This is a genomic window from Streptomyces sp. NPDC052225, assembly GCF_040679615.1.
Classification (GTDB): Bacteria; Actinomycetota; Actinomycetes; order Streptomycetales; family Streptomycetaceae; genus Streptomyces.
Genome location: NZ_JBFAVD010000045.1, coordinates 1 through 44367 on the forward strand (window position 1 = coordinate 1; position 44367 = coordinate 44367).

The window sequence follows — 44367 nt, forward strand, 5'->3', positions numbered from 1 at the left end:
TCTATAGCCACCGGGGGTTCGTTGCCGAGTGCGGCTTTCGTCGTGGCTGGTCGCGCAGTTCCCCGCGCCCCTGGGGAAGCTGCGCGCAGCGCATGCTTCAGGGGCGCGGGGCTGTGTCATGAGCGGCTCCGCCGCGGGGCGCGACCAGCCCCCACCGGCCCGCAGACGAACAGCAGCCCTCTACCTGAGCCTAAAACCCCGCCGGCTCCGTATACACGCCCCACTCGTCGCGCAGCACCCCACAGATCTCCCCGAGCGTCGCCTCCGCCCGAACAGCGTCCAGCATCGGCCCGATCATGTTCGACCCGTCCCGCGCGGCAGCGAGCATCGCATCGAGTGCGGCCCGGACCTTCGCGTCGTCCCGCCCCGCCTTCCGGTCCCCCAGAACCCGTACCTGCTCCCGCTCCACCTCATGGCTGACCCGCAGGATCTCCAGGTCCCCGGTGACGGACCCGTGGTGGGCGTTGACGCCGACGACGCGCTTGTCGCCCTTCTCCAGGGACTGCTGGTACTGGAACGCCGACTCGGCGATCTCCCCGGTGAACCAGCCGTCCTCGATGCCGCGCAGGATGCCGGACGTGATCGGCCCGATGGGGTGCTGCCCGTCCGGGCGCGCCCGCAGCCCGCGCTCCTTGATCTGGTCGAAGATCTTCTCCGCGTCGGCCTCGATGCGGTCCGTCAGCTGCTCCACGTACCAGGAACCGCCCAGCGGGTCCGCGACGTTGGCGACGCCGGTCTCCTCCATGAGCACCTGCTGGGTGCGCAGCGCGATCTCGGCGGCCTGCTCGCTCGGCAGGGCGAGGGTCTCGTCGAGGGCGTTCGTGTGCAGGGAGTTGGTGCCGCCCAGCACCGCCGCGAGCGCCTCCACCGCCGTACGGACGACGTTGTTGTACGGCTGCTGCGCGGTCAGCGAGACACCGGCGGTCTGCGTGTGGAAACGCAGCCACTGCGCCTTCTCGCTCTGCGCCCCGTACACGTCCCGCATCCAGCGGGCCCAGATGCGCCGGGCGGCACGGAACTTGGCGATCTCCTCGAAGAAGTCGACGTGCGCGTCGAAGAAGAAGGAGAGGCCGGGCGCGAACACGTCCACGTCGAGCCCGCGGCTCAGCCCCAGCTCCACGTAACCGAACCCGTCGGCCAGCGTGTACGCCAGCTCCTGCGCGGCCGTCGAACCCGCCTCGCGGATGTGGTACCCGGAGACCGACAGCGGCTTGTACGCGGGGATGGACGCCGCGCAGTGCTCCATCAGGTCGCCGATCAGGCGCAGATGCGGCTCGGGCTGGAAGAGCCACTCCTTCTGCGCGATGTACTCCTTGAAGATGTCGGTCTGGAGCGTGCCGTTGAGGACCGACGGGTCGACCCCCTGCCGCTCCGCCGCGACCAGGTACATGCAGAAGACGGGCACGGCGGGGCCGCTGATCGTCATCGACGTCGTGACGTCGCCCAGCGGGATGTCCCGGAACAGGACCTCCATGTCCGCGGCCGAGTCGATCGCGACACCGCAGTGCCCGACCTCGCCGAGCGCGCGCGGGTCGTCCGAGTCGCGGCCCATCAACGTGGGCATGTCGAAGGCGACGGAGAGCCCGCCGCCTCCGTTGGCGAGGATCTTCTTGTAGCGCTCGTTCGTCTGCTCGGCGTTGCCGAACCCGGCGAACTGGCGGATGGTCCAGGTGCGGCCCCGGTACCCGGTCGCGTAGAGCCCGCGCGTGTACGGGTACTCGCCCGGCCAGCCGATCCGCTCGAAGCCCTCGTACGTGTCCCCGGGCCGTGGCCCGTAGACCGGGTCGACCGGGTCCCCGGAAAGAGTGGTGAAGTCGGCGTCGCGCTTTCGGGCGGCGTCGTAGCGGGCCTGCCAGCGGCGGCGGCCCTCCTCGATGGCGGCGGAACCGGCAGTGGCGTCAGCGTCCTTGCTTCCCATGCCTTCGAATTTACTAGGACGTCCTAGTAAATGTCGATGGCGAACCGCCCGCACATCGTGCGAGCGGTGGGGTCCTACGCCTTGGCGAGGCGGGTGCCGTCGTCCGCGACCTTGGCCTCCAGCTCCGCGGAGACCTTGCGCTCGACGAAGAACGCGGCGGTCGGGATGGTGCCCGCGATCAGCACCCACAGCTGCTTGCCGACCGGCCACTTCGCCTTGGAGCCCAGGTCGAAGGCGAAGACCAGGTAGATCACGTACAGCCAGCCGTGGGCGATGGCGATGACGCGCGTGACGTCGGCCGCGCCGTCCATGCCGAGCGCGTACTTGGCGATCATGCCGAGGCAGAGGAGGACCAGGAGTACGCCGGTGACGTACGCCATGATGCGATAGCGGGTCAGCACGCTCTTCTTCATGGGTCGAGCGTAACCGCCCGATATGCGCGATCTTCAGGCGGGCCCGGGGCTCACTCGTCGTCGAAGTCGTGGGCCGCGACGCGCAGCGGCCGGAGCATCGCGAAGATCTCGCCGCACTCGTCGGCGTCGTAGACCCCGAGCCCGAAGTCCATCGCCATCAGGTCGCGGGTGGCCGACTCGACGACCTCGCGGCCCTTGTCGGTGATGGTGGCGAGCGTGCCGCGCCCGTCGTTGGGGTTGGGCCGCTTGTCGACGAAGCCCGACTTCACGAGGCGGTCCACCGTGTTCGTCACGGACGTCGGGTGCACCATCAGACGCTCGCCGATCTTCGACATGGGCAGTTCACCGGACTTGGAGAAGGTGAGCAGCACCAGCGCCTCGTAGCGCGCGAACGTCAGCCCGTACGGCTTGACGACGGCGTCGACCTCGGCGAGCAGGATCTGGTGCGCGCGCATGATCGACGTGATCGCGGCCATGGACGGCACGGATCCCCAACGCTGCTTCCAGTGCTCGTCGGCGCGGGCGATGGGATCGAAGGCAAGGCTGAGCGGCTTCGGCACGCCCTTGACCTTACCGGCCGGTCACATCGTGGTCAGCCCCGTCTCGGCCTTTGGGCCGACGCCGTCCGCCACGACCTAATGCACCGCATTAAAGATCCCTTATGTAACGATTGCCCGGTATCACACCGACCACTGACTCACGCGCTCCGACTCCAGGGGGCTGGATGTCCGTCCCGTCCGTCCGCAGGCCCGCCCGCACGCTCGTCACGACCGCCGCCGCGCTGCTCCTGACCGTCCTCGCCGCCGGCTGCTCCGGCGAGGGCGCGGACCAGTTGCGCGACACCGCCGCGGGGCAGACCGCGCCCACCCACGACTCCGACTCGTCCCCGTTCTGGGTCGACCCCGCATCGGCCGCCGCCGTCCAGGCCGACCAGTGGGAGAAGCAGGGCCGCGCCTACGACGCGGCCGTCATCCGGCGCATCTCCCAGCACCCGCAGGGCATGTGGGTCCCCGGCGACTATCCGCGCCCGGCGATCGAGAAGGCCGCCGCGCAGGCGTCGAAGGCGGACAAGACCCTGGTCCTGGTCGCGTACAACATTCCGCACCGGGACTGCGGGCAGCACTCCGCGGGCGGGGCGCACAGCGCGGACTTCTACTACCAGTGGATCGACGCGTTCGCGACGGGCATCGGCGACGCGAAGGCGCTCGTCGTCCTCGAACCCGATGCGCTCGGCCACATCGTCGACGGCTGCACGCCCGCCGAGTACCAGGAGGAGCGCTACACGCTGATCTCCGCCGCCATCGACCGCCTGAAGAAGCAGCCGCACACCAAGGTCTACGTCGATGCCGGCAACCCGGCCTGGATCCCGGACGCCGGCAAGCTCGTCGAGCCGCTGCGCCGGGCCGGTGTGGCCAAGGCGGACGGCTTCGCGCTGAACGTCTCCAACTTCCAGACGAACCAGTCGAGTTCGGCGTACGGCAAGCGTCTGTCGGAGCTGCTCGGCGGCGCGCACTTCGTCGTGGACACGAGCCGCAACGGCGCGGGCCCCTACGCCGACGGCGGCGCCGACTCCTGGTGCAACCCGCCGGGCCGCACGCTCGGCGCCGCCCCGACCACGAAGACCGGCGACCCGCTGATCGACGCGTACCTGTGGGTCAAGCGCCCCGGCGAGTCGGACGGCACGTGCCGGGGCGGCCCGGGAGCGGGCACCTGGTGGCCGGACTACGCACTAGGGCTCGCCCGTTCAGGCCCCTCCGGCGATTGAGGAGCGGGTCCCGGGGCAGAGCCCCGGGACCCGCGCACCAGCAGGGCTGGAAACTCACTTCACCTGAATCCACTTGGCCTCGGACGACACCCCGTCCGCGTCCGACACGAACAGCATGTACCACCCCGGAGGGACCAGCGTCGGGTCCTTGGGGACGTCCACCGTGACCGACCCGTCGCCCTTCTTCAGGCCCAGCTCGATCGACCGCTGCTCCACGTCCGTCGTGTGCGTCACTGCGGACGGCCGCATGAGCCGGGCCTTCGTGATCGACGCGGCCTGGTCGGTCCGGTACGTGGCCGTGTTGTCGTCGGACAGCGTCTCGGGTCCGCCCTTCAGGACCGGCCGCTTGTCGCCGCCGCGGTGCAGCGCGGGCGGCGTGAAGATCTCCATGCGCTGCTCGAAGTGGCCCAGCTTGGTGTTCTGCTGGTTGTCGTAGAGCGGGTCAGAGCCGAAGGTCGCGACCCGCCCGTCGGGAAGGAGCAGCGCCTCCGAGTGGTAGTTGCGCCCGACCTTGGGGGACGCGGCCTCGCGGAAGACGTTCTCCTTGGGGTCGTAGAACTGGGCCGCCAGGATGTTGCTGGCGCTGCGCCCGCGGTAGTCGCTGGAGCCGTTCGACGTGAAGACCGAGTCGTCGGGCATGATGACGGAGTTCAAGTACCGCGTGCCCTGCGGGAGTCGAGGCCCCGTCTTGAAGGAGGGGTTGTCCTCCTTCAGGTCGATGACCGCGGTGCGCGACGTCGCCTTCTTGGACTCGCCGACGCCACCGCCGCCCATGATCATGACCTTCTGGTCCTGCGCCGGCGGCAGCAGCAGCGACGCCGACGTCTCCGTCTGGTCGGTGTCGGTCAGCCCCGGCACCCGCTCGAACTTGTTGGTCTTCAGGTCCCACAGGCCCGGCACGCGCCCCTTGTCGGCGGGCCCGTAACCGGCGTTGGAGGCGGGGTAGAACAGCTTGCCGCCCTTGGTCAGGAAGAGGGCCGGGTACGTGGGGAAGTACCGCTTGGGCCCCATCGACCACTTCTTGGTCTTCGGGTCGTAGATCTCGTTGTCACCGGGGTCGATGACGCCGACGTCGTCGAGCCCGGAAACGGCGAGCACCTTGCCGTCCTCCAGGCCGACCAGGGTCGGGTACCAGCGGGCCTTCTCCATCGGGTCGACCGGGACGTACTTCTCGGCGACGGGATCGAACTCGTAGGCCGCCTTGATCCCCTGGAAGTCCTGCTTGTCCATGGTGATCTTCTCGGAGAGCCCGTACGTGTTGTCGGCGTCCTCGCCCTTGAGGCCCTCGATCTCGTACTGGGCCTGCTTGTCGGTGACGAACTGCTTCCCGTCGGCGGCCGCCTCGACGAAGACGCGGGCCTCGCTCGCCTTGACCGTCGTCCGCCACGGCTGCATGACGCCGGCCGCGTTGTACGTGATGTGATTGACGCGCTTGGCCCTCGGCACGGTGACATCGAACTTCGACACGTACTCGACGCCGGACGGCGAGCGGAACTTGGTCCCCTTCTTCAGGACCACCTCCTTGTCGGGGCTCTCGTTCTTGACGCGCATGCCGCCGCCGGCCCGCTTGACCTCGCCGTCGAGCAGCTCGTAGCGGGCGGTGCCGCCGGCCACCAGCAGCCTTCCGTCGGGGAGCTGGGCGTGCCCGGAGCAGAAGAAGTCCGCCGGGGTGGCGATCTTCTTGAAGGTGTTCGCCTTCGGGTCCCACAGGACCGTGTCGAAGGACCCGGCGTCGAACTTCTTCTGCTCGTTGCCGGAGCCCGCCACGATGAGGACCTTGCCGGTGTGCAGCAGCGCCGCGTGGATGGCGTTCGTACGGAACTCGTCGGGGATGTCGACCGCCGACCAGGAGCCGTACTTGGCCTTGTAGCCGGGCTGGGCGATCTTCCAGTCGTAGTAGCGCTCGTTGGCGAAGTTCCAGGCGGCCGGGGCGTTCAGGCCGACGAGGAGGGCGATGCCACCCGCTCCCAGGACCGTCTTCTTCATACGCGGGGAAGGCCGGTAGGCCATGGGTCAGTTCCCTCCTGTGCTCGTGCTGGAGACCCGGGTGGGCGTGGCGGTCACGGGGGCGGGGGCGGGGGCCACGGTCAGGGCCGGCTCCGCCGCGCGGCGCGCGGCGGCCGCGACGCGGCGCTGTCCGACGGCCCACACCACGAGGGGCGCGAGCGCGATGCACAGGGCGAGGACCGCCCACGTACGCATGGCCACGTGGGAGTGGGCGAGGACGACGGAGGCCGCGAGGGACGCGGCGAGCACGGTCGCCCAGAAGAGGTGGATACGGAAGGTCAGGACCCGGTCGGGGCTGGCGTCGCCGCCCTTGGGGGTGACGACGAACCGGCTGGGGCGGCGCAGCAGCGCGGCGCCGAACGACTTCAGATAGATCGGCGCGGAGATCGCCGACATCGCCATGCCGGCCAGGCCGCCCGATCCCTCGGGCTCGTGCGGCGAGACGTTGTGCCGCCGGTTCCAGAGGTAGAGACCGATCTGCAGGGCGGCGGCGTCGCTGTAGAGCATCAGCCACACGGACGCGGAGACTTCCGTGCCGCTCGCCCCGAACCACAGGAAGAGCACACAACTCAGCACGCCGAGCAGCCAGTTGACGGCCGTCATCGGGTAGTAGACGAGCATCATCGTGTACGAGAACAGCCGGCCGGGCGGCATCGTGAACGGTGCCTTCCAGTACTGCTTGAACAGCGTCTCGTACGTGCCGCGCGACCACCGCATCTGCTGCGTGAAGAAGTCGGTCCAGGAGGCGGGCCCCTCGCCGACCGCGAGCACGTCGGGCGTGTAGACGGAGCGCCAGTGCTTCTTGGTGGCGGGGTTGCGGTGCCGGTGGATCTCGAAGCCGGTCGCCATGTCCTCCGTGATGGAGTCGACGAGGCCGCCGATCTGCTTCAGGGCCGAGATCCTGACGATGTTGTTGGTGCCGACGAACATCGGGGCGCGGTAGCGGTTGCCCGCGCGCTGGATCAGGGCGTGGAAGAGGAACTGCTGCGACTCGGCGGCCTTGGTGACCGGCGAGACGTAGTTCCCGTAGACCTGCGGTCCGACGACGAACGCGACGTCGGGGTCGCGGAAGTAGCCCATCATCCGCTCCAGGAACTCGGGGAGCGGCACATGGTCGGTGTCGACGGAGGCGAAGAAGTCGTAGTCGTCGCCGTGCATCGCGAGCCAGGCGTTGTAATTCCCGTGCTTGGTACGGGTCTTGTGGGCGCCCTTCTTCTGGTTCCACTCCGGGACGCCGTTGCGCGTGAAGTGCTTGACGCCGAGCTCGGCGCAGAGGGCCTTCGCCCGGTCGTCGTCGCCCTCGTCGAGGAGCCAGACGTCGAGCGGCCCGTCGTGCGTGAGGCGGACGGCGCCTTCGAGGGTGGCCCGCACCATCGCGAGGGGTTCCTTGCCGGGCACGTACGTCGTGAGGAACGCGACCCGGGTGCCGGGCTCGGGGACCACGGGGACCGGGTCCCTGGCGACGAGCGTCGCGTGGGCGATGGACGTGACGTTGACGAGCATGAACAGCCCGATGAGACCGATCGACACGAGCATCACGATGTCGAGCTCGACGAGCCAGCGGTCTCCGCCCTCCCGCTCCACCCAGTGGGTGGGCCACACGAGATAGGCGAGCAGCAGCCCGGTGAGCACGGGCGCGAGCGTCATCAGCAGGACCGCGCGTATTCGGTGCGGCTCACGCGAGAGGAGCGATATGTACTGCACCTTGTAAGGCTCGTCGCGGGGCGGCTCGGTGAGCGGCCCCGCGAGCCTGCTGTAGGTGTCGTAGTCGTAGCCCTCAGGCCGCACAGTGCCCTCCAGGTTCTGGTGATCGAGCGTGCCGATACCCTCACAAAAGGTGAGTTTTGTCGGCGTGTCGAACCAGAAGGGGCGTACGAGTGAGGTAGGGCCCCGAGTTACTCGGAGAGGTGCCGCTCGACGGTGGCGACCTTGGACGTCAGACCGTCGCTCACGCCGGGTCGGATGTCCGCCTTCAGTACCAGCGAGACACGGGGAGCGCGCGCCTCGACGGCGGCGACGGCGCGCTTCACGACATCCATGACCTCGTCCCACTCGCCTTCGATCGAGGTGAACATCGCGTCCGTACGGTTCGGCAGACCGGATTCCCGTACGACACGGACCGCGTCGGCGACGTACTCCCCCACGTCCTCGCCGACCCCGAGCGGGGTCACGGAAAAGGCGACGATCATGCGTTCACGACGCCTTCCTTGCGGGCGCGGGAGGCGATGACCGCGCTCTCGGCCTCGCGCTTGAGCTTGCGCTCCGCGAAGAAGCCGCCGGTGGGCAGGACGGAGAGGACGAAGTAGAGGGCGGCGGTGCGCAGGCTCCACTTCGTACGGTTCCAGGCGTCCGCCCAGAAGATCACGTAGAGCACGAAGAGGACGCCGTGCACCATGCCCATCACCGGCACCGCGTTGAAGTCCGTGGTCCGCTTCAGGACCGAGCAGACGAGCAGCAGGATGAAGGAGACGGCCTCCGGGGCGGAGACCAGGCGGAGTCGTCGGAGGGCGGAGGCGGTCTTGAGGTCCACGGGGCACCTTCGGCAGAAGCGGCGAGCAGGGCGGTTGGCGCGTGTGCGGTCGATCTTGTGAATGTACGCACAAGCGTTTCCCATTGTGGCATCAGCGCGATCGGCCCCTGTCGGGGGGCTCCCCCGCCCGGCTACCGTCGACATCGTGGCAACGTTCCGACTCCAGGGGAGCAAGATGCTGGCCGTCGACATGACGGGCGACAGCGTCAAGGCGAAGAACGGATCGATGGTCGCGTACGACGGCCGGATGGCGTTCAAGAAGCTGAGCGGGGGTGGCGAGGGGATACGGGGGATGGTGACCCGCCGCATCACGGGTGAGCAGATGACCGTGATGGAGGTGAAGGGCGAGGGCACGTGCTGGTTCGCGGACCGGGCGAGCGAGATCAACCTCGTGAGCCTGCGCGGCGACAAGCTGTACGTCGAGGCGAGCAATCTGCTGTGCACGGAAGCAAGCCTGCGCACCGGCACGACGTTCACCGGCATGCGCGGCGCCTCGCAGGGCAACGGCCTGTTCACGACCACGGTCGAGGGCCACGGCCAGGCCGCGCTGATGAGCGACGGCCCCGCGGTGGTGCTGCGGGTCAGCCGCGACTACCCGCTGACCGTCGACCCGGGCGCGTACATCGCGCACCAGGGCGATCTGCGGCAGTCGTTCCAGTCGGGGGTGACCTTCCGTACGTTCCTCGGGGAGGGCGGCGGCGAGGCGTTCCAGATCCGTTTCGAGGGCGACGGGCTCGTCTACGTACAGCCCAGCGAGCGCAACACGATCGCGGGGGACGTGTGACATGGCCTTCCGAGAGATCAACTCGAAGATGATCGAGGCGACCGTCGTCCCCGGGCAGCGGCTCTACAGCCAGCGCGGCGCGATGCTCGCGTACCGGGGGGACGTCTCCTTCACGCCCAACGTGCAGGGCGGACAAGGGGGATTGATGTCGATGATCGGCCGGCGGGTGGCGGGCGAGGCGGCTCCGCTGATGACGGTCGAGGGCAGCGGCACCGTGCTCTTCGGTCACGGCGGCCACCACATCCAGGTCATCACCCTGACCGGCGACACCCTCTACGTCGAGGCGGACCGGCTGCTCGCCTTCGACGGGACCTTGCAGCAGGGGACGATGTTCATGGGGTCGCAGGGCGGCGTCATGGGCATGGTGCGCGGCCAGGTCAGCGGCCAGGGCCTGTTCACCACCACGCTGAAGGGCCACGGCGCGGTGGCCGTCATGGCGCACGGCGGGGTCATCGAGGTACCCATCACGCCCGGCCGCCCGGTCCACGTCGACCCGCAGGCGTACGTCGCCCACCACGGGGACGTACGCAACAAGCTGTCCACGGCGCTCGGCTGGCGGGACATGGTGGGCCGCGGCAGCGGCGAGGCGTTCCAGCTGGAGTTGAGCGGGAGCGGTGCGGTCTACGTACAGGCGTCGGAGGAGAAGCTGTGACCACAGGACCCGCCGTGCACGACCCGGCGACGCTGCCCGTCGACGACAACGTCAACAACTACACCTTCTGCGTGGAACTCAAGGGCAGCCAGTGGTTCCTGCAGAAGGGCAAGATGATCGCCTACTACGGGCGCATCGACTTCAACGGCATCGGGCACGGCCGCCTGGACCGCCTCGTCCGCACGTCGTTCCACTCCCCGCTGCACGCGAGCGACTGGGTGGTGGCGGAGGGCAGCGGCAAGATGCTGCTCGCGGACCGGGCCTTCGACGTGAACTCGTACGACCTCGATGACGGCAATCTGACCATTCGAGCGGGCAATCTGCTCGCTTTTCAGCCAACTCTCGCCCTCAAGCAATCCATCGTGCCCGGCTTCCTGACGCTCATTGGCACCGGCAAATTCGTCGCGGCTTCAAACGGTCCCGTGGTCTTCATGGAGCCGCCGCTGCGCGTGGATCCGCAGGCGCTCGTCGGCTGGGCGGACTGCCCGTCGCCGTGCCACCACTACGACCACGGGTACATGACGGGCTTGATCGGCGGTCTACGTGCGATGACGGGGATCGGCGGCGCCTCCGGCGAGGAGCACCAGTTCGAGTTCGTGGGCGCGGGGACCGTCCTGCTCCAGTCCAGCGAGTCGTTGATGCCCGAACTGGCGACGGGTGACGTACCTCACCAAGCGGGCGTCCCGGGGGGCGGACACGGAACCGCCACAGGTCAGCCACAGCAACCGCGCCTTCCCGGACAGCTGGGAGACCTCCAGCGTCGCTTCGGGCTGTGAGCGGTAGTCTGCGGAGTGTGACGCCGGTCGAACGCGTGACCGTGTCACGACCCCCACATTCGTTCGCCTTTCAACTTCTTAGGTAGAATCGATTTCATGGAGACCGACACGGCCACGCAGTGGCTGACCGACGAGGAACAGTGCGCCTGGCGCACCCACCTGGAGGTCAACAGGCTGCTCAACTACCAGCTGGAGAAGGATCTCCAGCCGTTCGGCCTGACGATGAACGACTACGAGATCCTCGTGAACCTCTCCGAGGCCGAGGACCACCGGATGCGGATGAGCGACCTTGCTGCGGCGACCCTGCAGTCCAAGAGCCGGCTCTCGCACCAGATCACCCGCATGGAGAACGCGGGTCTGGTGCGCCGCGAGAACTGCGAATCGGACCGGCGCGGCCTGTACACCGTGCTCACCGACTTCGGCCTGGAGACCATGCGGAAGGTCGCCCCGCACCATGTGGCGTCCGTACGACAGCACTTCCTCGGGCTCGTCTCGACGCAGGAACTGACCGACCTGCACAGGGCCCTCGCACCGATCGCCGAACACCTGCGTTCGCAGCGCGGCAAACCGTGACCATTGCGAACACCACCGGGTAACGGAGGACCGCCGACCTCCTCCGTACCCCACCGAGCTAGCCCACAGGCAGGCTGAGTTCGAACAGCGCGCCGCCTTGCGGTGCGGTGCGCACCGTCAGGGTGCCACCGTGCCGCTCGGCCACGTCCCGGGCGATGGCGAGGCCGAGACCCGCCCCGCCGCCGTCCCGGGACCGCGCGTCGTCGAGCCGTACGAACCGCTCGAAGATCCGCTCCCGCTCGGCCTCGGGCACCCCGTCCCCGTCGTCGCCGACGGTGAGCACGGCCCGCCCCCCTTCGACACCCACGGAAACCCGCACCCCGGCGCGGGCATGCCGCTGCGCGTTGTCCACCAGGTTGCCGACGACGCGGGCCAGCTGCCCGCGCGATCCGGCGACTTGAGCGCCCCGCGCCACCGACACCTCGACCGGGACCCGGTCGCCGGTGCGCTGGGACAGCTCCTCGCGGGCCAGGGCGGCGAGATCCACCACCGCGCCGCCCGCCTTCTCCCCCGCGTCGAGCCGGGCCAGCAGGAGCAGGTCGGCGGCCAGTTCCTGCAGTCGTACGGTGTCCTCGACGGCGCCGTCCACATCGAGCAACTCCGGGTGGGCGGCGCCGACTTCGAGCTGGGTGCGCAGCGACGCGATGGGGCTGCGCAGTTCGTGCGAGGCGTCGGCGACGAACCGCCGCTGCCGCTCCACGGAGTCCTCCAGCGCGGCCAGCGTCTCGTTCGTCGTCCGGGCGAGCCGGGCCACCTCGTCGTGCGTGTCCGGCTCGGGCACCCGCCGCCCCAGATCCCGCGAGGCGGTGATGGCGGCCATCTCGGCGCGAATGCCCTCCACGGGCCGCAGAGCACGCCGCGTCACCAGCCAGGTCGTCCCACCCACCACGGCGACGAGCAGCGGAAACCCGACGGCCATGGCCAGCCCGGCGCTCCACACGGCGTCCTGCCGGGCGCCGAGCGAGGCACCCGCGAAGACCCGGACGTCGTCACCGACCTCGGCCTCGGCGAACCGGTAGTCGCCCGAGTCGCCGTCGACGGTCGCGCTACCGGTGGCGTGCCCCACGACCTCCGCGACCTCGGGATCACCTTCGTCCCCCTCATCACCCTCCTCCTCACCCCCCACAGGCGTGACCCCGCCCACCCCCGTACCACTGATGTCTTCGAGCCCCTCACTCACGGCAACCACCCGCCCGTCCCCGTCGACGACCTGCACCGGATGGTCCTCGCCGTCGGGCAGATCCAGATCGGCGTACGAAGTGCCGGCGGCGATCTGCGCGGCCACGTCCCGGGCGGCGGAGTCGGCCTGCCCGTCGGCCTGCCCGGTGAGGTTCCCGCGCAACGACAGGAGCACCGCGACACAGGCCGCGGCCAGAGTGACGGCGACCACGACCATCGCCCCCAGCGTGGCCCGCGCCCGTACCGAACCCAGCCGCTTCACCGCGCCTCCAGGCAGTAGCCGGCGCCGCGCATGGTGCGGATGAGCCCGGCCCCCAGCTTGCGGCGCAGAGCACTCACGTACACCTCGACGATGTTCGGATCCCCGTCGTAGGCGAAGTCCCACACGTGCTCGAGGATGTCGGCCTTCGAAACGACCTCCCCGGCGTGCCGTGCCAGATGCTCCAGCACGGCGAACTCCTTGGCGGCCAGCACGACTTCGTCCTCGCCCCGCATGACCCGCCGGGCAGCGGTGTCGACCCGCAGCCCGCCCACCTCGATGACGGGCGCGGCCCGCCCGGCCCCGCGCCGCCGCAGCAGCGCCTTCACCCGGGCCACGAGCACCACGTACGAGAACGGCTTCGTCAGATAGTCGTCGGCCCCCGTGTCGAGCCCCTCGGCCTCGTCGTACTCCCCGTCCTTGGCGGTGAGCATCAGGATCGGCACGTCGTCACCGGCGGCGCGCAGGGCGGCGCAGACCCGGTAGCCGTTCATGCCGGGCAGCATGATGTCGAGGACGATCAGGTCGTACGGCACTTCGCTCGCACGGTGCAGCCCCTCGAGGCCGTCGTGGACGACGTCCACGGCGAACCCCTCGGCGGTGAGCCCCTTGGCGAGCGACAGGGCCAGCCGCTTCTCGTCCTCCACGATCAACAAGCGCATGCACGCAAGGGTGTCAGGTCGAACCTGAAGCCCTCTTCAGCCTTCTTCAGCGGGGCTTCAGGATCACCCGGGCAGTGTGGTTCTCGTCGGACACACCACACGAGGGAGATCCCATGAAGCGCCGCACCACCGTCATCGCCGCAGCCGCCGCCGTAGCCCTGCTCGGCGCCGGAGCCGCGACCACCGTGGCAGTAGCGGACGACGAGACACCCCGAACCCCGCAGTCGAGCGTGCGGGTGGCGGACGACGACAGGGCCGAGGCGACCCGGTCCACCGTGACGGCGGAGAAGGCCGTCGCAGCGGCCCTCGCCCACACCCCGGGCACCGCCGCCGAAGCCGACCTCGACGCCGACGACGGGAACCTGACCTGGGACGTCACGGTGATCGGCCACGACAACAAGTGGCACGACATCGACGTGGACCCGACGACGGCCGAGGTCATCCACTCCCACACCGAGCACGACGACGACAACGACGCGGCCCGCGTGGCGGCAGCCCTCAAGGACGCGCCCACCTCGGCGCAGGAGGCCGCGAAGGCGGCGGCAGCCAAGGGCAAGGTGACCTCTGTGGAAGCGGACGACGACGGCAACGTCACGTACTGGGAGGTGGAGACAGAGAAGAACACCGCCGACCAGAACTGGCACGTGAACCTCACCACGGGCAAGGTCACCCCCGCCCCCACCTCGGACGACGACTGACCGACCGGCTCACGCCGCCACCGGAACCTCACGGGGCCCCGGCATGAGCCCCGACACCAGGGCGGCGACCGCGGGCGCGCCCCCGGCGACGACGAAACAGACGGCCACCGGAACATGCGCGACGAGCGCACCGGTGGCCGCTGTGCCGACCGAACTCCCGGCGTTCACCGCGGTGTTGACCCAGGCGCCGGCCTGCGTACGAAAAGCGGCCCCGGCCTCCTCGTCGGCGATGAGATACGCGGTGGTCAGCGCCGGCGCAACAAAGAGCCCCACACACCCGGCGGCGATCCCGAGCCCGACAAGCCCGGGAGCGAACCCGGCACACCCCAAGGCCACAGCCAGCGCCCCGGCCAGCGCCCCCAGCCGCACCCGAGCGGATCCCCGCCAGTCGACGGCACCGTTCACCAGTCCCCCCACGGCGCTCCCGGCCGACAAGGCGGCGAGCACCCACGCGGCGGCGCCGCCCCGCCCCTGGGCTTCGGCAGAGGCAAGCACCAGCAGATCGGCGGCCCCCAGGGCGAGCCCGACCCCCACCGTCACCACCACGGGCTGCCGCAACCGCCCCACGAGCCGCCCACCCCGCGCCCGCGGCTCCCGCGCCACCGGAACCACATCCCCCACCACCGGCACGGCCACGAAACCCAAGGTCCCCACCCCCACCAGCACGGCGCTGAGGGCGACCCCAGCCGCGGCAGGCGCCCAGAGCAGAACGACCCCCACCACCAACGGCCCGCACACAAACAGGACTTCCTCGGCGACCCCGTCGAGGCTGTAGGCGCGCTGCAACAGCCGCCGGTCCTCGAGCAGCCGCCCCCAGACAGCGCGCATGGTCGGCCCCAGCGGCGGGGTCCCGGCCCCCGCCGCAAGCCCCAGCACCACAAACACCCATCCGGGGGCCCCGGGCCGCCAAGCGACAACAGCAATGACCGCCAACAACCCGGCGTACACCAGAGCCATGGGCATCAGGGCACGACGCGGCCCGTACCGGTCGACGAGCACAGCGCGCAGCGGCGACAGCAGCACACTGGCACCGCCGAAAACGGCCAGCACAGCCCCCGCGACTCCGTACGAGCCGGTGGCATCGGTGACGGCCAACATCAGGGACAGCGAGACGATCCCGTACGACAGACGCCCGACCAGGGCGGCGCAGAAGGTGCGCAGGGCATACGGGGTCCGCAGAACAGCGGCGTACATACCAAGACTCCTCAGACATGCGTGAGACCTCAACAGGCTGCGGAAGCACCGGAGTTCTACGCACGTGAAGAGAACATGCGGGCAAGCTACAACAAGGCGCCGTCACCTGACCACACACCGGCGCGAGCCCGCCCACGGACGTGAGGGGACGTGCCGGGGTGCCCCCGCAGGACACCGCAGGCACTCAGCGCACCCGAACCGACATTGGTCGTCCGGAAACGAGGACACCGATCCGGCCGAGGAGGCACCCCGGCACGGCCCCGCCCCCGAACCACCCGAGGGCGCACAACAACGAACAGGTCACCCGGCGGTGATCCCCGCGACAAGCTCATCAGCGGCGCGATACGGATCGAGCTCCCCGCCCACGATCCGCTCGGCCAGCGCCCCGAGCCGCCGATCGCCGGACAGATCCCCGATCCGCTCCCGCAGCGCCGTCACCGCGATCGTCTCGACCTCCCGAGAGGCCCGCGCCACCCGCCGCTCGGCAAGCACCCCGCGCTCCTCCATCCACGCCCGGTGCTTCTCCAGCGCCTCGACGACCTCGTCGACGCCTTCACCCCGCGCCGCGACGGTCTTCACGATGGGCGGCCGCCAGTCCCCGGCAGCCCGCGCCTCACCGAGCCCGAGCATGTGGTTCAGCTCCCGAGCGGTGGCGTCGGCCCCGTCCCGATCGGCCTTGTTGACGACGTACACATCCCCGATCTCCAGAATCCCGGCCTTGGCGGCCTGAATCCCGTCCCCCATCCCCGGCGCGAGCAGCACAACACTCGTATCGGCCTGCGAGGCGATCTCGACCTCCGACTGCCCCACCCCCACGGTCTCGACGAGCACCACGTCGCAACCGGCCGCGTCCAGCACCCGAATCGCCTGCGGAGCGGCCCAGGCCAGCCCACCCAGATGCCCCCGGGTGGCCATCGACCGGATGTAGACACCGGGATCGGACGCGTGCTCCGACATCCGCACCCGGTCCCCGAGCAACGCGCCCCCGCTGAACGGGGACGACGGATCGACCGCCAGCACGCCCACCCGCTTCCCGGCCCGCCGGTACGCGCTCACCAGGGCCGACGTGGACGTCGACTTCCCGACCCCGGGCGACCCGGTGAGCCCGACCACGTACGCGTTCCCGGTCAGCGGAGCCAGCGCGGCCATGACCTCGCGCAGCTGCGGGGACGCCCCCTCCACGAGCGAGATCAGCCGGGCCACGGCACGCGGCCGGCCCTCTCGCGCCTGGGCGACCAGCGTGGGGACGTCCTGCATCAACAGCTCCGTTCACTCATGCCCGTACAGAAAAAAGACCGCTACCGGAGGACCACCCGGACGACTTACGCCTTGGGTACCCGCACGATCAGAGCGTCACCCTGACCGCCGCCACCGCACAGCGCGGCAGCGCCCACGCCCCCACCCCGCCGCTTCAGCTCAAGCGCGAGATGCAGCACGATACGGGCGCCGGACATCCCGATCGGGTGGCCCAGGGCAATCGCGCCGCCGTTGACGTTCACCTTTTCCGAGGACACGCCGAGGTCCTTCATTGACTGCACGGCAACCGCCGCGAACGCCTCGTTGATCTCGACGAGATCAAGCTGATCCGCCTCCAGCCCTTCCTTCTTCAGGGCGTGCTGAATGGCATTCGAGGGCTGCGACTGAAGCGAGTTGTCGGGCCCGGCCACGTTCCCGTGCGCCCCGATCTCGGCGATCCACTCGAGACCGAGCTCCTGGGCCTTGGCCTTGCTCATCACCACGACAGCCGCGGCACCGTCCGAGATCTGCGAGGCGGTGCCGGCCGTGATGGTCCCGTCCTTGGCGAACGCGGGCCGCAGCTTCGCGAGCGACTCGACGGTGGTCTCGGCACGAATGCCCTCGTCCTTGCTGAACAGAACGGGCTCGCCCTTGCGCTGCGGAATCTCGACGGGCGTGATCTCGGCCTCGAACAGCCCGTTCTTCTGAGCGGCAGCGGCCCGCTGGTGCGAAGCCGCAGCGATCTCGTCCTGCACAGCACGCTCGATACCGAGCCGGGTGTTGTGCTTCTCGGTCGAAGCACCCATGGGAATGCCCTCGAACGAATCCGTGAGCCCGTCGTGCGCCATGGCGTCGAGCATCTCGATCGCCCCGTACTTGTAGCCCTCGCGGGACTTCGGCAGCAGATGCGGGGCGTTCGTCATGGACTCCTGCCCGCCGGCCACCACGACGTCGAACTCACCGGCACGGATGAGCTGGTCGGCGAGCGCGATGGCGTCGAGCCCGGAGAGGCAGACCTTGTTGATGGTCAGCGCCGGCACGTTCATCGGAATGCCGGCCTTCACGGCGGCCTGGCGTGCCGGGATCTGCCCTGCCCCGGCCTGCAGCACCTGGCCCATGATCACGTACTGCACCTGGTCGCCACCGATACCCGCACGGTCGAGGGCGGCCTTGATCGCGAAGCCGCCGAGGTCGGCTCCGGAGAAGGACTTGAGCGAGCCGAGCAGACGGCCCATGGGCGTCCGAGCGCCCGCGACGATCACTGAGGTGGTACCGGTCGTTCCAGACATGAGGCACGGCCCCTAGGAGATGAGGAGTGAACGAGGGTTTACTCGAATGTACTGAGCAGTACCCCGCACGTCATCGCCGCGACGGTGTGATCGCGCGCACGTTGCGTAACCACCCCGGACCGCGCTGCACTTACTGCATGCTGACGCGAATCGACCACATCGGGATCGCCTGCCACGACCTCGACGCCACCGTCGAGTTCTACAAGGCCACATACGGCTTCGAGGTCTTCCACACCGAGGTCAACGAGGAGCAGGGCGTACGCGAGGCCATGCTCAAGATCAACGAGACGTCCGACGGCGGCGCCTCCTACCTCCAGCTCCTGGAGCCGACCCGCGAGGACTCCGCCGTCGGTAAATGGCTGGCCAAGAACGGCGAGGGCGTGCACCACATCGCCTTCGGCACGGCGGACGTCGACGGGGACGCGGCGGCCATCAAGGACAAGGGCGTACGGGTGCTCTACGACGAGCCCCGGCGCGGCTCGATGGGGTCGCGCATCACGTTCCTGCACCCCAAGGACTGCCACGGCGTACTGACCGAACTCGTCACCGCGGCACCGCAGGAGTCGGCGGAGCACTGACCTCCACATACTCGGGCCGGTAGGGTTGGGGGGCGGCTGCCGGGTCCCGTGAGGCAACAGACGGGACAGCGGGCAGCCGTGGGCCGGGGTCCGGGTATCGGGGGACGAGGGTCGGGGCGGTCGGGCAGCTCACTGGCGCACAAGCCGGGTGGTCCGACAGCGCCGCCGTTTTCGATCTGACACCATTCCCCGGGGGCCCCGTTCGGCGGATGGACAGGGCTCGTACGGAAGTACTTGCGACCAGGGGACGGATGGGACCGCGCAGTGCGGGGCTACGAGAGCCAGGACGGCCGACGGCCGGCTGAGACCGACCATCTCTCGCGGTTCGAGGCCGAGATGGACCGGCTGAAGACCGAGCGGGAGAAGGCCGTCCAGCACGCCGAGGACCTGGGCTACCAGGTGGAGGTGTTGCGCGCCAAGCTGCACGAGGCGCGCCGCAGCCTCGCGTCCCGGCCTGCCTACGACGGGGCGGACATCGGCTACCAGGCCGAGCAGCTGCTCCGTAATGCCCAGATCCAGGCGGACCAGCTGCGCGCCGATGCCGAGCGCGAGCTGCGCGAGGCGCGGGCCCAGACCCAGCGCATCCTCCAGGAGCACGCCGAGCAGCAGTCCCGGCTCCAGTCCGAGCTGCACACCGAGGCGGTCAACCGGCGCCAGCAGCTCGACCAGGAGCTGGCCGAGCGCCGCCGCACCGTCGAGAACCACGTCAACGAGAACGTGCAGTGGGCCGAGCAGCTGCGCGCCCGCACCGAGCAGCAGGCCCGCCGCCTGCTCGACGAGTCGCGCGCCGAGGCCGACCAGGCCCTCGCCGCAGCCCGCGCGGAGGCCGAGCGGGTCGCCGCGGAGGCCCGCCGTCGCCTCACCTCCGAGGCGGAGAGCGCCCGCGCCGAGGCGCAGGCCACGCTGGCCCGCGCCCGCCAGGACGCGGAGCGCCTGCTGAACGCGGCGTCGACGCAGGCCCAGGAGGCCACCGACCACGCCGAGCAGCTGCGCTCCGCCACGACCGCCGAGTCCGACCAGGCCCGCCGGCAGGCCACCGAGCTGAGCCGCGCCGCCGAGCAGCGCATCAGCGAGGCCGACACCGCGCTGCGCGAGGCCCGCGCCGAGGCCGAGAAGCTCCTCGCCGAGGCGAAGGAGGCCGCGGCCAAGCAGCTCGCGAGCGCCGAGTCCGCCAACGAGCAGCGCACCCGTACGGCCAAGGAGCAGGTCGCCCGCCTGGTGCAGGAGGCCACCAAGGAGGCCGAGACCACCAAGGCGGAGGCCGAGCAGCTCGTCGCCACCGCGCGCGACGAGGCCGAGAAGCTGATCGCGGAGGCCAGGGAGAAGGCCCGTACGGTCACGGCCGAAGAGGCCGCCGGCGAGCTCGCGAAGGCCGCGCGCACCGCGGAGGACGTGCTCAACAAGGCGTCCGAGGAGGCCCAGTCGACGACGCGGGCCGCCACCGAGGAGGCCGAGCGGATCCGCGCCGAGGCCGAGGCGGAGGCCGACCGGCTGCGCTCCGAGGCGCACGACATCGCCGAGCAGCTCAAGGGCACGGCGAAGGACGACACCAAGGAGTACCGCGCCAAGACCGTCGAGCTGCAGGAGGAGGCGCGCAGGCTGCGCGGCGAGGCCGAGCAGCTGCGGGCCGAGGCCGTCGAGGAGGGCGAGCGGATCCGGGCCGAGGCCCGCCGCGAGGCCGTCCAGCAGATCGAGGAGGCGGCCAAGACCGCCGAGGAGCTGCTCGCCAAGGCGCGCACGGACGCCGACGAGCTGCGCGGCGCTGCGACGGCGGAGTCCGAGCGGGTCCGCACCGAGGCGATCGAGCGGGCCACGGCGCTGCGCAAGCAGGCCGAGGAGACGCTGGAGCGCACGCGCGCGGAGGCCGACCGGCACCGCGCCGAGGCCGAGGAGCAGGCCGAGGCCACCAAGGCCGAGGCGGAGCGCGCCGCGCAGACGCTCAAGGACGAGGCGGAGCGGGCGATGAGCGCCCGGCAGGAGGAGGCGGCCCGCGAGCTGACCCGCCTGCACACCGAGGCCGAGGAGCGCCTGACGGCGTCCGAGACCACCCTGAACGACGCGCGCGCGGAGTCCGAGCGGCTGCGCCGCGAGGCCGCCGACGAGAGCGAGCGGCTGCGCACCGAGGCAGCCGAGCGCGTCCGCACGCTCCAGGCCCAGGCCGAGGCGGAGGCGGAGCGTCTTCGTACGGAGGCCGCGTCGGACGCGTCGGCCACCCGCGCCGAGGCCGAGACCGTCGCCGTACGCCTGCGGTCCGAGGCCGCGACCGAGGCGGAGCGGCTCAAGACGGAGGCGCAGGAGTCCGCCGACCGGCTGCGCGCCGAGGCGCAGAGCGCCGCCGAGCGGATCGCCACGGAGGCCGCGGAGACGCTGGCCGCCGCCCAGGAGGAGGCCGTCCGGCGCCGCCGCGAGGCCGAGGAGACCCTCGGCAGCGCACGCCAGGAGGCCGACCAGGAGCGCGAGCGGGCCCGCGAGCAGAGCGAGGAACTCCTCGCCGTGGCGCGCGCCCGGGTCGACGAGGCGCAGGCCGAGGCCGCCCGGCTCGTCGAGGAGGCGGACCGCCGGGCGACCGAGATGGTCAGTGCCGCCGAGCAGACCGCGCAGCAGGTTCGCGAGTCCGTGGCCGGGCTCCAGGAGCAGGCCCAGGAGGAGATCGCCGGGCTGCGCAGCGCCGCCGAGCACGCGGCCGAGCGCACGAAGCAGGAGGCGCAGGACGAGGCGGACCGGGTCCGCGCGGACGCGTACCAGGAGCGCGAGCGCGCCGCCGAGGACGCGAACCGGGTCCGCAGCGAGGCCGCCGCCGAGTCCGAGGCCGCCAAGTCCCTTGCGGAGCGCACCGTTTCGGAGGCGATCGCCGAGGCGGAGCGGCTGCGCACGGACGCGTCCGAGCACGCGCAGCGGGTCCGCACCGAGGTCGCCGACCTGCGGACGGGCGCCGACCAGGACGCCGCGCGCACCCGCGCCGAGGCCCGCGAGGACGCGAACCGGATCCGGTCCGACGCCGCGGCCCAGGCGGACACCCTGATCACCGAGGCGACGGCCGAGGCCGAGCGCCTGACGACGGAGACGAACGCGGAGGCGGAGCGCGTCCGCGCCGAGTCGACGGCGACGGCCGAGAAGCTCGTCGGCGACGCGACCACCGAGGCCGAGCGGCTGCGCGCCGAGTCCGTCGCCCAGGCCGAGAAGCTGATCTCGGACGCGTCCGGCGACGCGGAGCGGCTGCGCGCCGAGGCCGCCGAGACGGTCGGCTCCGCCCAGCAGCACGCGGAGCGGATCCGTACGGAGGCCGAGCGCGTCAAGGCCGACGCCGCGCAGGAGGCCGACCGGATCACGACGGCCGCGCGCGACGAGGCCGAGCGCACCCTGGACGAGGCCCGCAAGGACGCCAACAAGCGGCGTACGGAGGCCGCGGAGCAGGTCGACACGCTCATCACGGAGTCCGCCGCCGAGGCCGACAAGCTGACCCGCGAGGCGCAGGAGGCGGCGCAGAAGACGACCGCGGACGCGGAGGCGCAGGCCGACACGATGGTCGGCGCCGCGCGCAACGAGGCGGAGCGCCTGGTCTCCGAAGCCACCGTCGAGGGCAACGCGCTGGTGGAGAAGGCCCGTACGGACGCGGACGAGCTGCTCGTCGGCGCCCGCAGGGACGCGACCCAGATAAGGGAGCGGGCCGAGGAGCTGCGCGACCGCGTCACGGGCGAGATCGAGGAGCTGCACGAGCGGGCCCGCCGCGAGTCGGCGGAGGCCATGAAGAACGCGGGCGAGCGGTGCGACGCCCTGGTCAAGGCCGCGGAGGAGCAGCTCGCCGAGGCGCAGGCCAAGGCCAAGGACCTGCTGAACGACGCCAATTCGGAAGCGGGCAAGGTCCGCATCGCCGCGGTGAAAAAGGCCGAAGGCCTGCTCAAGGAAGCCGAGACGAAAAAGGCCGAGCTCACGCGCGAAGCGGAAAAGATCTTGGCCGATGCCCGAGCCGAGTCCGCTTCCATGATCGAAAAGGGTCAGCGCGAACTCGATGTCCTGGTCCGGCGCCGCGAGGACATCAATGCGGAGATCTCCCGTGTCCAGGACGTACTGGAGGCGTTGGAGTCTTTTGAGGCACCGTCCGCCGGGGGCAAGGACGGTGTCAAGGCGGGCGCAGCGGCAGGAGCCACACGTTCGAGTGGCAAGGGGTCCGAGGGGTAGCCAGAGGGGCAACTGTCGTGCTTCTCAAGGACCTTCGGTCCTTCTTCTGGCAAGCACTCCGCCACTACGCCACTCAAAAGGGGTGACATTCTAGAGCTGAAGCCAGATCAAACGGGCATCTGCTCGATGACACGCCGCCCGGACCCCTAGGATTCCCTCTATCACCTCACCGGTCTCATTCGACAGGAACCCCATGAGCGACACTTCCCCCTACGGCTTCGAGCTTGTGCGGCGTGGGTACGACCGCGCTCAGGTGGACGAACGAATCTCCAAGCTCGTCTCCGACCGTGACAGCGCTCTCGCTCGTATCACTGCTCTGGAAAAGCGCATCGAGGAACTCCACCTCGAGACGCAGAACGCTCAGGCGCAGGTGAACGACGCGGAGCCGTCGTACGCCGGCCTCGGCGCCCGCGTCGAGAAGATCCTCCGTCTCGCCGAGGAGGAGGCCAAGGACCTGCGCGAGGAGGCCCGTCGGGCCGCCGAGCAGCACCGCGAGCTCGCCGAGTCTGCGGCCCAGCAGGTGCGCAACGACGCGGAGTCGTTCGCCGCGGAGCGCAAGGCCAAGGCCGAGGACGAGGGCGTCCGGATCGTCGAGAAGGCCAAGAGCGACGCCTCCCAGCTGCGCACCGAGGCGCAGAAGGACGCGCAGTCCAAGCGCGAGGAGGCGGACGCCCTCTTCGAGGAGACGCGTGCCAAGGCCGCCCAGGCCGCCGCGGACTTCGAGACGAACCTGGCCAAGCGCCGCGAGCAGTCCGAGCGCGACCTGGCGTCGCGTCAGGCCAAGGCCGAGAAGCGTCTCGCGGAGATCGAGCACCGCGCGGAGCAGCTCCGCCTGGAGGCCGAGAAGCTGCGCACGGACGCCGAGCGCCGCGCCCGCCAGACGGTGGAGACGGCCCAGCGCCAGGCCGAGGACATCGTGGCCGACGCCAACGCCAAGGCCGACCGCATCCGCTCGGAATCCGAGCGCGAGCTGGCCGCCCTGACGAACCGCCGCGACTCGATCAACGCCCAGCTGACGAACGTCCGCGAGATGCTGGCGACGCTCACCGGTGCGGCTGTGGCCGCCGCCGGTGCGCCCGTCGAGGACGAGCCGATCTCCCGCGGAGTTCCGGCGCAGCAGTCCCGCTGAGCAGATCAGCGGGTTCCGGGTCGCTTCCTGACGGCCCGTCAGCCCCTTGCCGCTTCCGAGTGGCAGGGGGCTTTTGCCCGTTCTAGCGTGGCCGCATGATCGAGCTCGAGGGGCTGACCAAGCGCTACGGCGAGAAACTGGCCGTCAACAACCTGACCTTCTCCGTACGGCCGGGCATCGTCACCGGCTTTCTGGGCCCCAACGGCGCCGGCAAGTCCACGACGATGCGGATGATGCTCGGTCTCGACAACCCGAGCGCCGGCTCGGTCCGGATCGACGGCAAGCACTACGCGCAGCTGAAGAACCCGCTGCGCCACATCGGCGCCCTGCTCGACGCGAAGGCGATGCACGGCGGGCGCAGCGCCTACAACCACCTGTTGTGCCTGGCGCAGTCCAACGGGATCCCGCGCGGCCGGGTGGACGAGGTCCTGGACACGGTCGGCCTCACGGTGGTCGCCAAGAAGAAGGCCAAGGGCTTCTCGCTCGGCATGGGCCAGCGGCTCGGCATCGCGGGCGCCCTCCTCGGCGACCCGCAGATCCTGATGTTCGACGAGCCGGTCAACGGGCTCGACCCCGAGGGCATCCACTGGATCCGCAATCTGATGAAGTCGCTCGCGGCGGCCGGCCGTACGGTCTTCGTCTCCTCGCACCTGATGAGCGAGATGGCGCTCACCGCCGACCACCTGGTCGTCATCGGCCAGGGCCGGCTGCTCGCCGACACGTCCATGGCGGACTTCATCCGGCAGAACTCCCGCAGTTACGTACGACTGCGCTCGCCGCAGCGCGAACGGCTCCTCGACGTGCTGCACGCGGCCGGGATCACCGCCGTCGAGGCGGGCAACGGCACGCTTGAGGTCGACGGCCACTCCCCCGAGGAGCTCGGCGAGCTCATCGGCGGGCACCAGCTCGTCCTGCACGAGCTCAGCCCGCAGCAGGCCTCGCTCGAAGAGGCGTTCATGCAGCTGACGGCCGAGTCCGTCGAGTACCACGCGCACACCGAGGCGCCGGCCGCGCCCGGCTGGGGCGGCACCTGGCAGCAGGGCAACGACGAGAAGGGGGCCTGACATGGCCGCGGCCCAGGTCTTCCGCTCCGAGTGGACCAAGATCAAGTCGGTGAACTCGACGGCGCTCACGCTCAGCCTCGCCGTCATCGTCTCCGTCGGACTCGGCATGCTGATCAGTGCCCTGTCGAAGAACGAGTTCAAGAACCTCTCCGCCGAGAACAAGCTGGCCTTCGACCCGACCTTCATCTCCTTCTCCGGGCTCACGCTCGGCCAGCTCGCGATGGTCGTGTTCGGGGTCCTGGTGGTGGCGAGCGAGTACAGCACCGGCATGATCCGCACGTCGCTCGCGGCGGTCCCGCAGCGCGGCACGTTCCTGTTCTCCAAGGTGGCCGTCGCCACGGCGCTGACCCTCGTCGTCGCCCTGGTCACGAGCTTCGCGTCGTTCTTCCTCGGGCAGATGATGCTCGGCGACCACAGCACGGACCTCGGCGCCCCGAACGTGCTGCGGGCCGTGTTCGGCGCGGCCGTCTACATGACGCTGATGGCGATGTTCTCCATGGGCGTCGCCTCGATGCTCCGCTCCCCCATGCTCTCGCTCGGCATCCTGATGCCGTTCTTCTTCCTGGTCTCCCCCATCCTCGGCAGCGTCTCGGCGACGAAGAAGGTGGCCCAGTACTTCCCCGACCAGGCGGGCCTGAAGATCATGCAGGTGGTGACACCGCCGGACGACGACGCCCCGTACGGGCCGTGGGGCGGCCTCGCGATCCTGCTGGTGTGGGTCGCGGCGGCCCTGATCGTCGGCTACGCGCTCCTGAAGAAGCGGGACGCGTGACGCCCGTGGTCTCCTGAAGCTTTGCTCGCTCTTGGCCGGAACCGTCAGCTCGCGGATATCCTCCTAACTCTTACGGGGGCGTGCGCCCCGAAGCCCTGAACCTTGTAGAACCGTTCAGAACTTCCGATGGGTGCGGAGAATGATCGAGGCAGTCGGCCTGACGAAGCGCTATGGCGCGAAGACAGCCGTGTACAACCTTTCCTTCCAGGTGCGGCCGGGGACCGTCACCGGCTTCCTCGGACCCAACGGTTCCGGCAAGTCGACGACGATGCGCATGATCCTCGGCCTCGACAAGCCGACCGCGGGCCAGGTGACCATCGGCGGCTACCCGTACAGCAAGCTCCCGAACGCACCGCGCCAGGTCGGCGCCCTGCTCGACGCGAAGGCCGTGCACGGCGGCCGGACCGCCCGCAGCCACCTGCTGAGCCTGGCCCAGCTCTCCGGCATCCCGGCCCGCCGGGTCGACGAGGTGCTCGGCGTCGTCGGTCTCCAGGAGGTCGCCAAGCGGCGCTCGAAGGGCTTCTCGCTGGGCATGGGGCAGCGCCTCGGCATCGCGGCCGCGCTCCTCGGCGACCCGCAGGTGCTCCTCTTCGACGAGCCGGTCAACGGCCTGGACCCCGAGGGCATCCTCTGGGTCAGGAACCTGATGAAGCAGCTCGCGTCGGAGGGCCGTACGGTCTTCGTCTCCTCGCACCTGATGAGCGAGATGGCGCTGACCGCCGAGCACCTGATCGTCATCGGGCGCGGGCAGCTGCTCGCGGACATGAGCGTCGGCGACTTCATCGCGCACAACTCGGCGGGCTTCGCCCGGGTCCGCACCCCGGACACCGAGCCGCAGCTGCGCGAGAAGCTGGCCGCCGCGCTGACCGAGGCGGGCGGCCAGGTGCTGCCCGAGCAGGACGGCGCGCTGCGCGTCACCGGGCTCGCGCTGCCGCGCATCAGCGACCTCGCCCACGAGGCGGACGTCCGCCTGTGGGAGCTGTCGCCGCACCAGGCCTCGCTGGAGGAGGCGTACATGCGGATGACGCAGGGCGCCGTCGACTACCGCTCCACCGTCGACCAGCGCGCGGGCCTGCACGAGCCGCTCGCGCCCGGCATGGTGCCGCCGCAGCAGCTGCCGGTGGCGGGCCAGGGCCAGCCGGGCTGGTACGCCCCGCCGCCGCCCCAGGCCCAGCCGCAGCAGCAGCCGCAGGCCCCGGTCGCGAACCCGTACGCGAGCGCCCCGCAGCAGCCCCCGGCCGCCCCGCCCGCGGCCGCCGCCCCGACGATGGACAAGGACGCCCGATGAGCACGCCGCCCCCGCCGCCCTACGCCGCTCCGCACGCGCAGCCGCTGACGTCCGGCCCCGGGTACGCCTCGCCGATCCCGGCGCGCCGGGCCCATCTCGGTGACGCGCTCGCCTCGGAGTGGACGAAGATCCGTTCCGTGCGCTCCACGATGTGGACGCTCGGCGTGATGATCCTGCTCATGGTGGGCATCGGCCTGGCCGCCGCCGGGGTGGTCGCCTCCACCGACACGGCGCAGCCCAGCAGCTCAGAGGTGCTGACCCTCGGCTTCTTCGGTGTGCTGCTCGGCACCCTGTGCGTGATCACGCTGGGCGTGCTGACCATCGCGTCCGAGTACGGCACCGGCATGATCCGTACGACGATGACGGCCTGCTCCAGCCGCAGCCGGGTGCTCGCGGCGAAGGCGATCGTCTTCTTCCTGCTGGTCTTCGTCCTGACGACGGTGGTCGCGGCGCTCGTCGGCGCGCTCCAGGTCGGCATCATCGGCGTCGGCTCGCCCTCCGGCGGCGAATGGCTCAAGGCGACCGCGGGCGTGGGCCTGTACGTGGCGCTGCTCGGGCTGCTCGGCCTCGCCGTCGGCACGCTGGTGCGGCACTCGGCCGGCGCGATCACCATCATGATCGGCGTCGTGCTGCTGCCGCTGGTACTGGCGATCTTCATGTTCACGGACTCGCTCAAGGACCTCCAGCAGGCCCTGCTGGAGTACTCGATCCCCAGCCAGCTCGCCGTGCTCTACGACAACTCGGTGACCGGCACGGGCCCGACCGGCTGGGACCCGCTGTGGATCATCCTCGGCATCACCGCGGTCGCGCTCGGCGGCGCGTTCCTGTCGCTCAACAGCCGCGACGTATGAGCCGGTAGCAGGCCCGCAACAGGCGGGCCGGTCAGTACCGAGGCGCGTTCCTGGACCGCTGCACCTTCGTGGTGCGGCGGTCCTTCGCGTTCCAGCAGGCCTTGTGCCAGTGCCTGCGGTCGTCCACGCCGCCGTACTGCGGCCAGGCCACGACGTGTGCGACACCGGAGGGGATCTCCTGGTCGCAGCCGGGGCAGCGATAGGTCTTTCCCGCCGCGCTCGCGCCCGCCACATGGCGCACGCTCCACTCCTCGCCCTGCCAGTCCTCGCTGGACTGGAACCCGCCGTAGCGCCGCCCCTCGTCCTCGCTGCTGCGGAACGGTCCGCCGTCCTTGGGGCGGTTGCGACGCGGAGACACGGCTCACCTCACGGGGGTGCTTGCACGGAGCAGGGGTCGCGTCCAGCGTACGCCGACGCCGTGGGGGTACCCGTTCCTCATTCATCCCGCGCACCCCCCGCCGGGGTTCTGAGGAAAATCTGCCAATCTTCATGCCAGGCCGTGTCCTTGGCACTTGCCAAACGTTAATGCCTGCATGGGGAGTGCCCGCGTCGGCGCCAAGGAGGCAGGAGCACGATGCGCGTAGGAACGTTTGTACTGGCCGCCCAGTTCCCGGGCCAGGGCCAGGGGGAGGCGCTGCACCGGGCGGTGCGGTCGGCCGAGGTCGCCGAGGAGGCCGGCCTGGACTCGGTGTGGCTCGCCGAGCATCACTTCGTGCCGTACGGGACATGCCCGTCGGCGATCACCCTGGCCGCGCTGCTGCTCGGCCGCACGCACACGCTGCGCGTCGGCACCGCCGTGAGCGTGCTGCCGACGGCCCACCCGGTGGCGCTCGGCGAGCAGGCCGCGCTGCTGCACCTGACCTCGGGCGGGCGGTTCTCGCTGGGCGTGGGCCGCGGCGGCCCCTGGGTCGACCTGGAGGTCTTCGGCGCCGGCCTGAAGGCGTACGAGGAGGGGTTCCCGGAATCGCTCGACCTGCTGCTGCGCTGGCTGCGCGAGTCCAGCGTCTCCGGCGAAGGCGACCGCTTCGCCTTCCGTGAAGTCCCCGTCGTGCCCCGCCCCGCCGAGGCGATAGGCGAGACGGACCCGGCAGGCCCCGAGGTCGTCGTCGCCTGTACGTCACCGAAGAGCGTGCGGCTGGCCGCCGAGCGGGGGCTGCCGATGCTGCTGGGCATGCACGTGGGCGACAAGGAGAAGGCGGACATGGTCGGCCTGTGGCGCCGCTGTGCGCGCGAGGCGGGCCGCTCCGCGGCGGAGATCCTCGAAGCACCTCATGTCTCCGCCGGTGTCGCCCAGATCGGTGACGACGGTTCGGAGGCCCGCGAGGCACTCCTTAAGGCGATGCCGGGTTGGCTGAAACAGGGCCTGGACGCCCATGTCACAGTCGACGGCCGGGCCCGGGCGATGCGCGATCCGTACGCGTACACGGAGCTTCTGTGCGGCATCCACCCGGTGGGCACGCCCCAGGTGTGCGCGGACCGGCTCGCCGCCACGGCGGAGCGGACCGGCATCACGCGCTTCGCGCTGCTCGTCGAGGGCTCCGGCGATCTCGCGGCGACCGAGGAGAACGTACGCCGTCTGGGAGCCGAGGTGCTGCCCCAACTCGGCTGATCGAAGGCCCGGTTGTCGTGGTGCTTGCCGCCCGGTACAGATGCACCTCCCGCGCACGGGGCGGCAAGCAACCGTTATACGACGTCAGCTGTCAGCAGTCGCGCAGCTCCGGCGACTGGTTGAGCAGCTGGTTGCGGGCCGACGTGAAGCGGGCCAGCGTCTCGTCCACCGCCGGGTCGAGCGGGAACACCGCGACCCGGTGGCAGTTCTGGAACGCGAGCCGTACTCCGAAGTGCCGCTGAAGCGCGCCACGTATCGCGTCACTCGCGAGCGCACGCAGCAACTGGCCACGTGCCTGCTCGTTGGGCGGCGGCGTCTGGTTGTCGGCGAACGCTCCGCCGTCGACCTTCAGCTGGGCCACCAAAGAGCTGATCATCTCCCATGCGTAGGGCAGGGAGGTCCGGACGCAGTCGACGAAGTCGGCTTCGTCGACCTCGCCTCGCTCGGCCTGTTCCAACAGTGCCGGTGAGACGTCGAGCGACATGGGTACTCCTCTCGCACCCCCGGGGAGCGGGGGCTGACGGACAGGCCAGGAAATTCACGACACGTACAGACCCTCGAACACGCAGCGTGCACGGCTCGCGACCTCCTGCTTCTACGGTAAGCAACGCATCCGGACGGCAACAGGGCGTAGAGCGCATGCTTCGCACACAACCGGCCAATAACGAACGGTGCACTTCTGAAACAAAAGGGGCGTCCCGCAGGGACTCGGGCAGGGCGGTGGTGGGCGACGGGTGGGCGAATCGCGTGGAACGGTGGCAGTCGAGTAGCGTTGCCCACCATGCGTCTCGTCATCGCCCGCTGCTCCGTGGACTACGCGGGCAGGCTCACCGCCCATCTCCCGTCGGCACCCCGCCTGATCCTCGTCAAAGCGGACGGCAGTGTCTCCATCCATGCTGACGACCGGGCCTACAAGCCCCTCAACTGGATGTCCCCGCCGTGCACGTTGAAGGAGGGGACGGGTGACGACGAAGGCACCTGGACCGTCATCAACAAAGCGGGCGAGAAACTCATCATCACGATGGAGGAGATCCTCCACGACTCCTCGCACGAACTCGGTGTCGACCCCGGCCTGATCAAGGACGGCGTGGAAGCACACCTTCAGGAGCTGCTCGCCGACCGCATCGAAACGCTCGGCGAGGGCTACTCGCTGATCCGCCGCGAGTACATGACGGCGATCGGCCCGGTCGACATCCTCTGCCGCGACGCCGAGGGGCAGACCGTCGCGGTCGAGATCAAGCGCCGCGGCGAGATCGACGGCGTGGAGCAACTCACCCGCTACCTGGAACTGTTGAACCGCGACCCGCACCTCGCGCCCGTCCGCGGGGTCTTCGCGGCCCAGGAGATCAAGCCCCAGGCCCGCGTCCTGGCGACGGACCGCGGCATCGGCTGCACGGTCCTCGACTACGACGCGATGCGCGGCATCGAGGACGACAAGCTGCGCCTGTTCTAAAGCAGCGCCCCGTAAGGGGCGCGGGGAACGGCGCGAGCAACCACAACGAAAGCCGCGGCCGCGACTGCTCATCAACCGAGCAGACGCGACCGCGGCTTTTACGTGGGATCACATCACCGTGCCGCTGGCGCTGCTCCCGCCCCCACTCGGAGAGATCGGCGCGCTGCTGGTCACGGGCGCGCTCGCCGTGTCGGACGTGTCCGGCGACGACGGCGGCGGCTCCGACGACGTGGGCGGCTCGGACGTCGGCGGCTGGGAGGTCGGCGGCTCGGACGTGGGCGGCTTCGACGACGTGGGCGGCTTGGTCGTCGGAGACTTGCTCGGCGACTTCGACGGCGACTTGCTGGGCGACTTCGTCGGGTCGTCCGGCTTCTTCGATCCGCTCGGGTCGTCCGACGGCTCACCGCTCGCCCCGCTGGTCGGCGTCGGATCGTCGGACGTGCCCGGTGTCCCGTCCGCGCCGGGATCGGCCGGCGCGCCGGACTTCGAACCGCCGCCCCCGTTGTCGGCCTTGTCGGCGCCGAGGTCCCCGCCGTTCTCCCCCGCGGAGGCCGACGGGTTCGTGTTGACCTTGTCCGACGGCGGCTCGTCGTTGCCGGACGTGGCGCCGAGCGTCACGACCGTGCCGAGCACCGCCGCGAGCAGCGCGCCCGCGCCCGCCGCGACCAGGTTGCGCCGCGTGCCGCCGACCACGGACTTGCGCGAGGGCGCCTTGCCGCCGCCGATGACGGTCGGCGGCGGCGGGGGTGCCTGCCGGGTCACCAACGTGTCCGGTTCCCGGGGCAGTTCGGGCATCGGGAACGCGGCCGGCACGCCCCCGGGCGGCGACGCCGACTCCTCGTACATCGCGTCCGGGACTTCCTCGCCGGCCGCCGTGCGCCCGCCGGGCAGCGCACCGCCGGAGCGGTCCCCGACGAGCGCGAGGGCCCTGCGTCCGGCGATCGTGCCGCGCTTGTCGGCGAGGGCGCCGCGCAGGCCGATGGAGGCCTCCAGTTCGGCGCGGGCCCGGTCGAGCTGCCCGCCGAGGAGCGCGAGGATCCCCAACTCGTGGTGGAAATACGCTTCTTCGGGAACCTCGCCGGCGATCCTGGCCGCTTCCTGGCCGGAGCGCAGCGACCGCTCCCACGCGGTCCACGCGAGCCCCGCGGCGAACGCGGGCGCGGCCGCGCGGGCCAGCTCCACGGCGTCGCTGCCCTCGTCCTCCGTACGAGGAGCCGGTACGAGGACGGAGAGCGCCGCGAGCACCGCGTCGGACTCGGCGCAGACCCGCTCGGGGCCGACCGACGGGTGCCCGGCCCACCACGTGTAGTGCCGGGCCGCGGTGCGTGCGTGCTCGACGCTGTCGTCGCCGTAGCCCGCGGCCTCCAGCTGCGTCTGCACGTTCGACGCGAGGCGGTAGCGGGCGCCGACCGCGGTGACGAGCGCACTGGAGACGAGCTCGGCGAGGGCGGCGTCGGCGTGGGTGTCGCCGATGAGGGCGGGCAGGTGCGCCTGGTGCGGGATCTCGCCGCCGAGCGCGACGGCGAACCGCAGCGTGGCGCGGGCGGACGGACTGAGCCGGGACGCGAGCAGCGCGGCGGGCGCGGCCCCGTCGGCGAGCGAGGGCAGCGGTACGTCGTGTCCGTCGGCGGCGTCGAAGGGCGCGTCGACGGGGGCCGCCTCGGGGCCCTCGTAGTAGCCGTACTCGTCGAACGCGCCCGGGTCGGCGCGGAGTTGGTCGCGCTGGCGCAGCAGGGCGCCGGCCTGGGCGAAGCGCAGCGGCAGGCCCTCGGACTCGAACCAGAGGTCGGCGGCCCACTGCGCCTCCTCGTCGGTCAGCACCCGGCCGACGGCCCGCTCGAGGAGTTCCAGGCTGCCGCCGCGGCCGAGCCCGCTGAGGAACACCTCTTCGACGTGGGAGTCGGCGGACGGCGCGGCGACGTCGGGCGTCGCGGACAGCACGAAGGCGCACTCGGGCGTCGCTTCGAGGAGTTCGTCGAGCGCGGCGCCGCCGAACTCCAGGTCGTCGACGACGACGACGGCACCGATCTCGTGGACGAGTTCGAGCAGCAGGGCGCGGTCGGGGCGGTGCAGCGGTGCGTTGTAGACCGCGGCGAAGAGGTCGTACAGGAGGTCGCTCGCCGAGCGGCGGTGGCCGGAGAGCCGGACGACGCCGTCGGGCGCGATGTCGAGGCAGTCCTCGGCGACCTGGTCGAGCAGTGCGGTGCGGCCCGAGCCCGACGGCCCCGTGAGCCGTACGGAACGGCCGCGCGCGAGCAGCCGTACGAGCCGCTCGCGGTCCTCCTGCCGCTCCAGGAGCGGGAGTCGGGGCAGTGCGGGCCCGGCGGGCATCGGCGGGCGGGCGGCCCGCGCCATCTCGGTGCGCTCCGCGGCGTCGTACTTCACGGGCCTGCCGGGGCGCTCACTGGGCGGGCAGGGTTCGATCTCGCTGCCGTCGACGGGGTTCACGGTGAGCAGGTAGTCACCGGAGACGAGCTGCACCGTGCGCGCGAGAGCGGGCGACGGCTGTCCGAAATCGGGCGTCAGGGGATCGCGTGGCGGGCGCTGGCGGCCCTCGCGATCATGTACGTCGTCGCGCCGGTCCTGGCTGAAATCTTCCGGTCCCCGGTTCATCGGGTCCATGGTCAAAGCCCCCCAAAAGCGTGGTGTGCCGCTGCCCCTCCCGGCCTGTGCACACTGCGCTGTCGCTTCTGGTCCGGTTCCCGCGCGGCGGGTTCGTCATACCGCGGGCGACCGAACCTTAGACCTTCGCTCAGTATCTACGAACGGGCGGGGTATCGCGCCGCCCGAGACGTCACAGTCTCATGAGGATTGTGAGCGCTTCCCCCAGGAATGACCAGTTCCCACCGGCTCGGACGGTCGGACGCTCAGACGCGCGGCAGCGACTCGACGCCGATGCCGCCTTCGATGGCCAGGATGCGGTGCAGCCGGGTCGCGACCAGGAGGCGCTGCATCTGGGGCGGCACGTCGCGCAGCACGAGCCTGCGCCCGCAGCGGCCCGCGCGGCGGTGGGCACCCATGATGACGCCGAGTCCGGTGGCGTCCCACGAGTCGAGTTCGGACAGGTCGAGCACGAGGTCACCGTGACCGTCGTCGACGGCGGTGTGCAGGACCGTACGGGCGTCCGCCGCGCTGCGGACGTCGAGGCGGCCCCCGACGACCAGCTCGACGTGGTCGCCCCTGATGTGCATATGCGCTCCCCGTGCCAAAAGAGAAAGAGACTGAATGTCTATGCAACTGACTGACTTGGGGCGCCAGAAGTTGCCGTCTGTAAGCGAACCGATACCGAATTCACCCCGAGGGGTGACATGGCGTCAGCCGTGCCTCGTTCAGCCGTGCTTGTAGAAGCCCTGCCCGCTCTTGCGTCCGATGTCACCGGCGTCAACCATCCGGCGCATCAGCTCCGGCGGCGCGAACTTCTCGTCCTGCGACTCCGTGTAGATGTTGCTGGTCGCGTGGAGCAGGATGTCGACGCCCGTGAGGTCGGCCGTGGCCAGCGGGCCCATCGCGTGTCCGAAGCCCAGCTTGCAGGCGACATCGATGTCCTCGGCGGTGGCGACGCCCGACTCGTACAGCTTCGCGGCCTCGACGACGAGGGCGGAGATCAGACGGGTCGTCACAAAGCCGGCGACGTCGCGGTTGACGACGATGCAGGTCTTGCCGACCGACTCGGCGAACTCCCGGGTGGTGGCGAGCGTCTCGTCGCTGGTCTTGTAGCCGCGCACCAGCTCGCACAGCTGCATCATCGGCACCGGCGAGAAGAAGTGCGCGCCGACGACGCGCTCCGGGCGCTCCGTGACCGCCGCGATCTTGGTGATCGGGATGGCGGAGGTGTTCGAGGCGAGCACCGTGTCGTCGCGCACGATCTTGTCGAGAGCACGGAAGATCTCGTGCTTGACCTCGAGCTTCTCGAAGACGGCCTCGACGACGATGTCGGCGTCGGCGACCGCGTCGAGGTCGGTGGTCGTGGTGATGCGGCCGAGTGCGGCCTCGGCGTCCGCGGCGTCGAGCTTCCCCTTGCTCACGAACCTGTCGTACGACTTCTTGATGCCGTCGGTGCCGCGCGCGAGGGCTTCGTCGGTGACGTCGCGCAGAACGACGTCCCACCCTGCCTGGGCGGAGACCTGGGCGATGCCCGACCCCATGAGACCGGCTCCGATGACGGCCAGCTTCCCTGCCACGTGCGACACCCCTAACCGCGTACCCGCATACCGCTCAACCACTGTTCACATTGCTCTTTGGCGGACCTTAGCGCCCGTGAGCGGCCGTGTGACCGCCAAGAGACGCGCGTCACGTCTCGAATGACGGACATCACACCGGACGGGTCAGTGATCGATCATCGGCGGGTCATCAGGCGTCACGGACCGCGTAGTTGAGCACCTTTTCGCTCAGGAGTTCCTCGATGTCGTCGAGCACGTCGAGCATCTCGCGGGAGACCGCGGCGGGGGTTCCGCCGGCGACCATCCGGCGCCCGATGCCCCCCATGACGGTCTGGTGCGCCCACCCGATCTGACCCGCGATCAGGTCGGGCAGCGGGTCGCTCCCGTCGGCGCCGGTCTCCTGGCGGAGCGTGTCGGTGAGGTTGTCGTGGACCTCCTGCTGGATCGCCCACAGGCGCGAGCGCAGGGCGGGGGCGGCCTGCACGACGCGCATGAAGTCGCTGTAGCCGTCCATCAGGCCGACGCGCGGGGAGACCGACTCGATCTCCTCGCGCAGTTCGCGCAGCACGGCGGCGGCCGCCGACTCCCCCGGGGCCCGGCCGCGCACCCACCGGGACATCCGGTCGACGATGCCCTTCGACCGGTCGAGGAACAGGTCCTCCTTGGCCGGGAAGTAGTTGTAGACGGTGTTCACGGAGACGTTCGCGGCGTCCGCGATCTCCGCGATCGTCACGGCGTCGAAGCCGCGCTCCAGGAAGAGACCGGTCGCGACGTCCGAGATGAACTGCCTGGTCTGGCGCTTCTTCCGCTCCCTGAGCCCTTCTGCCATGGGCCGAGCCTACGAGATTCCTGGCCTTCCTGAAAACTTGGGGACATTGCAAAATTTCAGTGACTCTGTTTTTCTGGCTCGCATGGCAGTCATCAGCGCGTCCGGGCTCGCCCGGACCTTCACCACCAAACGCGGCACCGTCGACGCCGTCCGCAGCATCGACCTGCGCGTGCGATCCGGCGAGATCCTCGGCTTCCTCGGCCCGAACGGGGCGGGCAAGACCACGACCCTGCGGATGCTCACCACGCTGCTCGCGCCCACCGGCGGCGCCGCCACGGTCGCGGGCTGCGACCTGGCCTCCGACCCGGTCGGCGTGCGGCGCGCGGTGGGGTACGTCGCCCAGTCCGGCGGCACCGATCCGCACATCTCCGTACGCGAGGAGCTGGTCACGCAGGGCCGCCTGTACCGCCTGACGAAGCCCCAGGCAGAGGCCCGTGCCCGCGAGTTGGCCGACGAACTCGGCCTGGGTGAGCTCATGGACCGCAGGACCGCGGCGCTCTCCGGGGGGCAGCGGCGGCGCCTCGACATCGCGATGGCGCTCACGCACCGCCCGGCCGTGCTCTTCCTCGACGAGCCGACGACCGGTCTCGACCCGGCGGGCCGCGCCGACCTGTGGGACCTGGTGCGCGGTCTGCGGGACGAGCACGGCACGACCGTGTTCCTCACCACGCACTACCTCGACGAGGCGGACGCCCTCGCGGACCGGATCGTCGTGGTGGACAAGGGGACCGTGGCGGCCGAGGGCACGCCGAGCGCGCTCAAGCAGACGTACGGCGGGTCGGTCGACGCGTCGTTGCAGGAGACCTTTCTGGCCATCACCGGGCGCGGCCCCGCGCCGGTGGACACGACCCCGGTGGCGGTGTGAGCACGATGAAGAACCTCGCCTCGGACACGCTCGTCGTCTTCGGCCGGTACGCCCGCCAGACCCTGTCCTCCAAGTTCCAGATGCTCTTCGGCATCCTCATGCCGCTCCTGTACCTGGTCTTCTTCGGGCCGCTGCTCACGGATCTGCCGCTCAGCGACACGGGCAGCTCCTGGCAGGTCCTCGTGCCGGGCCTGCTGCTCCAACTCGGCCTGTTCGGCGCCGCGTTCAGCGGTTTCGGCATCATCCTGGAGCAGAACCACGGCGTCGTGGAGCGGATGCGCGTGACCCCCGTCAGCCGGCTCGCGCTGCTGCTGGGCCGGGTGCTGCGCGACACCGCGCTCTTCCTCTTCCAGGCGGTGCTCCTCGTCCTGGCCGCACTGGCGATGGGCCTGCGCGCGCCGCTCGCCGGGATCCTCATCGGCTTCGCCTTCGTGGCCCTGCTCACGGTCTCCCTGGCGTCGCTCTCGTACGCGCTCGCCTTCCGGGTCCGTACGCCGCAGGAGTTCGGGCCCGTCATCAACGCGGTCACGATGCCGTCGATGCTGCTGTCCGGTCTGATGCTGCCGATGGCGCTCGCGCCGGGCTGGCTGGACGCCCTGTCGCACGTCATGCCGGTGCGCTATCTGGTGGACGCGATGCGGGACGCGTACGTGGGCGCGTACGCGACGGCCGACATGCTGTACGGGGCCGTGGTCGCCGTCGCCTTCGCCGCCTTCGCCGTGACGGTGGGCACACGGGCCTTCCGGCGGGCCTGATCACAGGGGCGGCCCGAAGGGCCTCGTACAAGGGCGGTGGTGGGCGACGGGCGGGCCTAACTACGCTGGCGGCATGGTCAACCTGACGCGCATCTACACCCGTACCGGAGACAAGGGCACCACCGCCCTCGGCGACATGAGCCGCACCGCCAAGACCGATCTGCGGATCTCGGCGTACGCGGACGCCAACGAGGCCAATGCCGTGATCGGCTCGGCGATCGCCCTGGGCGGCCTCGACGAGGAGGTCGTCAAGGTGCTCGTACGGGTGCAGAACGATCTCTTCGACGTCGGCGCCGACCTGTCGACCCCGGTCGTCGAGAACCCGGAGTACCCGCCGCTGCGTGTCGAGCAGTTCTACATCGACAAGCTGGAGGCGGACTGCGACCACTTCAACGACCAGTTGGAGAAGCTGCGCTCGTTCATCCTGCCGGGCGGCACCGCGGGAGCGGCGCTGCTGCACCAGGCGTGCACGGTGGTGCGGCGGGCGGAGCGCTCGACGTGGGCCGCCATGGAGGTGCACGGCGAGACGATGAACCCGCTGACGGCGACATACCTGAACCGCCTGTCCGACCTGCTGTTCATCCTCGCGCGGATCGCGAACAAGGAGGTCGGCGACGTGCTGTGGGTGCCGGGGGGCGAGCGCTAGCCGAGCGGCACCCCGACCGCCTCCCACGCCGCGCGGACGGCCTCGCTCTCGTCGCCGTCCGCGCCGTAGCGGGCGGCGGCTGCGCGCACGGTGGCGGCGGCCCAGGTCGCGAAGTCCGGTACGGGGTCGGGGAGTTCCCCGGTGAGGGCGTCCCACCAGATCAGGCCGGCGCGCTCCCAGGCGTGGCCGCCCAGTTCCATGGCGAGCCGGTAGAAGGCATGGCTGGGGATGCCCGAGTGGAGGTAGGGGCCCGCGCCGGGGTCGTCCACGGGTTCGTACGCGTCCATGTGCGCGATCTGCGGGTCGCTGCCGAGCACGTCGTTGTCGTACGCGGCGCCCGGCGCCTTGAGGGAGCGCAGGACTTGGCCGCCCCGCCCCGGCACGACGAGGTCGATGCCGACTCCCCAGGCCGCCCGGTCGACGCTCTGGCCCAGCGCGTACTGGAGGGTGAGGCTGCCGAGCACGTCGCGCAGGGAGATGTTCAGTGCGCCCGGCTGGCCCGCGTGCGGGAACTTCTCGAACTCGGGCCTAGCACGCCACATCTGCGTGGCGACCACCTCCATCTGCGTGAAGCGGGTGAACGTGCCCGGGATGCCGTCCCCGAAGACGCCGAACCGGCCGGCGTCCCAGTGGGCGTTGTAGTCCGTGCCGTAGTGGACCACCGCGGCGTACGGCTCCCGGGCGGCGTCCGCGGCCGCGATCCCGAGCACTTCCCTGCCGAAGCGGTCCACCGCCACGAGGGCGTCGTACACCTCGTCGACGGCGGCGTCCCCGTGCTCCGGGCCGCCGGTCCAGCGCACCGGACGCAGCCCTTCCAGGCTCTCGCGACCACCGGCGTCGAACACGACGTGCGGGGTCAGTTCGCGCGGGCCCGCGCCGGGGCGTACTTCCAGGCGGTCGCCCTTGATGACGTACGCGGGCGCGCCGGGCAGGAACGGGCCGCCCACCTGGCGCATCAAGGTGATCGGCAGCATGCCGGCGCCGCCCACGACGTTCGCGGCGGACCCCGTCCTGAGCCGCGCCGTCCAGGCGGCGATCTGCGCCTTGGGGATCTGCGCCACCGCGCCGAGCGCCTCGATCGCGGTGACCAGGTTGTCGCACGCCTCCGCGAGCAACTCGGCTCGGTCGGCGCCGGTGAAGCCGTTCTCGGCCACGTACGCCGCGAGGTCGAGGGCCTCGTAGCCGCGGCTGGCCCGCTCGAAGACGTCCCCGCGCCGCAGCCGGGCGAGAACCGGGCTCGGTTTCTCCCAGGCCGACCGGGACAGCGGCGGTGTCGACCACTGTCCGGTCTGGCGGAAGTACACCACCGCGGCGCTGTCCCTCGTCAGCTCCGCGTACACCAGCCGGGCCGCGGTCCGCGCATGCGTGCGGCCGCGCACCCACGCCCCGGTCCCCGTGGCGGCGCCGCCGCCCACCGTACCCACCAGCGCCGCGAGCAACGTACTGTCCATCCCCGCATGGTCGGCCTGCCCCTGGCACCTGCCAATGGCCCCAGGTGCGTATTTCACCTGCGCCCGGCCGGCACCGCGGGCGCCTTCTTCGGGAAGACCGTGTAGCTCAGGGCGATGATCACGTTGATCCCGATCAGGAACAGCATCCGCTGCTGCCACTGCTCCAGGGACCCGGTGTCCCCGCCGTCGCCGACGTACCAGATCGCGCCCTGCAACAGCCCCATGGCGATGACGGCCGCCGCGGTCCAGCGCGCGGCGAGCTTCCACTCGTGGATCGCGCGGGGCACCCCGTACTTGGGCGTCGACGGCGGCGGGCCGCCCGCGAAGCGGTGGGCGACGCGGACGTCGACCCACTTGACCGTGTAGTGGCCGAGCGCGATCGAGTAGCCGATGTAGACCGCGGCCAGGCCGTGCTTCCAGTCGGGCTCGGCGCCGTTCTTCAGGTCGACGGCCGTGACGACGAAGAGCAGGACCTCCAGGAGCGGCTCGCACAGCAGCACCGCGACGCTCGCCCTCGGCATCTTCGCCCAGTAGCGCAGCGCGAGGCCCGCGGCCAGCAGCACCCAGAAGCCGACCTCGCAGACGACGATCAGCGTGACGATCACGGTGGACTCCTTCCGGTCTGCCTCCAGACTCGCCGCGGAACCGGCCGTGATCATCGTCGCCAGTGAGGAAACGCGACTGCATCCTTCGATGTAGCGCGGGCCGGGACGCCTTCGTCCCGGCGCACCATGCCCGCGCCCCGCCGTACGTGTTGGATGGAGCCATGCGCCGCCCCACCCCACCGCCCCGCCCGCACCGCGACGACGTACGGATCGCCGTCGTGGGGCTGCTCGGCGGGCTCGCGCTGTGGGGCATCGGGCTCGGCATGAACACCGGCCGGCTCTTCGACGGGGCGTGGCTGCTCGTGCCGCTCGTCGTCATGGCGGGCCTCGAACTGCTGCGGCGCACGCGGCCCCGGTTCGCGGTGATCGCCGGCACGCTCGCCCTGATCGCCGACCAGTTCACCCAGGGCAGTCTGGCGACGGTCCTGATGTACACGGACCTGATGTACGCGGGCGCGCTGTACGGGACCCCGGCCGCGGCCCGCCGCCTCCCGGTCGGCACGGGCCTGGTCACGGTCGCCGTCACGCTGGGGTTCCTGGCCTGGTGGCAGCGGCCCGAGGCGATCCTCGTCGGCGTCGCGACCGGCCTCGTCTCGTTCGGGCCCGCGGCCACCGGCATGCTGGTGCGCGGCCATCGCGAGGCGGCGGCGACGGAGCGGCTGCGGGCCGAACAGACCGCGCTGCTCGCCGAGATGGACCGCGCGCAGGCGGTGACGGCGGAGCGGGCGCGGATGGCGCGCGAGCTGCACGACATGGTGGCGAACCACCTCTCGGCGATCGCGATCCACTCCACCGCCGCCCTGTCCATCGACGACGAGGCGACCACCCGTACCGCCCTGGAGACGATCCGCGAGAACAGCGTCGACGGGCTCGCGGAGATGCGCCGCCTGATCGGCATCCTGCGCGACGAGGGCGGCGACACCGAACCCGCCCCGGCGCCGACCCTGGACGGCCTCGCCGCCCTCGTCGAGCAGTCCCGTACGAACGGACTCGACGTCGTCCTGACCGTCCGCGGAGCCACCGACGCGCTCCCGGCGCCGGTCGAGCTGGCGGCGTACCGCATCGTCCAGGAGTCCCTCACGAACGCCCTGAAGCATGCCGCGCCAGGTACGGTCACGGTCGTCGTGGAGCGCGCGGACGACCGGGTCGAGGTGCGGGTCAGCAGCCCGTACGGGGACCGGGACGGGCCGCGCGCGCCCGGCTCGGGCGCCGGGCTCGTCGGCATGCGGGAGCGGGCGGCGCTGCTCGGCGGCACGTTCGAGGCGGGCCCCGAGGACGCGAAGACCTGGATGGTGCGGGCCACCCTCCCCCTCGAACACCCCGACCCTGAAAGAGAGTTGCCGTGATCCGCGTGCTCGTCGCCGAGGACCAGTCCGCCGTACGGGCCGGACTCGTCCTCATCCTGAACAGCGCACCCGACATCGAGGTGGCCGGCGAGGCCGAGGACGGCGAGCGGGCGGTGGAACTGGCCCGGGAGCTGCGGCCCGACCTGGTCCTCATGGACGTACAGATGCCGCGCCTGGACGGGGTTTCGGCCACCCGCGCGGTGGTCGACGAAGGCCTCGCGGACGTCCTCGTCCTGACCACCTTCGACCTGGACGCGTACGTCTTCGGCGCGCTGCGTGCGGGCGCGGCCGGCTTCCTGCTCAAGAACACCGACGCGAAGGACCTGATCCAGGCCGTGCGGACGGTCGCGCGCGGCGAGGGCCTGATCGCGCCGGCGGTGACCCGGCGCCTGATCGCCGAGTTCGCCCGGCCCGCGCAGGCCGAGAGGACCGCTCCCCCACCGGAGTTGGAGACCCTGACCCGACGCGAGCGCGAGGTCTTCGACCGTCTCGGGGAGGGCCTGTCCAACGCGGAGATCGCGGACCGGCTCGACATGGCCGAGGCGACGGTGAAGACCCATGTGAGCCGCCTGCTCGGCAAGTTGAACCTGCGCAGCCGGGTGCAGGCCGCGGTGCTCGCCCAGGAAGTTGGCCGAAACCCGTAATTGGTTTAGACCTTGACCGATGGTCCAGACCTTTCTATTCTCACCGCACTGCGGTGAGCACATCCCCCCACTCAGGTGCTCATGGGCGTCGCAGGGATCCACCCCCATCACGGACCCCGAAACACCCGAGGAGCACCCCCGATGCGCTCAAGTGACGTACCCAGAAAGCGACTTCGCCACAGAACGACCGCCGCCCTGGCCACCCTCGTCCTCCCGGCCGCCGCCCTCACCTCCGTCACGGCCCTCGCCACCCCGTCCCACGCCGCCGCCGAGGCCACCGCCGTCACGGCGACGTACGCCAAGACCCAGGACTGGGGCACCGGCTTCGAGGGCAAGTGGACGATCAAGAACTCCGGTACCACGTCGGTCAGTTCGTGGACCGTCGAGTGGGACTTCCCGTCCGGTACGAAGGTGACCTCGGCCTGGGACGCGACCGTCACCAACTCGGCCGACCACTGGACCGCCAAGAACCTCTCCTGGAACGGGACGCTCGCCCCCGGCGCCTCGGTCTCCTTCGGGTTCAACGGCTCCGGCTCCGGCGCCCCCTCAGGCTGCAAGCTCAACGGCGCCTCCTGCGACGGCGGCGACGTGCCCGGCGACGCGGCGCCCTCCGCGCCCGGCACCCCGACCGCCTCCTCCATCACCGACACCTCGGCGAAGCTCTCCTGGTCGGCCGCCACCGACGACAAGGGCGTCAAGAACTACGACGTCCTGCGCGACGGCGCCAAGGTCGCGACGGTGACGGGCACGACGTACACCGACAGCGGCCTCACCGCCGGCACCGACTACTCGTACACGGTCCAGGCCCGCGACACCGCCGACCAGACCGGCCCCGTGTCGGCTTCGGTCAAGGTCCACACCACGGGAGGCGGCGGCACCGACCCGGGCCCCGGCACCGGCGGCAAGGTCAAGATGGGGTACTTCACCGACTGGGGCGTCTACGGCCGCCAGTACTACCCCAAGAACCTGGAGACCTCCGGCTCGGCCGCGAAGGTCACGCACATCAACTACGCGTTCGGCAACGTGCAGAACGGCCAGTGCACGATGGGCGACGCGTACGCCGACACGGACATGGCGTACACCGCGGCCAACTCCGTCTCCGGCGTCGCCGACACCTGGGACCAGCCGCTGCGCGGCGCGTTCAACCAGCTGCGCCAGCTCAAGGCCAAGCACCCCGGCCTGAAGATCATCTGGTCCTTCGGCGGCTGGACCTGGTCCGGCGGCTTCGGCCAGGCCGCACAGAACCCGGCCGCGTTCGCCGACTCCTGCTACAAGCTGGTCGAGGACCCGCGCTGGGCCGATGTCTTCGACGGCATCGACATCGACTGGGAGTACCCGAACGCGTGCGGCCTTTCCTGTGACACGTCCGGCCAGGACGCCCTCAAGAAGCTGACGACCGCGCTCCGCTCGAAGTTCGGCAGCAGCAACCTGGTCACGGCCGCCATCACCGCCGACGCCTCCGCCGGCGGCAAGATCGAGAAGAACGACTACGCGGGCGCCGCCCAGTCCCTCGACTGGTACAACGTCATGACCTACGACTTCTTCGGCGCGTGGGCGGCCAAGGGCCCGACGGCCCCGCACTCCCCGCTCACCTCGTACTCCGGCATCCCGCAGGAGGGCTTCGACTCCGCTGACGCGATAGCCAAGTTGAAGGCCCAGGGCGTCCCGGCGTCCAAGCTCCTGCTCGGCATCGGCTTCTACGGCCGCGGCTGGACCGGCGTCACACAGAAGGAGCCCGGCGGCACGGCGACGGGCCCGGCGGCCGGTACGTACGAGCAGGGCATCGAGGACTACAAGGTCCTCAAGACGAAGTGCCCCGCGAACGGCACGGTGGCCGGCACGGCCTACGCGTACTGCGGCTCCGACTGGTGGTCCTACGACACCCCGGCGACGATCGGCTCGAAGATGACCTGGGCGAAGTCGCAGGGTCTGGGCGGCGCGTTCTTCTGGGAGTTCTCGGGAGACACGTCGAACGGTGAACTGGTCAGCGCGGTGGCCTCCGGCCTGAACTAGGCCCCACAGCGAAGCCGGGCTCCACGGGAACGCCCCCCGTGGGCCCGGCTTCTTCATGCCGTCATCCGGCCGCGGGCCGGTGGGGGCTGGTCGCGCAGTTCCCCGCGCCCCTGAAGGCGAGCGGCTTCGCCGCTCAGCCTTTATCGGGGAAATGCGCGCGCAGCGCAGGCATTTCAGGGGCGCGGGGAACTGCGC

At 70.7% G+C, this 44367-nt stretch carries 41 protein-coding genes; 21 read left to right on the forward strand and 20 right to left on the reverse strand.

Annotated features, from left to right (window positions below; translation table 11 throughout):
* Nucleotides 1-190: 190 nt before the first annotated feature.
* The 3 genes from AB0L37_RS36685 to AB0L37_RS36695 form a co-directional block, all read right to left on the reverse strand.
* The gene (locus AB0L37_RS36685) at nt 191-1918 is read right to left on the reverse strand and encodes a methylmalonyl-CoA mutase family protein (RefSeq protein ID WP_365515901.1); all 1728 of its coding nucleotides are present in this window, start codon (nt 1916-1918) and stop codon (nt 191-193) included.
* 74 nt (nt 1919-1992) lie between these two features.
* Nucleotides 1993-2331 (reverse strand): DUF3817 domain-containing protein, encoded by a 339-nt coding sequence (locus tag AB0L37_RS36690; RefSeq protein ID WP_365515904.1) that lies wholly within the window; start codon nt 2329-2331, stop codon nt 1993-1995.
* Nucleotides 2332-2381: 50 nt separating this feature from the next.
* Entirely contained in the window at nt 2382-2891 is a 510-nt protein-coding gene (locus AB0L37_RS36695; protein WP_365515907.1) for a MarR family transcriptional regulator, read from the reverse strand.
* 164 nt (nt 2892-3055) lie between these two features.
* Between AB0L37_RS36695 and AB0L37_RS36700 the strand changes: the two genes are divergently transcribed.
* Complete coding sequence (locus tag AB0L37_RS36700; protein WP_365515909.1) at nt 3056-4096, forward strand: glycoside hydrolase family 6 protein; 1041 nt, start codon at nt 3056-3058, stop codon at nt 4094-4096.
* 54 nt (nt 4097-4150) lie between these two features.
* On the opposite strand, the gene AB0L37_RS36705 is transcribed toward AB0L37_RS36700, so the two are convergent.
* The 4 genes from AB0L37_RS36705 to AB0L37_RS36720 form a co-directional block, all read right to left on the reverse strand.
* Entirely contained in the window at nt 4151-6106 is a 1956-nt protein-coding gene (locus AB0L37_RS36705) for a kelch motif-containing protein (RefSeq protein WP_365515912.1), read from the reverse strand.
* A gap of 3 nt (nt 6107-6109) precedes the next feature.
* Nucleotides 6110-7891 (reverse strand): cellulose synthase catalytic subunit, encoded by a 1782-nt coding sequence (locus tag AB0L37_RS36710; protein WP_365515915.1) that lies wholly within the window; start codon nt 7889-7891, stop codon nt 6110-6112.
* Between the two features lie 107 nt (nt 7892-7998).
* The gene (locus AB0L37_RS36715) at nt 7999-8292 is read right to left on the reverse strand and encodes an MTH1187 family thiamine-binding protein (protein ID WP_365515918.1); all 294 of its coding nucleotides are present in this window, start codon (nt 8290-8292) and stop codon (nt 7999-8001) included.
* The gene (locus tag AB0L37_RS36720; RefSeq protein WP_365515921.1) at nt 8289-8633 is read right to left on the reverse strand and encodes a DUF3817 domain-containing protein; all 345 of its coding nucleotides are present in this window, start codon (nt 8631-8633) and stop codon (nt 8289-8291) included. The genes AB0L37_RS36715 and AB0L37_RS36720 overlap by 4 nt, the downstream gene beginning before the upstream one ends.
* 145 nt (nt 8634-8778) lie before the next feature.
* Here AB0L37_RS36720 and AB0L37_RS36725 point away from each other — a divergent pair, with 145 nt between their 5' ends.
* From AB0L37_RS36725 to AB0L37_RS36740, 4 genes are all read left to right on the forward strand, one after another.
* Nucleotides 8779-9417 carry an AIM24 family protein gene (locus AB0L37_RS36725; protein ID WP_365515924.1) on the forward strand — a complete coding sequence of 213 codons (639 nt, stop codon included), beginning with the start codon at nt 8779-8781 and terminating at the stop codon, nt 9415-9417.
* A gap of 1 nt (nt 9418) precedes the next feature.
* A complete protein-coding gene (locus AB0L37_RS36730) occupies nt 9419-10069 on the forward strand; it encodes an AIM24 family protein (RefSeq protein ID WP_365515927.1) in 651 nt (216 codons plus the stop codon).
* Nucleotides 10066-10845 carry an AIM24 family protein gene (locus tag AB0L37_RS36735; RefSeq protein WP_365515930.1) on the forward strand — a complete coding sequence of 260 codons (780 nt, stop codon included), beginning with the start codon at nt 10066-10068 and terminating at the stop codon, nt 10843-10845. Before AB0L37_RS36730 ends, AB0L37_RS36735 begins: the two co-directional genes overlap by 4 nt.
* 96 nt (nt 10846-10941) lie before the next feature.
* Nucleotides 10942-11418, forward strand: a complete 477-nt coding sequence (locus tag AB0L37_RS36740) for a MarR family transcriptional regulator (protein ID WP_365515933.1) — start codon at nt 10942-10944, stop codon at nt 11416-11418.
* 58 nt (nt 11419-11476) lie between these two features.
* Here AB0L37_RS36740 and AB0L37_RS36745 read toward each other — a convergent pair whose 3' ends face one another.
* Together AB0L37_RS36745 and AB0L37_RS36750 are read right to left on the reverse strand one after the other, a co-directional pair.
* Nucleotides 11477-12859 carry a HAMP domain-containing sensor histidine kinase gene (locus tag AB0L37_RS36745; protein WP_365515936.1) on the reverse strand — a complete coding sequence of 461 codons (1383 nt, stop codon included), beginning with the start codon at nt 12857-12859 and terminating at the stop codon, nt 11477-11479.
* Nucleotides 12856-13518, reverse strand: a complete 663-nt coding sequence (locus AB0L37_RS36750; RefSeq protein ID WP_365515939.1) for a response regulator transcription factor — start codon at nt 13516-13518, stop codon at nt 12856-12858. The genes AB0L37_RS36745 and AB0L37_RS36750 overlap by 4 nt, the downstream gene beginning before the upstream one ends.
* Before the next feature lie 113 nt (nt 13519-13631).
* On the opposite strand from AB0L37_RS36750, the gene AB0L37_RS36755 reads away from it, so the two are divergent.
* Nucleotides 13632-14216: a PepSY domain-containing protein gene (locus tag AB0L37_RS36755; RefSeq protein WP_365515941.1), complete on the forward strand. Its 585-nt coding sequence runs from the start codon at nt 13632-13634 to the stop codon at nt 14214-14216.
* A 9-nt stretch (nt 14217-14225) separates the two neighbouring features.
* Here the strand turns inward: AB0L37_RS36755 and AB0L37_RS36760 are convergent, their stop codons facing one another.
* From AB0L37_RS36760 to AB0L37_RS36770, 3 genes are all read right to left on the reverse strand, one after another.
* Entirely contained in the window at nt 14226-15410 is a 1185-nt protein-coding gene (locus AB0L37_RS36760; RefSeq protein ID WP_365515944.1) for an MFS transporter, read from the reverse strand.
* Between the two features lie 300 nt (nt 15411-15710).
* Entirely contained in the window at nt 15711-16667 is a 957-nt protein-coding gene (meaB, locus tag AB0L37_RS36765) for a methylmalonyl Co-A mutase-associated GTPase MeaB (RefSeq protein ID WP_365515947.1), read from the reverse strand.
* A gap of 65 nt (nt 16668-16732) precedes the next feature.
* Entirely contained in the window at nt 16733-17935 is a 1203-nt protein-coding gene (locus AB0L37_RS36770) for an acetyl-CoA C-acetyltransferase (RefSeq protein WP_365515950.1), read from the reverse strand.
* Nucleotides 17936-18072: 137 nt separating this feature from the next.
* Between AB0L37_RS36770 and mce the strand changes: the two genes are divergently transcribed.
* From mce to AB0L37_RS36805, 7 genes are all read left to right on the forward strand, one after another.
* Complete coding sequence (gene mce / locus AB0L37_RS36775; protein ID WP_365515953.1) at nt 18073-18513, forward strand: methylmalonyl-CoA epimerase; 441 nt, start codon at nt 18073-18075, stop codon at nt 18511-18513.
* A 264-nt stretch (nt 18514-18777) separates the two neighbouring features.
* On the forward strand, nt 18778-22692 hold the full coding sequence (gene scy / locus AB0L37_RS36780; RefSeq protein ID WP_365515956.1) for a polarized growth protein Scy: 3915 nt from the start codon (nt 18778-18780) through the stop codon (nt 22690-22692).
* 193 nt (nt 22693-22885) lie between these two features.
* On the forward strand, nt 22886-23821 hold the full coding sequence (locus tag AB0L37_RS36785; protein ID WP_338700616.1) for a cellulose-binding protein: 936 nt from the start codon (nt 22886-22888) through the stop codon (nt 23819-23821).
* Between the two features lie 95 nt (nt 23822-23916).
* Nucleotides 23917-24885 (forward strand): ABC transporter ATP-binding protein, encoded by a 969-nt coding sequence (locus AB0L37_RS36790; protein WP_365515959.1) that lies wholly within the window; start codon nt 23917-23919, stop codon nt 24883-24885.
* Between the two features lies 1 nt (nt 24886).
* Nucleotides 24887-25657 carry an ABC transporter permease subunit gene (locus AB0L37_RS36795; RefSeq protein ID WP_365515962.1) on the forward strand — a complete coding sequence of 257 codons (771 nt, stop codon included), beginning with the start codon at nt 24887-24889 and terminating at the stop codon, nt 25655-25657.
* 139 nt (nt 25658-25796) lie between these two features.
* Nucleotides 25797-26945 (forward strand): ABC transporter ATP-binding protein, encoded by a 1149-nt coding sequence (locus AB0L37_RS36800; RefSeq protein WP_365515964.1) that lies wholly within the window; start codon nt 25797-25799, stop codon nt 26943-26945.
* Nucleotides 26942-27796 (forward strand): ABC transporter permease, encoded by an 855-nt coding sequence (locus AB0L37_RS36805; RefSeq protein WP_365515967.1) that lies wholly within the window; start codon nt 26942-26944, stop codon nt 27794-27796. The genes AB0L37_RS36800 and AB0L37_RS36805 overlap by 4 nt, the downstream gene beginning before the upstream one ends.
* 31 nt (nt 27797-27827) lie before the next feature.
* Here the strand turns inward: AB0L37_RS36805 and AB0L37_RS36810 are convergent, their stop codons facing one another.
* Nucleotides 27828-28154 carry an ATP/GTP-binding protein gene (locus tag AB0L37_RS36810; protein ID WP_365515970.1) on the reverse strand — a complete coding sequence of 109 codons (327 nt, stop codon included), beginning with the start codon at nt 28152-28154 and terminating at the stop codon, nt 27828-27830.
* Between the two features lie 216 nt (nt 28155-28370).
* On the opposite strand from AB0L37_RS36810, the gene AB0L37_RS36815 reads away from it, so the two are divergent.
* A complete protein-coding gene (locus AB0L37_RS36815; protein ID WP_365515973.1) occupies nt 28371-29405 on the forward strand; it encodes an LLM class flavin-dependent oxidoreductase in 1035 nt (344 codons plus the stop codon).
* Nucleotides 29406-29496: 91 nt separating this feature from the next.
* Here AB0L37_RS36815 and AB0L37_RS36820 read toward each other — a convergent pair whose 3' ends face one another.
* Nucleotides 29497-29889 carry an SCO5389 family protein gene (locus AB0L37_RS36820; protein ID WP_365515975.1) on the reverse strand — a complete coding sequence of 131 codons (393 nt, stop codon included), beginning with the start codon at nt 29887-29889 and terminating at the stop codon, nt 29497-29499.
* 297 nt (nt 29890-30186) lie between these two features.
* Between AB0L37_RS36820 and nucS the strand changes: the two genes are divergently transcribed.
* Nucleotides 30187-30858 carry an endonuclease NucS gene (gene nucS / locus AB0L37_RS36825; RefSeq protein ID WP_365515978.1) on the forward strand — a complete coding sequence of 224 codons (672 nt, stop codon included), beginning with the start codon at nt 30187-30189 and terminating at the stop codon, nt 30856-30858.
* A 108-nt stretch (nt 30859-30966) separates the two neighbouring features.
* Here the strand turns inward: nucS and AB0L37_RS36830 are convergent, their stop codons facing one another.
* From AB0L37_RS36830 to AB0L37_RS36845, 4 genes are all read right to left on the reverse strand, one after another.
* Nucleotides 30967-33480 carry an ATP-binding protein gene (locus AB0L37_RS36830; protein WP_365515981.1) on the reverse strand — a complete coding sequence of 838 codons (2514 nt, stop codon included), beginning with the start codon at nt 33478-33480 and terminating at the stop codon, nt 30967-30969.
* A 245-nt stretch (nt 33481-33725) separates the two neighbouring features.
* Complete coding sequence (locus AB0L37_RS36835; RefSeq protein ID WP_338700602.1) at nt 33726-34049, reverse strand: STAS domain-containing protein; 324 nt, start codon at nt 34047-34049, stop codon at nt 33726-33728.
* Between the two features lie 138 nt (nt 34050-34187).
* Nucleotides 34188-35039 (reverse strand): 3-hydroxyacyl-CoA dehydrogenase family protein, encoded by an 852-nt coding sequence (locus tag AB0L37_RS36840; protein WP_365515984.1) that lies wholly within the window; start codon nt 35037-35039, stop codon nt 34188-34190.
* Nucleotides 35040-35208: 169 nt separating this feature from the next.
* Nucleotides 35209-35847 carry a TetR/AcrR family transcriptional regulator gene (locus AB0L37_RS36845; protein ID WP_365515987.1) on the reverse strand — a complete coding sequence of 213 codons (639 nt, stop codon included), beginning with the start codon at nt 35845-35847 and terminating at the stop codon, nt 35209-35211.
* 82 nt (nt 35848-35929) lie between these two features.
* On the opposite strand from AB0L37_RS36845, the gene AB0L37_RS36850 reads away from it, so the two are divergent.
* The 3 genes from AB0L37_RS36850 (at nt 35930) to AB0L37_RS36860 (ending at nt 38113) form a co-directional block, all read left to right on the forward strand.
* The gene (locus tag AB0L37_RS36850; RefSeq protein ID WP_365515990.1) at nt 35930-36712 is read left to right on the forward strand and encodes an ATP-binding cassette domain-containing protein; all 783 of its coding nucleotides are present in this window, start codon (nt 35930-35932) and stop codon (nt 36710-36712) included.
* 5 nt (nt 36713-36717) lie between these two features.
* Complete coding sequence (locus AB0L37_RS36855) at nt 36718-37467, forward strand: ABC transporter permease (protein WP_365516011.1); 750 nt, start codon at nt 36718-36720, stop codon at nt 37465-37467.
* Nucleotides 37468-37540: 73 nt separating this feature from the next.
* Nucleotides 37541-38113: a cob(I)yrinic acid a,c-diamide adenosyltransferase gene (locus AB0L37_RS36860; protein ID WP_365515993.1), complete on the forward strand. Its 573-nt coding sequence runs from the start codon at nt 37541-37543 to the stop codon at nt 38111-38113.
* Here the strand turns inward: AB0L37_RS36860 and AB0L37_RS36865 are convergent.
* Entirely contained in the window at nt 38110-39564 is a 1455-nt protein-coding gene (locus AB0L37_RS36865; RefSeq protein ID WP_365515996.1) for a M4 family metallopeptidase, read from the reverse strand. The two genes, AB0L37_RS36860 and AB0L37_RS36865, sit on opposite strands and share 4 nt — an antisense overlap.
* Nucleotides 39565-39617: 53 nt before the next feature.
* Nucleotides 39618-40169, reverse strand: a complete 552-nt coding sequence (locus AB0L37_RS36870; RefSeq protein ID WP_365515999.1) for a hypothetical protein — start codon at nt 40167-40169, stop codon at nt 39618-39620.
* Between the two features lie 161 nt (nt 40170-40330).
* Here AB0L37_RS36870 and AB0L37_RS36875 point away from each other — a divergent pair, with 161 nt between their 5' ends.
* The 3 genes from AB0L37_RS36875 (at nt 40331) to AB0L37_RS36885 (ending at nt 44172) form a co-directional block, all read left to right on the forward strand.
* Nucleotides 40331-41515, forward strand: a complete 1185-nt coding sequence (locus tag AB0L37_RS36875; RefSeq protein ID WP_365516002.1) for a histidine kinase — start codon at nt 40331-40333, stop codon at nt 41513-41515.
* A complete protein-coding gene (locus AB0L37_RS36880; protein WP_365516005.1) occupies nt 41512-42159 on the forward strand; it encodes a response regulator transcription factor in 648 nt (215 codons plus the stop codon). The genes AB0L37_RS36875 and AB0L37_RS36880 overlap by 4 nt, the downstream gene beginning before the upstream one ends.
* 141 nt (nt 42160-42300) lie before the next feature.
* The gene (locus AB0L37_RS36885; RefSeq protein ID WP_365516008.1) at nt 42301-44172 is read left to right on the forward strand and encodes a glycoside hydrolase family 18 chitinase; all 1872 of its coding nucleotides are present in this window, start codon (nt 42301-42303) and stop codon (nt 44170-44172) included.
* Nucleotides 44173-44367: the final 195 nt, after the last annotated feature.

What these genes read in the sequence shown, in the direction of transcription:
- AB0L37_RS36690 (WP_365515904.1), bottom strand. Translation starts at nt 2,331, where the DNA reads ATGAAGAAGAGCGTGCTGACCCGCTATCGCATCATGGCGTACGTCACC.
- AB0L37_RS36795 (WP_365515962.1), top strand. Translation starts at nt 24,887, where the DNA reads ATGGCCGCGGCCCAGGTCTTCCGCTCCGAGTGGACCAAGATCAAGTCG.
- AB0L37_RS36685 (WP_365515901.1), bottom strand. Translation starts at nt 1,918, where the DNA reads ATGGGAAGCAAGGACGCTGACGCCACTGCCGGTTCCGCCGCCATCGAG.
- AB0L37_RS36750 (WP_365515939.1), bottom strand. Translation starts at nt 13,518, where the DNA reads ATGCGCTTGTTGATCGTGGAGGACGAGAAGCGGCTGGCCCTGTCGCTC.
- nucS (WP_365515978.1), top strand. Translation starts at nt 30,187, where the DNA reads ATGCGTCTCGTCATCGCCCGCTGCTCCGTGGACTACGCGGGCAGGCTC.
- mce (WP_365515953.1), top strand. Translation starts at nt 18,073, where the DNA reads ATGCTGACGCGAATCGACCACATCGGGATCGCCTGCCACGACCTCGAC.
- AB0L37_RS36855 (WP_365516011.1), top strand. Translation starts at nt 36,718, where the DNA reads ATGAAGAACCTCGCCTCGGACACGCTCGTCGTCTTCGGCCGGTACGCC.
- AB0L37_RS36705 (WP_365515912.1), bottom strand. Translation starts at nt 6,106, where the DNA reads ATGGCCTACCGGCCTTCCCCGCGTATGAAGAAGACGGTCCTGGGAGCG.
- AB0L37_RS36730 (WP_365515927.1), top strand. Translation starts at nt 9,419, where the DNA reads ATGGCCTTCCGAGAGATCAACTCGAAGATGATCGAGGCGACCGTCGTC.
- AB0L37_RS36805 (WP_365515967.1), top strand. Translation starts at nt 26,942, where the DNA reads ATGAGCACGCCGCCCCCGCCGCCCTACGCCGCTCCGCACGCGCAGCCG.
- AB0L37_RS36785 (WP_338700616.1), top strand. Translation starts at nt 22,886, where the DNA reads ATGAGCGACACTTCCCCCTACGGCTTCGAGCTTGTGCGGCGTGGGTAC.
- AB0L37_RS36845 (WP_365515987.1), bottom strand. Translation starts at nt 35,847, where the DNA reads ATGGCAGAAGGGCTCAGGGAGCGGAAGAAGCGCCAGACCAGGCAGTTC.
- AB0L37_RS36875 (WP_365516002.1), top strand. Translation starts at nt 40,331, where the DNA reads ATGCGCCGCCCCACCCCACCGCCCCGCCCGCACCGCGACGACGTACGG.
- AB0L37_RS36860 (WP_365515993.1), top strand. Translation starts at nt 37,541, where the DNA reads ATGGTCAACCTGACGCGCATCTACACCCGTACCGGAGACAAGGGCACC.
- AB0L37_RS36740 (WP_365515933.1), top strand. Translation starts at nt 10,942, where the DNA reads ATGGAGACCGACACGGCCACGCAGTGGCTGACCGACGAGGAACAGTGC.
- AB0L37_RS36700 (WP_365515909.1), top strand. Translation starts at nt 3,056, where the DNA reads ATGTCCGTCCCGTCCGTCCGCAGGCCCGCCCGCACGCTCGTCACGACC.
- AB0L37_RS36790 (WP_365515959.1), top strand. Translation starts at nt 23,917, where the DNA reads ATGATCGAGCTCGAGGGGCTGACCAAGCGCTACGGCGAGAAACTGGCC.
- AB0L37_RS36885 (WP_365516008.1), top strand. Translation starts at nt 42,301, where the DNA reads ATGCGCTCAAGTGACGTACCCAGAAAGCGACTTCGCCACAGAACGACC.
- AB0L37_RS36835 (WP_338700602.1), bottom strand. Translation starts at nt 34,049, where the DNA reads ATGCACATCAGGGGCGACCACGTCGAGCTGGTCGTCGGGGGCCGCCTC.
- meaB (WP_365515947.1), bottom strand. Translation starts at nt 16,667, where the DNA reads ATGCAGGACGTCCCCACGCTGGTCGCCCAGGCGCGAGAGGGCCGGCCG.
- AB0L37_RS36850 (WP_365515990.1), top strand. Translation starts at nt 35,930, where the DNA reads ATGGCAGTCATCAGCGCGTCCGGGCTCGCCCGGACCTTCACCACCAAA.
- AB0L37_RS36830 (WP_365515981.1), bottom strand. Translation starts at nt 33,480, where the DNA reads ATGGACCCGATGAACCGGGGACCGGAAGATTTCAGCCAGGACCGGCGC.
- AB0L37_RS36815 (WP_365515973.1), top strand. Translation starts at nt 28,371, where the DNA reads ATGCGCGTAGGAACGTTTGTACTGGCCGCCCAGTTCCCGGGCCAGGGC.
- AB0L37_RS36715 (WP_365515918.1), bottom strand. Translation starts at nt 8,292, where the DNA reads ATGATCGTCGCCTTTTCCGTGACCCCGCTCGGGGTCGGCGAGGACGTG.
- AB0L37_RS36760 (WP_365515944.1), bottom strand. Translation starts at nt 15,410, where the DNA reads ATGTACGCCGCTGTTCTGCGGACCCCGTATGCCCTGCGCACCTTCTGC.
- AB0L37_RS36865 (WP_365515996.1), bottom strand. Translation starts at nt 39,564, where the DNA reads ATGGACAGTACGTTGCTCGCGGCGCTGGTGGGTACGGTGGGCGGCGGC.
- AB0L37_RS36820 (WP_365515975.1), bottom strand. Translation starts at nt 29,889, where the DNA reads ATGTCGCTCGACGTCTCACCGGCACTGTTGGAACAGGCCGAGCGAGGC.
- AB0L37_RS36800 (WP_365515964.1), top strand. Translation starts at nt 25,797, where the DNA reads ATGATCGAGGCAGTCGGCCTGACGAAGCGCTATGGCGCGAAGACAGCC.
- AB0L37_RS36755 (WP_365515941.1), top strand. Translation starts at nt 13,632, where the DNA reads ATGAAGCGCCGCACCACCGTCATCGCCGCAGCCGCCGCCGTAGCCCTG.
- AB0L37_RS36770 (WP_365515950.1), bottom strand. Translation starts at nt 17,935, where the DNA reads ATGTCTGGAACGACCGGTACCACCTCAGTGATCGTCGCGGGCGCTCGG.